This is a genomic window from Kitasatospora sp. NPDC056184, assembly GCF_042268405.1.
In the GTDB taxonomy this organism is placed as follows: Bacteria; Actinomycetota; Actinomycetes; order Streptomycetales; family Streptomycetaceae; genus Kitasatospora.
This window is the reverse complement of record NZ_JBHJUI010000010.1, coordinates 57,672-111,696: the sequence shown is the minus strand read 5'-3', so window position 1 is coordinate 111,696 and position 54,025 is coordinate 57,672. Positions and strand designations below refer to the sequence as shown.

At 75.3% G+C, this 54,025-nt stretch carries 56 protein-coding genes and 1 riboswitch (2 of these 57 only partly in view); of the genes, 24 read left to right on the top strand and 32 right to left on the bottom strand.

Features of this window, described 5'->3' with window-relative positions:
* Positions 1-268 carry the 5' portion of a hypothetical protein gene (locus tag ACFC0B_RS21130; protein WP_376087644.1) on the bottom strand. 17 nt of this gene lie to the left of the window's left edge, so 268 of the gene's 285 nt are visible here — the first part of the coding sequence; it begins with the start codon at positions 266-268; its stop codon lies off the left edge, out of view.
* A gap of 35 nt (positions 269-303) precedes the next feature.
* Positions 304-1,263: a Ku protein gene (locus ACFC0B_RS21125; protein WP_376087642.1), complete on the bottom strand. Its 960-nt coding sequence runs from the start codon at positions 1,261-1,263 to the stop codon at positions 304-306.
* Between the two features lie 190 nt (positions 1,264-1,453).
* On the opposite strand from ACFC0B_RS21125, the gene ACFC0B_RS21120 reads away from it, so the two are divergent.
* On the top strand, positions 1,454-1,669 hold the full coding sequence (locus tag ACFC0B_RS21120; RefSeq protein ID WP_376087640.1) for a hypothetical protein: 216 nt from the start codon (positions 1,454-1,456) through the stop codon (positions 1,667-1,669).
* Between the two features lie 12 nt (positions 1,670-1,681).
* On the opposite strand, the gene ACFC0B_RS21115 is transcribed toward ACFC0B_RS21120, so the two are convergent.
* Positions 1,682-2,953 (bottom strand): metallophosphoesterase, encoded by a 1,272-nt coding sequence (locus tag ACFC0B_RS21115; protein WP_376088145.1) that lies wholly within the window; start codon positions 2,951-2,953, stop codon positions 1,682-1,684.
* A 267-nt stretch (positions 2,954-3,220) separates the two neighbouring features.
* Between ACFC0B_RS21115 and ACFC0B_RS21110 the strand changes: the two genes are divergently transcribed.
* The 4 genes from ACFC0B_RS21110 (at position 3,221) to ACFC0B_RS21095 (ending at position 7,708) form a co-directional block, all read left to right on the top strand.
* Positions 3,221-4,663: an amino acid permease gene (locus ACFC0B_RS21110; RefSeq protein WP_376087638.1), complete on the top strand. Its 1,443-nt coding sequence runs from the start codon at positions 3,221-3,223 to the stop codon at positions 4,661-4,663.
* Between the two features lie 137 nt (positions 4,664-4,800).
* Complete coding sequence (locus ACFC0B_RS21105) at positions 4,801-5,718, top strand: EI24 domain-containing protein (protein WP_376087636.1); 918 nt, start codon at positions 4,801-4,803, stop codon at positions 5,716-5,718.
* A gap of 597 nt (positions 5,719-6,315) precedes the next feature.
* Entirely contained in the window at positions 6,316-7,008 is a 693-nt protein-coding gene (locus tag ACFC0B_RS21100) for a transglycosylase SLT domain-containing protein (protein WP_376087634.1), read from the top strand.
* A 130-nt stretch (positions 7,009-7,138) separates the two neighbouring features.
* Positions 7,139-7,708, top strand: a complete 570-nt coding sequence (locus ACFC0B_RS21095; RefSeq protein ID WP_376087632.1) for a GNAT family N-acetyltransferase — start codon at positions 7,139-7,141, stop codon at positions 7,706-7,708.
* Between the two features lie 12 nt (positions 7,709-7,720).
* Here ACFC0B_RS21095 and ACFC0B_RS21090 read toward each other — a convergent pair whose 3' ends face one another.
* Positions 7,721-8,971, bottom strand: a complete 1,251-nt coding sequence (locus ACFC0B_RS21090) for a threonine/serine exporter family protein (RefSeq protein ID WP_376087630.1) — start codon at positions 8,969-8,971, stop codon at positions 7,721-7,723.
* Positions 8,972-9,197: 226 nt separating this feature from the next.
* Here ACFC0B_RS21090 and ACFC0B_RS21085 point away from each other — a divergent pair, with 226 nt between their 5' ends.
* The gene (locus ACFC0B_RS21085; protein ID WP_376087628.1) at positions 9,198-10,211 is read left to right on the top strand and encodes a glycosyltransferase family 2 protein; all 1,014 of its coding nucleotides are present in this window, start codon (positions 9,198-9,200) and stop codon (positions 10,209-10,211) included.
* Here the strand turns inward: ACFC0B_RS21085 and ACFC0B_RS21080 are convergent.
* Both ACFC0B_RS21080 and ACFC0B_RS21075 read right to left on the bottom strand, forming a co-directional pair.
* Complete coding sequence (locus tag ACFC0B_RS21080; protein ID WP_376087626.1) at positions 10,186-10,641, bottom strand: hypothetical protein; 456 nt, start codon at positions 10,639-10,641, stop codon at positions 10,186-10,188. The genes ACFC0B_RS21085 and ACFC0B_RS21080 overlap by 26 nt on opposite strands.
* 47 nt (positions 10,642-10,688) lie before the next feature.
* Positions 10,689-11,315, bottom strand: a complete 627-nt coding sequence (locus tag ACFC0B_RS21075) for a hypothetical protein (RefSeq protein WP_376087624.1) — start codon at positions 11,313-11,315, stop codon at positions 10,689-10,691.
* A gap of 132 nt (positions 11,316-11,447) precedes the next feature.
* On the opposite strand from ACFC0B_RS21075, the gene ACFC0B_RS21070 reads away from it, so the two are divergent.
* The gene (locus ACFC0B_RS21070; RefSeq protein WP_376087622.1) at positions 11,448-14,366 is read left to right on the top strand and encodes an FAD-binding and (Fe-S)-binding domain-containing protein; all 2,919 of its coding nucleotides are present in this window, start codon (positions 11,448-11,450) and stop codon (positions 14,364-14,366) included.
* A 4-nt stretch (positions 14,367-14,370) separates the two neighbouring features.
* Positions 14,371-14,511 (top strand): hypothetical protein, encoded by a 141-nt coding sequence (locus ACFC0B_RS21065; protein WP_376087620.1) that lies wholly within the window; start codon positions 14,371-14,373, stop codon positions 14,509-14,511.
* 13 nt (positions 14,512-14,524) lie between these two features.
* On the opposite strand, the gene ACFC0B_RS21060 is transcribed toward ACFC0B_RS21065, so the two are convergent.
* Both ACFC0B_RS21060 and ACFC0B_RS21055 read right to left on the bottom strand, forming a co-directional pair.
* On the bottom strand, positions 14,525-14,992 hold the full coding sequence (locus ACFC0B_RS21060) for a CBS domain-containing protein (RefSeq protein ID WP_376087618.1): 468 nt from the start codon (positions 14,990-14,992) through the stop codon (positions 14,525-14,527).
* Positions 14,993-15,068: 76 nt separating this feature from the next.
* Positions 15,069-16,046, bottom strand: coding sequence for a slipin family protein (locus tag ACFC0B_RS21055; RefSeq protein WP_376087616.1), 978 nt, complete (start codon positions 16,044-16,046; stop codon positions 15,069-15,071).
* Positions 16,047-16,184: 138 nt separating this feature from the next.
* Here ACFC0B_RS21055 and ACFC0B_RS21050 point away from each other — a divergent pair, with 138 nt between their 5' ends.
* Positions 16,185-16,988: a uracil-DNA glycosylase gene (locus ACFC0B_RS21050; RefSeq protein WP_376087614.1), complete on the top strand. Its 804-nt coding sequence runs from the start codon at positions 16,185-16,187 to the stop codon at positions 16,986-16,988.
* Positions 16,989-16,993: 5 nt separating this feature from the next.
* Here ACFC0B_RS21050 and ACFC0B_RS21045 read toward each other — a convergent pair whose 3' ends face one another.
* The 3 genes from ACFC0B_RS21045 to ACFC0B_RS21035 form a co-directional block, all read right to left on the bottom strand.
* Entirely contained in the window at positions 16,994-17,869 is an 876-nt protein-coding gene (locus ACFC0B_RS21045) for a CHAD domain-containing protein (protein ID WP_376087612.1), read from the bottom strand.
* Between the two features lie 304 nt (positions 17,870-18,173).
* Complete coding sequence (locus ACFC0B_RS21040) at positions 18,174-18,560, bottom strand: hypothetical protein (protein ID WP_376087610.1); 387 nt, start codon at positions 18,558-18,560, stop codon at positions 18,174-18,176.
* The gene (locus ACFC0B_RS21035) at positions 18,557-18,805 is read right to left on the bottom strand and encodes a hypothetical protein (RefSeq protein WP_376087608.1); all 249 of its coding nucleotides are present in this window, start codon (positions 18,803-18,805) and stop codon (positions 18,557-18,559) included. Before ACFC0B_RS21035 ends, ACFC0B_RS21040 begins: the two co-directional genes overlap by 4 nt.
* Positions 18,806-18,815: 10 nt before the next feature.
* Here ACFC0B_RS21035 and ACFC0B_RS21030 point away from each other — a divergent pair, with 10 nt between their 5' ends.
* The 6 genes from ACFC0B_RS21030 to ACFC0B_RS21005 all read left to right on the top strand — a co-directional run bounded on the left by ACFC0B_RS21030 (position 18,816) and on the right by ACFC0B_RS21005 (position 25,757).
* Positions 18,816-19,145 (top strand): hypothetical protein, encoded by a 330-nt coding sequence (locus tag ACFC0B_RS21030; RefSeq protein WP_376087606.1) that lies wholly within the window; start codon positions 18,816-18,818, stop codon positions 19,143-19,145.
* A 213-nt stretch (positions 19,146-19,358) separates the two neighbouring features.
* A complete protein-coding gene (locus ACFC0B_RS21025; RefSeq protein ID WP_376087605.1) occupies positions 19,359-20,036 on the top strand; it encodes a hypothetical protein in 678 nt (225 codons plus the stop codon).
* Between the two features lie 201 nt (positions 20,037-20,237).
* Entirely contained in the window at positions 20,238-21,059 is an 822-nt protein-coding gene (locus ACFC0B_RS21020) for a DsbA family protein (protein WP_376087603.1), read from the top strand.
* Between the two features lie 64 nt (positions 21,060-21,123).
* Positions 21,124-21,795, top strand: coding sequence for a vitamin K epoxide reductase family protein (locus ACFC0B_RS21015; protein WP_376087601.1), 672 nt, complete (start codon positions 21,124-21,126; stop codon positions 21,793-21,795).
* 459 nt (positions 21,796-22,254) lie between these two features.
* Entirely contained in the window at positions 22,255-23,532 is a 1,278-nt protein-coding gene (locus ACFC0B_RS21010; protein ID WP_376087599.1) for a hypothetical protein, read from the top strand.
* A 32-nt stretch (positions 23,533-23,564) separates the two neighbouring features.
* Complete coding sequence (locus ACFC0B_RS21005; protein WP_376087597.1) at positions 23,565-25,757, top strand: tetratricopeptide repeat protein; 2,193 nt, start codon at positions 23,565-23,567, stop codon at positions 25,755-25,757.
* A 19-nt stretch (positions 25,758-25,776) separates the two neighbouring features.
* On the opposite strand, the gene ACFC0B_RS21000 is transcribed toward ACFC0B_RS21005, so the two are convergent.
* From ACFC0B_RS21000 to ACFC0B_RS20985, 4 genes are all read right to left on the bottom strand, one after another.
* Complete coding sequence (locus ACFC0B_RS21000; RefSeq protein WP_376087595.1) at positions 25,777-26,199, bottom strand: helix-turn-helix domain-containing protein; 423 nt, start codon at positions 26,197-26,199, stop codon at positions 25,777-25,779.
* Positions 26,200-26,668: 469 nt separating this feature from the next.
* The gene (locus tag ACFC0B_RS20995; protein WP_376087593.1) at positions 26,669-27,745 is read right to left on the bottom strand and encodes a serine hydrolase domain-containing protein; all 1,077 of its coding nucleotides are present in this window, start codon (positions 27,743-27,745) and stop codon (positions 26,669-26,671) included.
* A gap of 88 nt (positions 27,746-27,833) precedes the next feature.
* Positions 27,834-28,376, bottom strand: coding sequence for a GNAT family N-acetyltransferase (locus ACFC0B_RS20990; protein ID WP_376087591.1), 543 nt, complete (start codon positions 28,374-28,376; stop codon positions 27,834-27,836).
* 24 nt (positions 28,377-28,400) lie between these two features.
* Positions 28,401-28,805, bottom strand: a complete 405-nt coding sequence (locus tag ACFC0B_RS20985; protein WP_376087589.1) for an ankyrin repeat domain-containing protein — start codon at positions 28,803-28,805, stop codon at positions 28,401-28,403.
* Positions 28,806-29,054: 249 nt separating this feature from the next.
* On the opposite strand from ACFC0B_RS20985, the gene ACFC0B_RS20980 reads away from it, so the two are divergent.
* From ACFC0B_RS20980 to ACFC0B_RS20970, 3 genes are all read left to right on the top strand, one after another.
* Entirely contained in the window at positions 29,055-29,249 is a 195-nt protein-coding gene (locus ACFC0B_RS20980; RefSeq protein ID WP_350541028.1) for a hypothetical protein, read from the top strand.
* 110 nt (positions 29,250-29,359) lie between these two features.
* Positions 29,360-31,024 (top strand): hypothetical protein, encoded by a 1,665-nt coding sequence (locus ACFC0B_RS20975; RefSeq protein ID WP_376087587.1) that lies wholly within the window; start codon positions 29,360-29,362, stop codon positions 31,022-31,024.
* Positions 31,025-31,312: 288 nt separating this feature from the next.
* Positions 31,313-31,687 carry an RNA polymerase-binding protein RbpA gene (locus ACFC0B_RS20970; RefSeq protein ID WP_355365562.1) on the top strand — a complete coding sequence of 125 codons (375 nt, stop codon included), beginning with the start codon at positions 31,313-31,315 and terminating at the stop codon, positions 31,685-31,687.
* Between the two features lie 103 nt (positions 31,688-31,790).
* Here the strand turns inward: ACFC0B_RS20970 and fxsA are convergent, their stop codons facing one another.
* The 4 genes from fxsA to ACFC0B_RS20950 all read right to left on the bottom strand — a co-directional run bounded on the left by fxsA (position 31,791) and on the right by ACFC0B_RS20950 (position 36,387).
* Positions 31,791-32,372 carry an FxsA family membrane protein gene (fxsA, locus tag ACFC0B_RS20965; RefSeq protein WP_376087585.1) on the bottom strand — a complete coding sequence of 194 codons (582 nt, stop codon included), beginning with the start codon at positions 32,370-32,372 and terminating at the stop codon, positions 31,791-31,793.
* Between the two features lie 79 nt (positions 32,373-32,451).
* Complete coding sequence (gene lnt / locus ACFC0B_RS20960; RefSeq protein WP_376087583.1) at positions 32,452-34,089, bottom strand: apolipoprotein N-acyltransferase; 1,638 nt, start codon at positions 34,087-34,089, stop codon at positions 32,452-32,454.
* A 167-nt stretch (positions 34,090-34,256) separates the two neighbouring features.
* The gene (locus tag ACFC0B_RS20955; protein WP_376087581.1) at positions 34,257-35,915 is read right to left on the bottom strand and encodes an amidohydrolase; all 1,659 of its coding nucleotides are present in this window, start codon (positions 35,913-35,915) and stop codon (positions 34,257-34,259) included.
* A 31-nt stretch (positions 35,916-35,946) separates the two neighbouring features.
* Positions 35,947-36,387 carry an Lrp/AsnC family transcriptional regulator gene (locus ACFC0B_RS20950; RefSeq protein ID WP_350541033.1) on the bottom strand — a complete coding sequence of 147 codons (441 nt, stop codon included), beginning with the start codon at positions 36,385-36,387 and terminating at the stop codon, positions 35,947-35,949.
* 277 nt (positions 36,388-36,664) lie between these two features.
* On the opposite strand from ACFC0B_RS20950, the gene ACFC0B_RS20945 reads away from it, so the two are divergent.
* On the top strand, positions 36,665-37,117 hold the full coding sequence (locus ACFC0B_RS20945; RefSeq protein WP_376087579.1) for a hypothetical protein: 453 nt from the start codon (positions 36,665-36,667) through the stop codon (positions 37,115-37,117).
* Positions 37,118-37,275: 158 nt separating this feature from the next.
* On the opposite strand, the gene ACFC0B_RS20940 is transcribed toward ACFC0B_RS20945, so the two are convergent.
* Positions 37,276-38,439, bottom strand: coding sequence for an acyl-CoA dehydrogenase family protein (locus ACFC0B_RS20940; protein ID WP_376087577.1), 1,164 nt, complete (start codon positions 38,437-38,439; stop codon positions 37,276-37,278).
* Positions 38,440-38,684: 245 nt separating this feature from the next.
* Between ACFC0B_RS20940 and ACFC0B_RS20935 the strand changes: the two genes are divergently transcribed.
* Both ACFC0B_RS20935 and ACFC0B_RS20930 read left to right on the top strand, forming a co-directional pair.
* Positions 38,685-39,347 carry a uridine kinase gene (locus ACFC0B_RS20935; RefSeq protein ID WP_376088142.1) on the top strand — a complete coding sequence of 221 codons (663 nt, stop codon included), beginning with the start codon at positions 38,685-38,687 and terminating at the stop codon, positions 39,345-39,347.
* Positions 39,348-39,637: 290 nt separating this feature from the next.
* Positions 39,638-41,773, top strand: coding sequence for an AAA family ATPase (locus ACFC0B_RS20930; RefSeq protein WP_376087575.1), 2,136 nt, complete (start codon positions 39,638-39,640; stop codon positions 41,771-41,773).
* Between the two features lie 45 nt (positions 41,774-41,818).
* On the opposite strand, the gene ACFC0B_RS20925 is transcribed toward ACFC0B_RS20930, so the two are convergent.
* The 10 genes from ACFC0B_RS20925 to ACFC0B_RS20880 all read right to left on the bottom strand — a co-directional run bounded on the left by ACFC0B_RS20925 (position 41,819) and on the right by ACFC0B_RS20880 (position 50,445).
* On the bottom strand, positions 41,819-42,802 hold the full coding sequence (locus ACFC0B_RS20925) for an NAD-dependent epimerase/dehydratase family protein (RefSeq protein ID WP_376087573.1): 984 nt from the start codon (positions 42,800-42,802) through the stop codon (positions 41,819-41,821).
* Between the two features lie 86 nt (positions 42,803-42,888).
* Entirely contained in the window at positions 42,889-43,938 is a 1,050-nt protein-coding gene (locus tag ACFC0B_RS20920) for a hemolysin family protein (protein WP_376087571.1), read from the bottom strand.
* Complete coding sequence (locus tag ACFC0B_RS20915) at positions 43,935-45,281, bottom strand: hemolysin family protein (RefSeq protein ID WP_376087569.1); 1,347 nt, start codon at positions 45,279-45,281, stop codon at positions 43,935-43,937. The genes ACFC0B_RS20920 and ACFC0B_RS20915 overlap by 4 nt, the downstream gene beginning before the upstream one ends.
* A 207-nt stretch (positions 45,282-45,488) precedes the next feature.
* Positions 45,489-45,923: a PH domain-containing protein gene (locus ACFC0B_RS20910; RefSeq protein ID WP_376087567.1), complete on the bottom strand. Its 435-nt coding sequence runs from the start codon at positions 45,921-45,923 to the stop codon at positions 45,489-45,491.
* Between the two features lie 103 nt (positions 45,924-46,026).
* Positions 46,027-46,875, bottom strand: coding sequence for an ATP phosphoribosyltransferase (gene hisG, locus ACFC0B_RS20905; RefSeq protein ID WP_376087565.1), 849 nt, complete (start codon positions 46,873-46,875; stop codon positions 46,027-46,029).
* Between the two features lie 56 nt (positions 46,876-46,931).
* Positions 46,932-47,204: a phosphoribosyl-ATP diphosphatase gene (locus tag ACFC0B_RS20900; RefSeq protein ID WP_030306151.1), complete on the bottom strand. Its 273-nt coding sequence runs from the start codon at positions 47,202-47,204 to the stop codon at positions 46,932-46,934.
* A gap of 106 nt (positions 47,205-47,310) precedes the next feature.
* On the bottom strand, positions 47,311-47,781 hold the full coding sequence (gene ribH, locus ACFC0B_RS20895; protein ID WP_376087563.1) for a 6,7-dimethyl-8-ribityllumazine synthase: 471 nt from the start codon (positions 47,779-47,781) through the stop codon (positions 47,311-47,313).
* Positions 47,782-47,858: 77 nt separating this feature from the next.
* Positions 47,859-49,112, bottom strand: coding sequence for a bifunctional 3,4-dihydroxy-2-butanone-4-phosphate synthase/GTP cyclohydrolase II (locus ACFC0B_RS20890; RefSeq protein WP_376087561.1), 1,254 nt, complete (start codon positions 49,110-49,112; stop codon positions 47,859-47,861).
* Entirely contained in the window at positions 49,109-49,699 is a 591-nt protein-coding gene (locus tag ACFC0B_RS20885; protein ID WP_376088139.1) for a nicotinamide riboside transporter PnuC, read from the bottom strand. Before ACFC0B_RS20885 ends, ACFC0B_RS20890 begins: the two co-directional genes overlap by 4 nt.
* 56 nt (positions 49,700-49,755) lie before the next feature.
* Positions 49,756-50,445 (bottom strand): riboflavin synthase, encoded by a 690-nt coding sequence (locus ACFC0B_RS20880; protein ID WP_376087559.1) that lies wholly within the window; start codon positions 50,443-50,445, stop codon positions 49,756-49,758.
* A gap of 212 nt (positions 50,446-50,657) precedes the next feature.
* A riboswitch (FMN riboswitch) is annotated at positions 50,658-50,785 on the bottom strand.
* A gap of 182 nt (positions 50,786-50,967) precedes the next feature.
* On the opposite strand from ACFC0B_RS20880, the gene ACFC0B_RS20875 reads away from it, so the two are divergent.
* Positions 50,968-51,216 carry an SCO4226 family nickel-binding protein gene (locus ACFC0B_RS20875; RefSeq protein ID WP_376087557.1) on the top strand — a complete coding sequence of 83 codons (249 nt, stop codon included), beginning with the start codon at positions 50,968-50,970 and terminating at the stop codon, positions 51,214-51,216.
* A 52-nt stretch (positions 51,217-51,268) separates the two neighbouring features.
* Complete coding sequence (locus ACFC0B_RS20870) at positions 51,269-51,964, top strand: MSMEG_1061 family FMN-dependent PPOX-type flavoprotein (protein ID WP_376087555.1); 696 nt, start codon at positions 51,269-51,271, stop codon at positions 51,962-51,964.
* Positions 51,965-52,056: 92 nt separating this feature from the next.
* Here the strand turns inward: ACFC0B_RS20870 and ACFC0B_RS20865 are convergent, their stop codons facing one another.
* Positions 52,057-52,251, bottom strand: a complete 195-nt coding sequence (locus tag ACFC0B_RS20865; RefSeq protein ID WP_376087553.1) for a YegP family protein — start codon at positions 52,249-52,251, stop codon at positions 52,057-52,059.
* Positions 52,252-52,411: 160 nt separating this feature from the next.
* On the opposite strand from ACFC0B_RS20865, the gene ACFC0B_RS20860 reads away from it, so the two are divergent.
* Positions 52,412-52,834, top strand: coding sequence for an HIT family protein (locus tag ACFC0B_RS20860; RefSeq protein WP_376087551.1), 423 nt, complete (start codon positions 52,412-52,414; stop codon positions 52,832-52,834).
* Positions 52,835-52,844: 10 nt separating this feature from the next.
* On the opposite strand, the gene ACFC0B_RS20855 is transcribed toward ACFC0B_RS20860, so the two are convergent.
* Positions 52,845-54,025 carry the 3' portion of an alkaline phosphatase family protein gene (locus ACFC0B_RS20855; protein ID WP_376087549.1) on the bottom strand. It continues 349 nt past the right edge of the window, so the window shows 1,181 of its 1,530 coding nt (coding positions 350-1,530); its start codon lies beyond the right edge, outside the window; its stop codon occupies positions 52,845-52,847.

The window sequence follows — 54,025 nt, the reverse complement described above, 5'->3', positions numbered from 1 at the left end:
GGTGACGGGCCGGGAGGGACGTCCGCCAGCGGACGAACACGCCGGCCAGGGCGAGCAGGGTGGCGCCCCAGACGACGCTGAAGACGATCAGCATCGGCAGCCAGGCCACCTGGGAGGCGACCGCGCCGAGGCCGAGCGAGAGGCCGACCATGAAGACCACGGCCGTCGGGGTGAGACTGCACAGCCAGTGCAGGGCCCGGTGCGCCCGGCTCGGGTGCTCCGGTGCGTCGGGGCCGGTGTCCACGGCCTTGTAGGTGATGAGGTCCATCGGCTATCGCCTCCGGGGGTGTCGGTCGGGGGAGGTCACGAGGCCTTCCTGGGCGTGGCGGACTTCCGGGTCGCGGTCCGCTTCGCGGCGGGCTTCGCCGTCTTTCCGGCCGCCGCGCTCTTCTTCGCGGCGGCGCGCTTGCGCGGGGCGGGCTTCTCCTCGGCCTCCGCGGCCCCCTCCTCCGCTTCCCCGGCCTGCTCGGCGCGGGTGCAGCCCGGGTGCGCGTCCTTGGCCTGCCGCAGGCTGCTGCGCAGCGCCTCCATGAGGTCGATGACGTTGTCCGGCGCCGCCGCCTCCTCCTCGTGCGGCACCTCGACGCCCTGCAACCGGGCCTCGATCACCTGCTGGAGCGCCTGCTGGTAGTCGTCGTGGAGCTGGTCGAGGTCGAAGTCCTCGGAGAGGGTCTCCATCAGCGAGCGGGCCATCCTCAGCTCCTGCGGCCGCACGGCGACGCCCTCCTCGGGCGCGATGCCGGCCGCCGGGCGGACCTCGTCGGGCCAGATGCAGGTCTGGAGGACCAGCGTGCCGTCGTGCACCCGCAGGACCGCCGGGGACTCCCGGGTGCGCAGCGCGATCTTGGTGACGGCGATCTGCCCGGACTCGACGAGCGCGTCGCGCAGCAGCGCGTAGGGCTTGGCGGCGGCCTTGTCGGCGACCCCGACGTAGTAGGCCTTGGAGAACATCAGCGGGTCGATCTCGCCCTCGTCGACGAACGCCAGCACGTCGATGATCTTCTTGCTGGGCAGCGGGAGGTCGGCGAGGTCCTCGTCGGTGAGGGTCACGGTGCGGCCGTCCGGCGACTCGTAGCCCTTGGCGATCTCCGCGTACGGGACCTCCTTCTCCTCCCGTTCGCAGTACCGCTTCATCCGCACCCGGCCGCCGTCGCTCGCGTGCACCTGGTGCAGCGGGACGTCGTGCTCCTGGGTGGCGGAGTACAGGTGGACGGGGATCGAGACCAGGCCGAAGCTGATCGTCCCCTTCCAGGTGGTCTGCATGGGGTCGCTCCTTCCCGGAGCCGTCCCGGCGGTGCGCGCTGACCGGGGCGGCCGGCCCCGGGGGTTTCCACTCTGCCCGGGTTTGCCGCGTTCGGCCACAGGATGCCGCCGGGGTGCCGTCCGGGCGCCGCCGGACCGGCCGCGCGGGCCGGTCCGGCGGACAATGGACGGCGGGACGGAGGGCGGAGGCGTGACGCGGAGTACCGGACCGGCCCCGCCGCCGGCCGCGACGACGTACCGGGTGCGGTACGCGCTGGCCGGCGCGGCGGGCGTGCGGCAGGCCGAGGTCACCGTGGTGCCGGGGTACTCGCGGGAGGGCGACATCCCGGCGATCCTGGCCGCCCGGCTCACCGGGCGGCCGGCCGACGCGCGGCGGATCGTCCTGCTGGAGGTGGCCGAGGTCTGAGGCCCCGCCCCCTCAGACCTGGAGCGAGGCCAGGGTGACGATCGTGATGTCGGACGGCGCGCCGACCCGGACCGGCGGCCCCCAGGCCCCGGCGCCGCGGGTCACGTACAGCTGGGTGTCGCCGTAGCGCTCCAGTCCGGCGACGGTGGGGTTGGCCAGCTCCGCGATCAGGTTGCCCGGCCAGAGCTGCCCGCCGTGGGTGTGGCCGGAGAGCTGGAGGTCGACGCCGTGCCGGACCGCGTCGTGGACGGTGACCGGCTGGTGCGAGAGCAGGACGGCGGTGCGGGCCGGGTCGCGGTCGCCGAGCGCCTTGCCGAAGTCGGGGCCGTCGCCCTCCCGCTCCCCGGCGAGGTCGTTGACCCCGGCGAGGTCGAAGCCGCCCAGCTCCACCCGGGCGTTCTGCAGCGGGTGGACGCCCAGCTCCCGGACGAAGTCCACCCAGGGCGCCGCGCCGGAGAAGTACTCGTGGTTGCCGGTGACGAAGTAGGCCCCGTCGCGGGCCCGCAGCTGCGCCAGCGGTTCGGCGTTGCGGCCGAGTTCGGCCACCGTGCCGTCGACCAGGTCGCCGACGACGGTGATCAGGTCGGGCTTCGCGGCGTTGATGGTGTCCACGATCCGCTGGGTGTGGGCGCGGCCGAGGATCGGGCCGAGATGGATGTCGCTGACCACGGCGATCCGGTACCCGTGCGCGCGGGCCGGCAGCTTGGCGAGCGGGACGGTGACCTGCTTGAGCCGAGGTCCGCGCAGGACGCCGTAGGCGCCGTTGCCCACCACGGCCGCCGCCGCGCCGGTGGCGCCGAGCGCGACCGCCCGGGCGACGAACAGCCGCCGCTCCGGCGAGGGAGCGGTCCGCGCCGACGGGGCGTCAACCTCCACGGCGGGCACCGTCTCGACGGCCGCCGGGGCCTCCTCCGCGACGGCGGTCGCCGCCACGGCCCCCGGAACGGCCGCGGCCGGTCCGGCGCCGCGGCGGGCGGGCAGGCGCAGCAGCAGCGGCCGCAGCAGCTCGCCGACACCGAGCGCGAGCAGCAGGTACAGCAGCACCGGCAGCCAGAGGAACCCCGGCCAGGCGAACCAGCGCTCGACCGCCATCGGGAACGCCCGCCCGCCGACCAGCGCACCGATCGAGAGCACCGGCAGGACGACGGCGAGCACCGTGCCGGCCCGGCGCCAGCGGCCGCCCGGCGCCGAGACGTCGCGCACCAGCCGCCGCCAGAGGTACCAGTGGACGAGGGCCAGCAGGGCCAGGACGAGGAGGGCGCCGAGCACCACGAGGACGATCATCACGCGAAAAGTATGGACGGCCGCCTGACAAACCCCGCCGGAGGGCCCCAACTTGCTGCCGCTGCGTCAGATTTGAGCTTTCCGCGAGCTCTTCTCACCTGCGCTGACCTGGTCTTTTTCGTCCGCTCACCGAACACTTCGCGGCGCCTTGTTCCGATAGCCGGAGGTAGCGACTAGGTTGCACCGCAATGCGCGGATCCGTCCCCCACCCTCCGGCGATCGAGCCGAGGGTCAGGCCGCGCTGGAAAGGCACAGGGCACCCTCACGATGCGTGCGGACATCACCACCCGGGCCGGATCCTCTCCGGCCGGCCCCTCCGGGCACTCCCCCGACCACGGCGGCGACGGCCACCTCAAGGCCGGGCTCAAGAACCGCCACCTGTCGATGATCGCCATCGGCGGTGTGATCGGCGCGGGCCTGTTCGTCGGGTCCGGCGCGGGCATCGCCGCCACCGGCCCCGGCATCCTGCTCTCCTACACGCTGGCCGGTGTGCTGGTCGTGCTGGTCATGCGGATGCTCGGCGAGATGGCGGCGGCCGACCCGCAGAGCGGCTCCTTCTCGGCGTACGCGGACCGGGCGCTGGGCCGCTGGGCCGGGTTCACGATCGGCTGGCTGTACTGGTTCTTCTGGGTGGTGGTGCTGGCCGTCGAGGCCACCGCCGGCGCGAAGATCCTCAACAACTGGATGCCGGGCGTGCCGCAGTGGGCGTTCGCGCTGATCGTGATGGCCGTGCTGACCGCGACCAACCTGGGCTCGGTCGCCTCCTACGGCGAGTTCGAGTTCTGGTTCGCCGGGATCAAGGTGGTGGCGATCGCCGCCTTCCTGGTGGTCGGCACGCTGGCCGTGTTCGGCCTGCTGCCGGGCACCCACGCGGTCGGCACCAGCAATCTGACCGGCCACGGCGGCTTCCTGCCGCACGGCGTGGGCGCGGTGTTCACCGGCATGCTCACCGTCGTCTTCGCCTTCATGGGCAGCGAGATCGTCACCCTGGCCGCCGGCGAGTCCGAGGACCCGGAGAAGGCGGTCAGCAAGGCGACCAACAGCGTCATCTGGCGGATCGGGATCTTCTACCTCGGCTCCATCCTGCTCGTGGTGACCCTGCTGCCGTGGGACTCCGCGGCCGTCAAGGGCAGCCCGTACGTCGCCGTGCTGGAGCACGTGGGCATCCCGGGCGCCGGCCGGGTGATGGACGTGATCGTGCTGACGGCCGTGCTGTCCTGCCTCAACTCGGGCATGTACACCGCCTCCCGGATGGCCTTCTCGCTCGGGCGGCGCGGCGACGCGCCGAAGGCCTTCGCCACCGTGACCAAGCGCGGCGTGCCGCGGGTGGCGATCCTCTCCTCGGTGGTGTTCGGCTTCGTGGCGGTGTTCTTCAACTACACCTCGCCCGACACCGTCTTCGCCTTCCTGCTGAACTCGTCCGGCGCGGTGGCGCTCTTCGTCTGGCTCGTGATCTGCTTCTCCCAGCTGCGGATGCGCCGGATCCTCGAGCGTGAGTGCCCGGAGCGCCTGACCGTCCGGATGTGGCTGTACCCGTACCTCACCTGGGCCGCGATCGGCATGATCGGGTTCGTGGTGGCGTACATGTTCACCGACGCCGACGGTCGGAAGCAGATGTACCTGTCGCTGGTCGCCGCGGCCATCGTGCTGGCGGCGTCGGCCGTGGTGGGCCGCCGGCGGCGGGCCGCGGCGGTGGCACCGGCATCCTGAGCCGGCGCGCAGGACCGTCCGCGGGCACCGGGCCCGGGAGCCGTTGCGGAGGCTCCCGGGCCCGGCCGCGTTCCGGTGCCGTTCCGTGACGGACCGGACATGACCCGGCGACCCTCCGACCCCTACCCTTTCCCCTCATGCGAGATCTTGCAGCGGGGATGGGGTACCTGGCCAAGGGCCAGAAGTGGGTGGCGCGGCACGGCCGCTGGTGGGCGTTCGGGATGATCCCGGCGCTGATCACGCTGGCCGGTTACGCGGTGGCGCTGTTCTTCCTGGCCGGCTGGGCCGGGGACCTCGCCGAGTGGGCCACGCCGTTCGCCGACTCCTGGTCCTCGTTCTGGCAGGACCTGCTGCGCACCACGCTCGCCGCGGTGGTCTTCGTCGGCGGGCTGCTGCTGTCGGTGCTCACCTTCACGGCGGTCACCCTGCTGGTCGGCCAGCCGTTCTACGAGGAACTGTGCGAGAAGGTCGACGAGACCGAGGGCGGCGCGCCGACCCCGCCGGAGGTGCCGCTCTGGCGCGAGCTGGCGGTGGCGGCCCGGGACAGCCTCTTCGTCCTGGTGCGGGCCGGCGGCTTCGGCGTGCTGCTGTTCGCGGCCGGGTTCATTCCGGTGGTCGGGCAGACCGTGGTGCCGGTGCTGGGCTTCCTGGTCTCGGGCTTCTTCCTCACCCTGGAGCTGACCTCGGTCGGCCTGCAGCGGCGCGGGGTGCCGCAGCGCGAGCGGCTGCGGCTGCTGCGCGGGCGGCTCGGCCTCGCCCTCGGCTTCGGGGTGCCGCTGGTGCTGGGCTTCCTGGTCCCGCTGGTGACGGTGGTCGCCATGCCGGGCGCCGTGGCCGGCGCCACGCTGCTGGCCCGCGACCTGGTGCCCGTCGAGGAGGAGCCGGCGGCGGAGGACGGCGACGAGGAGCCGGACGCGGCGGCCGTCCCGGAGCTGCCGGAGTACGACGCCCGGCGGCCCGTGGCGGGCAACCCGTACACCGACGGCCCCGCCCCGGGCAACCCGTACGCCGCCGCACCGCACCCGGCGGAGCCGAACCCGTACCGCGGCGCGTGAGTGCGCCGTCACCCTGCGTCCGCTCCGGCCCCGCCCGGGTGTGAGGCCCCCCACAGGGGCCGGGCGGTCTACTGCCGCCGATAGTGGAGGGCCGTGCGGCGGTGCGCCGCCGGGGCTCCGCGGCGCGCCGCACGGCGGGACCCGGCACGGCCGGCCGGGCGGCGCCCGACCGGAACGACCCAGGCGGAGGCCCGGTTCGAGCCATTGGTTCATCGACGACCCCGCCGCCCTGCCCATCGATTCACTAAAACGGACAAAACACCATGAAGCGCCCGCCACCGGTCGGGCGCTTCGCCGTTCCGGCCCGCTCGCTCCACTACCGCCCGTCGTAGCAGGCGGCTTTGCCGCCCCCGCCGGGCTCTGCCAAGAATGGCCCGTCGCCAGGCAGCGCGGCCGGTCCGCCGCCACGCATCCCGTCCCGCCCCGCCGTCCGCACCGGGGCACCACCACGGCCGTCCCGTACGCCGCCGCGGGCCGCTCCCCGAGCCGGTCCCGCGCGATGCCCGGCGCCCGCGCCACCGCCCCGCCCGGGGCCGGCACGCCCCGACGGCCACCGAGGCCCCGACGGCACCCCGACGGAAAAGGATCGTCCGCTCCATGCAGCTCAGCCATGCCCGCCGCAACTCGCTGATCACCGGGATCACCACCCTGGTGGTGGCGAGCGCGGCCACCGCCGCCCTCGCCATCCCGGACAGCGGGACCGCCGTGGCCGAGGCCCCCGCCGCCGCGGTGGTCGGCACCGTCGGCGACCCCTCGGCGGACGCGCAGGCCGCCGCGGCCCAGGCGCAGGCGCAGGCGGACGCCCAGGCACAGGCCGCCGCGCAGGCCGCCGCCGCCGCGCAGGCACAGGCCGAGGCGGACGCCGCCGCGCAGGCGCAGGCCGCCGCCGCGCAGGCCGAGGCCGCGGCGAAGGCCCAGGCGGACGCCAAGGCCAAGGCCGACGCCGAGGCCGCCGCCTCCCGCTCGCAGGAGCGCTCCGCCCTGAACAGCAAGCCCTCCTACTCCGGCAGCCCGCGCGAGATCGCCGCCCAGATCGTCCCGGCCGGCCAGCTCCAGTGCTTCAACAACATCGTGTCCCGCGAGAGCAGCTGGAACGTCACCGCCACCAACAAGAGCTCCGGCGCGTACGGCCTGGTCCAGGCGCTGCCCGGCTCCAAGATGGCCTCGGCCGGCGCCGACTGGCGCACCAACCCGGCCACCCAGATCAAGTGGGGCCTGAACTACATGAACAGCCGCTACGGCAGCCCGTGCGGCGCCTGGGCGTTCTGGCAGTCCCACCACTGGTACTGAGCCGGCCCGTCCGTCTCCCCCGAGCCCGCAGGCCCCCGCCCGCGGGCTCGCGGCGCGCCTCGGCGGCGCCCCGCGAGCTGGCCGAAATCCTGGTGGCCGGGCGCGCGTCCGGGGCGCGAGAGTGGGACCCATGGATCATGTGAGGCTCTCCGACGGGGTCGTCACGCTGACGCCGTTCCGGGCGGCGGACATCGACGCGCACCTGGCGGGCGAGGACGAGCTGCTGGTGCGGTGGCTGAGCGGCGGGCCGAGCACCCGGGCGGGCACCGAGGAGTACGTGCGGCGGTGCACCGCGCAGTGGGTGCACCGGGGGCCGGCCCGGGTGTTCGGGATACGGACCGGGCCGGAACCGGTGCTGGCCGGCACGATCGATCTGCGGTTCGCGATGCCCTGTCTCGGCCCGGGGCAGGTCAACATCGCGTACGGCCTCTACCCGGCCTGGCGCGGGCGGGGCCTGGTGACCCGGGCGGTCCGCCTGGTGGGCCGGTACGCGGCGCAGGAGGGCGCGACCGAGGGCGTCATCCGGGTCGACCCGGAGAACCTGGCCTCGGCGGCCGTGGCCCGGCGGGCCGGATTCCGGTACGCCGGACGGGTCATGGAGCCGACCGGGAACCGGCTCGACCGGTACGTCCGCCGGCTGGCCGAGACGCCGGCCGAGGCACCCGCCGGGGCCCGGACGGCGGCCGCCGGAGCCCTCTGAGCGGCCCCTCGTTCAGGCCGGGCTCCCGGGGCCGCGCCGCACGGCCGCCAGCACCTCGCCGGTCAGCAGCCCGACCGCGATCGCCGTCACCAGGGTGACCAGCTCCACCAGGTCGCGGAACCCCCCGATGGGGTGCCCGCCGACCAGGTCGGTGAGGCCCCGCATGCCGAGCGAGCCGACGGTCAGGGTGAAGAAGCCGGGCAGCAGCAGGATCAGCCGCGGCGGCGTCCCCGGCCGGAGGGCGACCCGGGCCGCCGCGGCGCTGAGGGCGACGGCGGCGGCGAAGGTCCCGGCCACCTCGCCCGCCAGCCAGGTGGCCAGGCTCTGCGCCGCCACCGTCAGGTAGACCAGGACCAGCAGCGCCGGCCCGAACCGGGCGGGAATGGCGAAGGCCAGCACGGTGCCCGCGGTGAAGACGATCCAGGCGGTGAACAGCGCCCAGCGCGGCAGGTCCTGGGCCGCCGTCAGATCGAACAGCGCGTGCCGGTCCCGGCCGGTGACGGCGAGTCCGATCAGGATCCCGACGTACAGCTGGAGCAGCAGGAACACCGCGTGGACCAGCCGCACGGCCCCCGGGGTGAGGTACCCCGCGGCGAGTTCGGCGGCGGCGGCGCTCAGGTAGTCGCCGGGCACGAAGAAGAACAGCGCGGGCAGCATGATCAGCACCGGTCCGCCGTGCGCCGGGGTGCGGGCGAACACCAGCAGCGCGATCACCGAGACCACCACGGCCGCCGCCAGCGGCAGTACCGGGCTCAGCCGGGGCCGACGGCCCGCCGCCAGCGCGAGGGCCGCGCTCGCCGAGGCGAGCACGGCGGTGGAGCCGACCTCCCACCAGGTGGGCTGCATCAGCGGGGCGAATCCGAGGGAGAACAGCACGATCCCGAGCGCCTTCGCCCACCAGGGGTACGGCGGCGGGGCGGTGTCGACGGCGGCGAGCCGCCCGGCCGCGGCGGGCAGGGTGAGCCGGCCCGCCGCGAGGTCGGCGAGCAGCGCGCGGACGGCGGCCACCTGGTCGAGGCGGAACACCTCGGGGAACGCCCGGACCGTCACCGTGCCGGTCCCGCCGCCGGAGGTCACGTCGAGCACCGCGCCCTCCGGGACGACCAGCAGCCGCGCCGAGCCGCCGAGCGCCCGGGCCGCCCCGGCCACGGCCGGCTCCAGCTCCTGGACGCCCTCGCCGCTGTTGCGCAGCAGCACCGTGGTCAGCCGGGCCAGGAAGGCGGTGAGTTCACCGACCCGGGGCGGCCGCGTCAGCTGTTCCACCGGCCCGCCTCCGTCCCTGTCCCGCCGTACCGACGCCTCCAGCCTGCCCGCCGCCCCGGGACGGCGCGCGTCGGGGCCGCGGCCGGGGGATCCCGGCCCTGACGTGGACGCGCCCGGGGCAGCCGGTGAAGATATGGCGTACGTCCGTACGCTTTGACGGGATTGCCCCACCTACGGACCGTCAGGGCTTTGCCACCGTTCGCAGGCGCTCCTACGCTCCCGCGTCATGCCCTCACCCCTGATCAGCGTCGTGATCCCCGCCTACGACCAGCGGAAACAGCTCGCGGACTGCCTGGACTCGCTGCTCGCCCAGTCCTTCCGCGACTTCGAGGTGCTGGTGGTCGTCGACCGCTCCCCCGAGATCCCGGCGCAGCTCGCCGAGCGCTACGCGGCCCGCCACCCCCAGGTCTCCGTGCTGCGCCTCGACGCGGCCGTCGGCGTCGGCGTCAGCCGCAACGCGGGCGCCGCCCACGCCCGGGGCGAGTACCTGCTCTTCCTGGACGCCGACCACCTGCTCGCCCGCGACGCCCTGGGCGCCTTCGCCGAGCGGCTGGACCGGACCGGGCCGGTCGACCTGCTGCTCTTCGGCCACACCCGCCGGCACGGCGACCGGGACTGGCCCGGCGGCGCCGAGGCGCTGCTCGCCGAGGTCGGGCCCGAGGCCTTCGCCCCGCTGGACCACCCGGAGCTGCTGGGCGCACCCGCGCTGATCTGGGACCGCCTGGTCGCCCGCGCGCACTGGCTGCAGCAGGGCCTGACCTTCCCCGACGGCCGGTACGAGGAGATCCCGCCCGTCCACCGGGCGATGCTGACGGCCCGCCGGATCGCCGTCCTGCCGCGCGCCTTCGTGCAGCTGCGCCGCCGCGAGACCGTCCACCCGACCGGCTCGCCGGGCAGCAGCAGCTTCGACATCTTCGAGCAGTACGAGCGGACCTTCGCGCTGCTGGACGTCCTGGACGCCCCGGACGCCGTCCGGGAGGCGCTGTTCACCCGGATGATCCGGCACTACCTGTTCGTCTTCGACCTGGCGGGCTGCGTCGCCCGCGCCGAGCGCCCGCAGTTCTTCCACCGGGCGGCCGAGCACCACCGCCGCTTCCAGCCGCCGGGCCACCGGCGCCCGGCCGGCCGCGAGGGCGTCAAGTTCTCGCTGCTGGCGGGCGGCGCCTACCCGGCGTTCGAGGTCGCCAAGCTCTCCCACATCGCCGCCGGCACCCTCACCGGAGCGGCCCGCCGGCGGTAGGCCCCGCGGCCTGCGGACACGCGGTGGCGGCGAGGGCCGGGCGCAGCCGGTGGAGGTCGGCGCCCGGGTCGAGCGCCCCGGCCATCGGGGCGGTCGGCGGCCGCAGTGCGCAGAGGCGGCGCAGCGCGTCGACGTCCACCGGCCGTTCGCAGGACGCCTCGGCCCGGTCCCTGAACGCCTCCGGGGTCCCGTCGACCAGCAGGTCGAACAGGTGGTTCGCGCCGACCGCCGAGAAGACGATCACGGACGAGTCCCCGGTGCCGTCGTCCGTCCCGGCCACCTCGCAGCCCGACGCCCCCCGGGCACCGAATCCGTGCCGGCGGAACGGGTCGCCGGGCGCGAGGACGGCTTCCACCGCCGCCCTCGCGAGGCGGAGGTCCCGCAGGGCGGAGACGGTCGGGAGTCGCCGGGCGACGTCGGGCACGCTCATGTCCGCAGGCCGGCGGACACCTCCGACAACGCCCGGCGCCCCGGCGGTCAGACGTGCGCGGTGCCGCCGTCGGCGGCGAGGGCGGCGGCGATCCGGCGCAGGGTGTCGGCGCGGACGTCGTCCGGCAGCGGCGGCAGGAGGTCCATCCACAGCGGCAGGGTGGAGCCGAGCAGCTGCCGCTGGCCCTCGGGGCGGGCGATCAGCCACAGGTGCAGGTGGGCCGCGCCGTCGCCCCAGCGGCTGACGTGGACCCGGCCGATGCCGCCGAGCCCGAGGACCGCCCGCTCCACGCGCTGGAGCACCGGGCCGAGCTCGGCGGCCCGGGCCGGCGGGAGGTCGAGCAGGTCGTGGTGGCCGCGCGGGTTGAGCAGCAGCACGGCGGGCAGCCCGTGCGGTTGGCCGTAGGCGCGCAGGCGCCAGTGCTCGTCGGTCCAGACGAAGTCCGCGTCCGGGCGGCCGCACTCGCCGCACTCCGCCGGGCCCGCCTCGCCGTGCCGGGGCGGTTCGGGCAGCTCGGGGGCGTCCAGCGGCCGCACCCGCAGCCCGCCGCCCTCGGACGGCTCGTACGGGAAGACCTCCCAGGACGGTGCGGCGTCCTCCGGGATCGGGAGGCGCTCGCCGGCCGGCAGGTGGGCGAGGAACGGGCGGGGGGCGTCATGAGGGTCGGTGATCACGGACACCGACCCTGCCAGACTCCGCGGGTGCCCGGCCAGCCCTTTCCCGGTACCGCCCGCCGGCCGCGGCTGCGATGATCGGCTCAGCCGTACCCGCCGCCGGCAGGCACCACCGCCCCGGGAGGACCGCCCGTGAGCCGACCCGACACCGCGCCCGGCACCGACCTGGCCCGCGAGCTGTCCGCCGTGCTGCGCGGCGAGGTCCGCTTCGGCGCCGCCGAGCGCACCGTCTACAGCCACGACGCCTCCAACTACCGCCAGCTGCCGCTGGGCGTCGTCAAGCCCGCCGACCTCGACGACGTGCGCACCGCGCTCGCGCTCTGCCGCCGCTACGAGGTGCCGGTGGTGGCGCGCGGCGCCGGGACGAGCATCGGCGGGCAGGCGATCGGCCCCGGTGCGGTGGTGTTCGACTTCCGCCGCCACCTCGGCGCGGTGCTCGGCGTGGACCCCGGGCGCCGCACCGCGCGGGTCGAGCCCGGCGCCGTCCTGGACGACCTGCAGCGGGCCGCGCGCCCGTACGGCCTGCGGTTCGGCCCCGACCCGTCCACGCACAGCCGCTGCACCCTCGGCGGCATGATCGGCAACGACTCCTGCGGCGCGCACTCGGTGGCCTGGGGCCGGACCGCCGACAACGTCGAGTCGCTGGACCTGCTGCTCGCCGACGGCACCGAGCTGACCGTCGGCGGCCCGCTCGGCCCGGACGGGCGCGCCGCGCTCGCCGCGCTGCCCGGTCGGGCCGGCCAGCTCCACCACCGGCTCCAGGAGTTCACCGACCGGAACCTGGCCGTCATCCGCCGGGGCATGCCCGCCCTGCCGCGCCGGGTCTCCGGCTACCCGCTGGACGCGCTGCTGCCCGAGCGCGGCCACGACCTGGCCCGCGCGCTCACCGGGACCGAGGGCACCTGCGCGCTGCTGCTCGGCGCCACCGTCAAGCTGGTCGAGGACCCGCCCGCCCGCGCCCTGGTGCTGGCCGGATACCCGGACGAGACGGCCGCCGCCGACGCCGTCCCCGCGCTGCTGCCGCTCGGCCCGCTCACCGTCGAGGGCATGGCCGCCGACCTGATCGCCGCGCTGCTCGCCGCCGGGCCGCGCCCGCCGGCCCTGGACCGGCTGCCCGACGGCACCTGCTGGCTGTTCCTGGAGACCGGCGGCGCGACGGCGGCGGAGGCGCTGGACGCGGCCCGCCGGATCGCCGACGCCGTACGGCGCGAGCGCACCGCCGCCGTCACCGTGGTCACCGACCCGGCCGAGCAGCACCAGCTGTGGACCGTGCGCGAGGCGGGGGCCGGGATCGTCACCCGGCTCCCCGGGGGCGGGGAGGCGTGGCCCGGCTGGGAGGACTCCGCCGTCCCGCCGGAGCGGCTCGGCGACTACCTGCGCGAGCTGCGCGCGCTGCTGCGCCGCCACAGCCTGCGCGGCGTGCCGTTCGGGCACTTCGGCGAGGGCTGCGTCCACCTGCGGATGGACTTCCCGCTGGCCGCGCCCCACGGGGTGCTGGTCTTCCGGGAGTTCCTGGAGCAGGCCGCCGATCTGGTGGTCTCGTACGGGGGTTCGCTCTCCGGCGAGCACGGCGACGGCCAGGCCCGCGGCGAGCTGCTGCCGCGCATGTACCCGCCCGAAGTCATCGAGCTGTTCCGGGAGTTCAAGCGGATCTGGGATCCGGAGCGGCTGCTCAACCCCGGGACCCTGGTCGACCCGCGCCCGCTCGACGCCGACCTGCGGTTCACCGGCCCGGTGCTGCCGCTGCCGCTCGCCCTGCCGTACGAGCAGGACGACGGCAGCCTCGCCAAGGCGGTGCGCCGCTGCGTGGGCGTCGCCAAGTGCGTCGACCCGACGACCGGGGTGATGTGCCCCAGCTACATGGCCACCGGCGAGGAGCGGCACTCCACCCGCGGCCGGGCCCGGCTGCTCGCCGAGATGCTGCGCGGCGGCGGCCGGTTCGGCGGCACGATCCCGGACGGCTGGCGCTCGGCCGAGGTCCGCGAGGCGCTGGACCTCTGCCTCGGCTGCAAGGGCTGCGCGAGCGACTGCCCGGTCCACGTCGACATGGCCACCTACCGGACCGAGTTCCTGTACCAGCACTACCGGCACCGGCCGCGGCCCGCCGCCCACTACGCGCTGGGCCGGCTGCCGCTCTGGCTGCGCGGCGCCGCCCTGGCGCCCGGCCCGGCCAACACCGTCGCCCGCTCGCCGGCGGCGGGCGCGCTCAAGCGGCTCGCCGGGATCGACCCGCGCCGGGTGCTGCCGGTCCTGCCGCCGGAGACCTTCACCCGCTGGTACCGGCGCCACCGCGCCGCCACCGGCCCGGCCCCGGCCGGCGCGCCGCCCGTCCTGCTCTGGCCGGACACCTTCGCCAACCACCTGCAGCCGGAGGTGCTGCGCGCGGCCGTGGAGGTGCTGGAGCACCTGGGCTTCGACGTCCGACTGCCGGCCGGCCCGGTCTGCTGCGGCCTGACCTGGTACTCCACCGGCCAACTCCCCGGCGCCCGGCGGGCGATGCGGCGCAGCCTGGCCGCGCTCGCCGCCACCGGCCTGCCCGCCGGCACCCCGGTCGTCGGACTCGACCCGAGCTGCACCGCGACCCTGCGCGAGGAGGTGCCGCGCCTGCTCGGCCCCGAGGGCCGCCCGCTGGCCGAACGGACCCGCACCTTCGCCGAGTTCATCGACGAGTACGCGCCCGACGCGCCGCTGCCGCAGCTGCCGGTGGACGCCGTCACCCAGACCCACTGCCACCAGCACGCCGTGCTCGGCAGCGACGCCGACCGCCGGGTGGAGCGGCGGATGGGCGTCGCCAACCGGGTGCTGGACTCCGGGTGTTGCGGGCTGGCGGGCAACTTCGGCTTCGAGCGCGGCCACTACGAGGTGTCGGTGGCGATCGCCGAGCGCGTCCTGCTCCCGGAGGTCCGCGCCGCCGGGCCGGACACCGTGGTCCTCGCGGACGGATTCAGCTGCCGTACCCAGATCGCCCAGCTGGCCGACGGCCGCCGGGCCCTGCACCTGGCGGAGCTGATGCAGCGGGCGCTGCGCGCAGCACGGGAACCGAAGCCCTGACACCGTGCGGCGCGCCCGCCACAATGGCGGCACGACCCTCACCACCGCCGAGGCGGACACGACCGCCTTCCTCGACATCACCCTGACCGCGGAGGGCGAGGAGGACGCGCCGGCCCACGCCACCGCGGTCTACGCGCTGGCCTGAGCCGCCCCGTCCGTCACACGCCCTGCGGCGTCTCCAGCACCTCCTTCGAGCGCGGCGAGTCCTCGGCGCAGACCGCCGTCACGAACTCCGCCACCCGCGCCTGCGGCATGCCGCGCGCGATGTCCGCCTCGCTGATCATGCCGACCAGCTCGTGCTCCGGATGGTTGATCACCGGCAGCCGGCGCACCCGGTACTGCTCCATCACCCGCAGCACCTGATCGACGTCCTCGTCCGCCTCCACCGTCATCGGCCGCCCCTGGGCCACGTCCCCGGCCGTCACCTGCTCCGCGTCCAGCCCCTCGGCCACGCACTTGAGCACGATGTCCCGGTCGGTGAGGATGCCCAGGAGCTTCTGCCGCTCCCCGCAGATCGGCAGTGCCCCGACTCCGCGTTCCTTCATGATCCGGGCCGCGGTGGCGAGCGTCTCGTGCTCGCGCACGCACTCGGCGCCCCGGTGCATGATGTCGCCCGCACTGGTCATGATCGGCCTCCTGACGTGCCTGTCCCTCCCACGTCTCCATCGTGGTCCGGCGCCGGGAGCCCCGCCACCGGGCCCGCTAGGTCCCGTCCTCCTCCCGCTCCCGGCCGCCCCCGCTCCGCTCCGGCGGGTCCAGCGGCGCGCGGTCCAGCACCTCCTCCAGCGGCGGCAGTTCCAGCTGCTCCATGCCCGGCAGTGTCGGTTCCTCCGCCTCCGCCGCCACCTCCCCCGTGTCCTCTCCGGTGCCACCCCGCTGCGCGGTGCCACCCTGCTGCGCGGCCCCGCGCCGGTGCGTCTCGGCCGCGCTGTCCAGGAACCGCAGCAGCTCCACCGGGAACGGCAGCACCAGCGTCGAGTTCTTCTCCGCGGCGACCTCCACCACCGTCTGCAACAGCCGCAGTTGGAGCGCCGCCGGGGTCTCGCTCATCACCGCGGCCGCCTCCGACAGCCGCGCGGACGCCTGGTACTCGCCGTCCGCCGTGATGATCCGCGCCCGCCGCTCCCGCTCGGCCTCCGCCTGCCGGGACATCGAGCGCTTCATCGCCTCCGGCAGGGCGACGTCCTTGATCTCCACCCGGTCGATCTCGATCCCCCAGCCCAGCGCCGGACTGTCGATCATCAGCTCCAGGCCCTGGTTGATCGGTTCGCGGTTGGCCAGCAGGTCGTCCAGCTCGCTCTTGCCGATGATCGACCGCAGCGAGGTCTGCGCCACCTGGGAGATCGCGAAGTTGTAGTCCTGCACGTTGACGATCGCCTTCACCGGGTCCACCACCCGGAAGTACACCACCGCGTCCACCCGGACGGTCACGTTGTCCCGGGTGATGCCCTCCTGCGCCGGGATCGGCAGCGTCACGATCTGCACGTTCACCCGGCGCAGCCGGTCCGCGACCGGCATCAGCGCGACCAGCCCCGGAGCGCGCACCTCGTCGCGCACCCGACCGAAGCGGAACACCACACCCCGCTGGAACTGCTGCACCACCCGCAGGCTCAGCCCGCCCACCACGGCCGTCAGCAACAGCACCGCGACAATGACCCCGACCACCACATCGACGACCATGACGGCCTCCTCGCGCAGCAGCGAGCCCCGCCCGCCGCCGACCCGACCCGGCCGTCGACCGCCGGAACCACTGGTTCCACGCTACGCCTGCCCGGCCGACTCCCGAACGAACCGGGTTCCCGCCCTAGGATCGTCGCCATGCCGCAGCCGCAGCCCCCCGTCGGCCTCCCGGACCCCGCCGACGACCCGGACCACCCGCGCCACCCCGCCGCGGCCGCCGCCCGCGCCGCGGACCTCACCGCCCTCGACCGCGTCGTCACCGGCTGCCGGGCCTGCCCGCGACTGGTCGAGTGGCGCGAGGAGACCGCCCGCACCAAGCGCCGCGCCTACCTGGACTGGGACTACTGGGCCCGCCCGATCCCCGGCTTCGGCCCGCCCGACGCCCCGCTCGTGCTGGTCGGCCTCGCCCCCGCCGCACACGGCGCCAACCGCACCGGCCGGATCTTCACCGGCGACCCCTCCGGCGACCTCCTCTACGCCGCCCTCCACCGCCTCGGCCTCGCCAACCGCGCCGAGTCCGTCCGCCACGGCGACGGCCTGGCCCTGCACGGCGTGCGGATCACCGACCCGGTCCGCTGCGCCCCGCCCGACAACAAGCCCACCACCGCCGAACGCGACACCTGCCGCCCCTGGATCGCCCGCGAGCTCGACCTCCTGCGCCCCACCGTGCGCAGCGTCGTCGCCCTCGGGGGCTTCGCCTGGCAGGCGCTGCTCCCCGCACTCGACGCGGCCGGCTGGACGATCCCACGCCCGCGGCCCCTGTTCGGCCACGGCGCCCACGTCACCCTGCCGTCCCGCCACGGCGGCCCACCGCTGGAGCTGTACGGCTGCTACCACGTGAGCCCGCGCAACACCAACACCGGCCGCCTCACCACCGCCATGCTCCGCGACCTCCTCCGCACCGCCGCCCGCACCGCCGGCCTCGCCCCGGCCGAGGAGTGACCCGCTCAGACGAAACGCGCCAACTTCGGCCGGGCGGCCCGCGCCCACACCTCCGGCAGCGCGAGCCTGGCCCGCTCCGCCTCGGCCAGCTGCTGCCCGTACAGCACCCCGTAGGCGAACGGCTCCTCGGACGCGCCCGCCCGGTCCCGCAGCGCGGCCGACGCCACCACCGCGTCCTGGTGCTCGCCCAGGACCTCCTGGACGGCCTTCATCCGCTCCACGTACCGCTCCGCCGCCCGGCCCGCCACCGGCACCGCGGTCTCGCCCGCGTACCGGGCGCGCTTGGCCGCCTTCCGGGCCTCGTGCAGGGCCACGTCCGGTTCCGCGCTGTCCGCGAGCGCCGTCCGCACCCGCTCCGCCGTCCGCCGCTGCTCGCGCGCGGCCACCCGGGCCAGCTCCGGACCGGCCGCCCGGCCCGCCCGACCGCGCAGCGGCGGGTCGGCCAGCAGTGCCGCCAGGCCGTCCGCCAGGGCGCGGCGGCGCGAGCTGTCCAGCGCGGCCACCACCTCCGGCCGGACCCGCCGGTACTCGGCACTCCCCCAGCGCTCCAACTCCGCCGCGACCCGCTGGGGCCCGCACTCCGCGGGAAGCTCCCGCGCCCGAGCCGCCAGCCGCTCACCCAGCACCTCCCGGTCCCGGGCCCGCCCCAGCGCGGCGGCCAACCACCGCAGCTCGGCCACCAACTCGTCCGTGGCCCCGGGCGCGAGCAACCGCCGGTAGGTGCGGAACGCGCTGCGCAACCGCCGACACGCGACCCGCATCCGGTGCACGGCGTCCGGCCGGTCCGCCCGCACCGCCTCGTCCAGCCCGGCCAGCACCTCGGCCTGCGCCCGGATCCGCCCGAGCACCACCTCACCCACCGTGACCACGTCGCCCGCCATCCGCCCGCACCCTTCCCCGGCGCCTTCGGAACGCCTCCAGGCTAGCCCGCCCACCCCACCCCGGGCAGACCCCCTTCCGCCCGCCCGAGCCACGACAGCACCCGCCAAGCCACCCCACCACTCACAATTGACAGGAACATGCGGATTGAATAGTCGGCCTGCCCGACTTCCTACGCCGCCACCGCGCACGCGAGCCTCCAACCCGGTGCGGTGGCGCCCGGGGCGGGAAGTCGGCCTGGCCGACTTTCCATGCCGCCGGCGCGCGGGGAGATCCGGCTGGAATCCCGTGTCGGAGTGGGTGGGGTCAGGGGCGGAGTTGGATGGCCAGGGACACGGTGTAGCCGACCAGGGCGGCGAAGAAGACTACGGCGGTGGTGTAGCGGGGGGTGAAGGGGAGGCCGGCGAGGGCGGGGTAGAGGAGGACGGCGGTGCCGGCGGCGATGTCGGCGAGGTAGAGGCCCCGGGGTGGGAGGGTGCCGGTGGTGCGGGCGGCCCAGCCGGTGGCGACGAGGAAGCCGGTGAGCAGGATGAAGCCGGACAGCAGGCCGGAGCCGATGCTGGAGAGGACGGGGTGGGGCTCGGGCGGGAGTTCGCCCTCCGGGACGGCCGGGCGTACGCGGTGGGCGACGGCGAGGGCGCCGACGGCCAGGGCCACGCACGCGGCGGCGCTCAGCAGGGGGGCGGGGTTCATCGGCGGCTCCGGGAGGTCGTGTGGTGGTGGCCGAGGGCGGCCGCGAGGGCGGCCGGGACGAGCACGGTGAGGACGAGGACGGCCGCCCAGGTGCCCGGGTCGAGCCCGGCGTCGGGCGGAGCGGCGGGCGGTGGGGGCGCGGCGGCGACGACCGCGAGGGTGGCGGTCGGGCCGGGGGCGGTCGGCGGGGCCGGGGGCGGGGGCTGCGCCGTCCAGCTCGGCGAGGCCGGCCGAACGGGCGCCACCGCTTCCACGGTGATCGGGGCCCGGGGCGGCACCGGGACCGGGGTCGGGGCCGGTCTCACCGCGTGCGGTGAGGCGGCCGGGGAGGCCGGAGAGGTCACGGAGGCCACGGAGGTCGGTACCACCGACGGCACGGGCGCGGAGCTCGGCGAAGGGACCGACGGCGACGGCGCCGCGGAGACCGTCGGCGTCGGCACCACCGGCGTCGGCGAGGGCAGTGAGGGCGACGCGGCCGACGGCGAAGGGACCGACGGCGACGGCGACGGGCAGTGCCACGGCGACGCCCAGGGCGACGGCCAGGGCAGGGGCCACGGCGCCGTCGCCCCCGGGCCAGGGGCGTAGTCCATCGCCCGATTGTCGGACCGCCCCACCGCCCCCGTCAGTGGCTGACGGCCCCTCACCCGACCGGCACCCCGCCAAACCCATCGCTCCGGTGAACTCCCCGCCCCCACCTCCCGAACGGACGACCGATGCGGGACAACCTGTGCCCCGATCCGGCCGCGACCCCGGACGCACCCTCGTGCCCGATGTAAACGTCGTGACATACTCCCGAACATGACGACCTCCACCCACGCGACGAGGGCCCTGCGGGCCGCGGTGTTCACCGCGCTCGCCGTGCCGCTGTCCGCGCTGGGCCAGGTCCTCATCACCGGCCGTCCGCTGCCGCTCACGCTGGTGGCGATGGCCGCCGCCGTCGTCTTCCTGGTCACGTCCGTGCTCGCCGGCGGGGAGCGGCGGCTGCCGCAGATCGCCGCCGTGATGGTCCCGGTCGAACTGCTGCTCAACACGACCTTCAACCTGGGCCAGACCGCCTGTGGCCCGGTCCTCGGCGGCGACCTCCCGGCCCGCGGCATGAACCTGCTGGTCTGTGGCGGCGGCTCGGTGGACGGATCCTCGCTGTTCTACGGCCAGTTGGGGCACTCCGGACGGCTGGCGCCCGCCGCCACCCAGGTGCTGCTCCTGCTGGTGCACCTGGTGATCGCGCTGGCCGCCGCCGCCTGGCTGCGGCTCGGCGACGCCGCCCTGTCGGGCCTCGGGCGGGCGCTGCGCGCCCTGCGCCAGGCCGTCTCGGCGCCGCTGCGCGCGCTGGTCCTGCTGCTGGTCCCGGCGCCGGCCCGGCCGGTGCTGCGGGTGCCGCTGCCGGTCTCGGACCGCCGCCGCCCGCGCCGCGAGGACGTGGTGCTGAGCCCCGCGCCGCGCCGCGGCCCGCCGCTGCTCGCGCCTGCCTGCTGACGAGCCCTGCGAAGCCCGACCCCTCGCCGACGCGGTGAGGCCGGTCCTCCGAAGGTCCCGCGGCGGGCGGCGCACAACTCCGCCTCTCGTCCAGTCACCCCTCCCGCCCCGCGCCCCCGTGCCCAGCACGCCGCGCCGCGCGCCGGAGCGGGACACCCCCGCGCGCCCCGCGGCGCGCCCCCACCACGGAGTTGACCGAGCATGGCTCACCCCAACCAGAAGCCCTCCCGCAAGCAGGCCCAGAAGACCAGCGCCCGTGAGCGCATCCAGGAGGCCCAGCGCCAGGAGAAGCAGGCCGCCAAGCGCCGTCGGCGGATCGTCGTCGGCGTCTCGGCCGCCGTCGCGCTCGCCCTGGTCGGCGGCACCGCACTCGCGATCAGCACGGCCGGCGACGACAAGTCCTCCTCGGCGGCGGCCGAGCCGACCACGCTGGTCGTCCCGGCGAACACCTCCGGCGCCGACGGCACCGTGATCACCTGGGGCAAGCCGGAGGCCGCGCACACCCTCCAGGTGTTCGAGGACTTCCGCTGCCCGGTCTGCAAGACCTTCGAGGCCGCCAACGGCCCGGCCGTCAAGCAGCTGGTGGACGACGGCACCGTCAAGGTCGAGTACCACCTGGCCGCGTTCCTGGACAAGAACCTCAACGGGAAGGGCTCGCGCACCGCGCTGGCCGCGATCGGCGCCGCCGTGAACGAGGGCGTGGACAAGTTCAAGGCGTACCACGACGTGCTGTACGCCAACCAGCCCGACGAGCGCGAGGACGGCTTCGGCAACGTCGCCTTCCTGCTGGAGCTGGCGGACCAGGTGCCGGGCCTGAAGACGGACGCGTTCGTCAAGGCGGTCAACGACCGGACGTACGCGCCGTGGGCGAAGAAGGTGGCGGACGCGTTCAACGACAGCGGGGTGACCGGGACCCCGACGGTGAAGGTGGACGGCAAGCAGCTGACGCTGTTCAGCGGCAACCGCGCGGTGACGCCGGAGCAGTTCACCGCCCAGGTGAAGCAGGCCGCGGGCTTGCAGTGAGCACCACCGGCCCGGCCGATTCCCGGCCGGGCCGGCCCCTTCCTCACCCACGGAGTGCTCTGCCATGACCGCATCGACCGCTCTGCCCCCCTCCTCGCCGTCCTCCCGCCCCGCCTCCCCCGCACCGGCCGCCCCCGGTGCGGCGCCGATCGGCGCGGGCCGCGCGTTCTCCCTGTTCCTGCTGGTCGCCGCCCTGATCGGGCTGGCCGCCTCGGCCGTGCTGACCTTCGACAAGCTCCGCATCCTGGAGGACCCCTCCTACATCCCGAGCTGCAACCTCAACCCGGTGATCAGCTGCGGCTCGGTGATGCGCACCGACCAGGCCGAGGTGCTCGGCTTCCCCAACCCGCTGCTGGGGCTGGCCGCGTTCGGCGCACTGGCGGCGGTCGGCGCCGGGCTGCTGGCGGGGGCCGCGTACCGCCGGTGGTTCTGGCTCGGCCTCCAGGCGGGGACGGTGTTCGGGGTGGGCTTCGTGCACTGGCTGATCGACCAGGCGCTGTACGACATCGGCGCGCTCTGCCCGTACTGCATGGTGGTCTGGGCGACGGTGGTGACGCTGTTCTGGTACACGACACTGCACAACCTGCGCTCCGGGGTGATCCCGGTCGGACCCCGGCTGCGGCCGGTGGTCCGGGAGGCGGCCCGCTACCACTGGGCACTGCCGGTGCTGTGGGCGGCGGTGATCGCCCTGCTGGTCCTCAATCGGTTCTGGTCGTACTGGTCCACGCTGATCTGACGCGCCCGGATCGGCCTGACGCACCGTCGGTTCGCGGGCTCACGCCGTGTTCGCGGCGCCGTACGCGACCAGTTCTGGCCCTGGACCCGAAGTGTTCGCGAGGCATCGAGTACAGACCTCCTCCCCTGCTAGAGATGACGTGTCCCCGACGGACCCGGTCGGCCGCCCCGGCGGCGGCCCGGGTCCGGCCCGGGGGCACCGTCGTCCCTACACCCGCGAGAGGAGGTGACCGACATGAAGAAGATCGCCATTCGCAAGGCGGGCTCCGTCCGCCTGACCAGCGGCGCCTCGCTCTACGGCGGCGGCCCCTGTGGCCCGACCTGGCCGCCCGTCGTGCTCCCGGCCTAGTCCCGAGCGCCGTGCCCCGGCGGCGGGCGGTCTCCACGACCCCGCCCGCCGCCGGTGGCCCGCGCCGACGAGCCGCGACGACCCCCGCCCGGCGATCCGCTCGGAGGAGCGATGCCAGACCGGCCTGCCACCGCACCGCCCGGACCGGCGAGCGACGGCCTCCCGATCCCCGAACAACCGCGCGGCGAAGCCCCGTTGGCCTTCCACCCGCTGGTCTTCCAGCCGGAGGGCGAGGAGGTGACCGTCGGCCGGCTCGACGAGGGCACCTTCGTCGTCCTGCCCGCCGACGGCGCCGCCCTGCTGCGGCGGCTGGTCGAGGGCACCGAGCCCGCCGAGGCGGCCCGCTGGTACGCGGAGAGCTACGGCGAGGCGGTCGACATCGAGGAGTTCGTCGCCGACCTCGGCGAGTTGGGCTTCCTGCGCGACCCGGGCGAGGCACCCGCCCCGCCGCCCGCGCCGGTGCGCTGGCAGCGGCTGGGCCGCGCGGTGTTCTCCCCGGTCGGCGCCGCGCTCTACCTGGCGCTGCTGGCCGGTTCGGCGGTCGCCCTGGTGCGCTCGCCCGAGCTGGTCCCCGGCTACCGCCACCTGTTCTTCACCCCGTACCTGTCGGTGCTGGTCATCGTGATGTTCCTGGCGCAGGCGCCGCTGATCCTGGTGCACGAGGCCGCGCACGCGCTGGCCGGCCGGCGGCTGGGCCTGCCGTCCCGGCTGTCGGTGGGCCGGCGGCTGTACTTCGTGGTGGTGCAGACCGAACTCGACGGCCTGGTCAGCGTGGACCGCCGGCGCCGGATCCTGCCGATGCTCGCCGGGGTGCTCGCCGACCTGGGTGTGCTGGCCGTGCTGACGCTGGTCGCGGCCGGCACCCGGCACGCCGACGGCGCGCTGTCCGCGGTCGGCGGGGTCGCGCTCGGCCTGGCCTACTCGACCGTGCTGCGGGTGATCTGGCAGGCCTTCTTCTTCCTGCGCACCGACGTGTACTACCTCGTCGTCACGGTGCTGGGCTGCGTGGACCTGCACACCACCGCCAAGCAACTGCTGGCCGACCGCTGGGCACGGCTGCGCGGCCGCCCGGCCCCGTACGACCCGGAGCGCTGGCACCCGCGGGACCGCGCGGTGGCCCGCTGGTACGCGGTGCTGATGGCGGTCGGCTACACGCTGGCCCTGGCGACGCTCGCGGTGAACCTGCCGCCGATCGTGGCCCGGGCGTACCGGTCGGTGCTCGACCAGCTGTCCGGGGACGGCGGCCACCGCTGGGCCGGACTGGCCGACAGCATCGTCTTCCTCGCCCTGACCGTCGGCGAGGTCGCCCTCTCCACCGCGCTGTACCTGCGGGAGCGGCGGGCCCGGCGCGCGGCGGCCACTCCCGGCGCACTCCCGGCCGCCCCCTGATCCCGCCCCGCCCCGCCGCCCCTGGAGGTCCGATGTCCACACCGTCCACCGGATCCGGCCACCACGTCCTGGTGACCGGGACCCTGCGCCGCGACCGCGCCGCCGCCCGGGCCGCGCTCGCGCTGCCGGAGCCGCTGCTGCCCGAGGTCTCCGCGCACCGCCGGCTGCGCGGCCCCTACACGGCGGCCGGCACGCTGCTGCGCGCCGTCGTGCCCGCGGCGGCCGAGCGGTGGCCGGAGCTGGTCGCCGCGCACCAGGTGGAGTTGCTGACCGTCGCGCCGGAGCTGCGCGAGCGGGTGCCGGCCGCCCGGGAGACGCTGACCTCGCTGGCCGTCCCGCAGGAGCGGACCAGGTTCTACTCCCGCTGGCGGACCCTGCGCATCGCGCACGGCCTCCAGGAGTTCCTGGCCGAGCTGCTGACCCGGCGGGCCGACGGGCCGCACGCCCTGCTGGTCGAGGACCTCGACCACGCCGACCCGACCGACCTGGAGTTCCTCTCCGTCCTGCTCCGGCGCACCGATCCGGCGCTGCTGACCGTGGTCGCGGGCGGCACCGGGGCGCTGCTCGACCCGCTGCCCGTCGACCGGGCGGTGGAGGCCGGCACGCCGCTCGGCGAGAACCTGCCCGAGGTGCTGGCCCGGTACTGCACGCTCGTCACCGCTCCCCGGAGCGAAGCGCAGGGCGAAGCGCAGAGCGAACCCCGGGGCGAACCGCAGGGCGAAGCGCCGACCGAGGCCGAGCTGGCCGCCCGGTACGTGGCCGGCGACGGCACCGGCGACGACCCGGCCGCCCTGGCCGCCTACCGCGCGCTGCCCGTGCGCGAGCGCCGGGAACTGCACGACCGGCGGGCCGCCGAACTCGCCGCGCTCGGCGAGCCCTCGCTCGACCTGGGCGCCCTCCCCTACCACCTCGAACACGGCACCGACGTCGGCGGCGCCGGCCTCCCCGCGCTCGCCAAGGCGATGGACGCCTGCATGCTGCTCGGCTTCTACCACGCCAGCCTGGAGTTCTGCCGCCGCGGCCGCTCCCACCTCGACCCGGTGGCGTTCCCGCAGGCCTGGTGGCACTTCACCGGCAAGATGCCGACCTCGCTGTCGGCCCTCGGGCGCGCCGAGGAGGCCGAGGCGGTCTGCCACGAGGTGCGGGTCCACTCCGTCGACCCGACCGCCCACCTCCAGTGCGCCTACGCGACGGCGATGCTCTACACCCGCCACCGCTCCCCGGACCGCCGCGACCACGAGCGGGCGGTGGCCTGGATCAACCAGGCGATCGCGATCGCCTCGCTGCTGCCCGACCCGCGCCAGCGCGCCTTCAACACCGTCTTCCACAACAACGGCCTGGCCCTCGTCGAGGCCCACCGCGGCCGCCCGCAGGCCGCGCTCGACCTGGTCACCGCCGGACTGGCGGAGCTCGACCGGGACCTCGGCGCGGACGAGCACAGCCTGCACCGCTCGGTGCTGCGGCACAACCGCTCCACCGTGCTGGCCGGCCTCGGCCGGCTGGACGAGGCGCTCGCGGACCTGCGCTCCGTCATCGAGAGCGACCCGAACTACCCGGAGTACCACTTCGACCTCGGCAACCTGCTGCGCCGGCGCGGCGACGAGGAGGGCGCCCTGGCCGCGTACGGGACCGCGCTGCGGCTCGGCCCGCCGTTCCCGGAGGTGTACTACAACCGCGGCGACGTCCGCTGCTCGCTGGGCGACGTCGAGGGCGCGCTCGCGGACTTCGGCTACGTGCTGGTGCTGGACCCGAGCTTCGTCGACGCCTACGTCAACCGGGCCGGGCTGCTGCTCGACGAGGGCGATGTGGCGGGCGCCGAGCGCGACGCCCTGGCCGGCCTGGCGCTGGCCCCGGACAACGCCCATCTGCTGGCGGTGCTGGGCCGGGTGCACGCCGAGCAGGACGACCAGCGCGCCGCCATCGAGGCCTTCGACCGGGCGCTGCGCACCGATCCGGACCTGCTGCCCGCGCTCTGCGGGCGCGCCGGCGCCGCCTACCGGGCGGGCGAGCCGGAGGCCGCGCTGGCCGACCTCCAGCATGCCGTCCGCCTCGCGCCCGAGGATCCGCTGGTCCGCTTCAACCGCGCCTTCGTGCTGCTGCGCACCGACCGCTGGGAGGCGGCGCTGGCCGACCTGGACATCGCCGCCGAGCTGCTGCCGGACGACGAGGACGTCCGCGCCGCCCGTGCCGAATGCCTGGCGCGGCGGGCCGCCACCGCGGGCTGAGGGAGCGCCGTCGGGGTCCTCACCCGCGCCAGCGGTCGACCACGGTCCGGGTGCGGGAGAGGACGGCGACGGCCAGCCGGGCGGCGGCGTCCAGCACCGAGTCGGGCGCGGTCGACCGGTGCGGGCCGCCCCCGGCCGCGGCCCAGGCCGGCTCGGGCGGGATCGACGGCGCCGGTGGCGGCGCGGCGGCCGGGCGGCCGGTCAGCCGGCGGGCCCGGTCGGCCAGGGCGCGCCGCCGCAGCGGGAGCAGCGAGCCCGGCGGCAGGCCGAAGCACTCCTCGTAGGAGCCGGTCAGCGACTCGGAGGGGATGCGGCGGCCGGCCTCGATGTCGGAGAAGACGCTGTGCGCGCTGTAGCCGAGCCGTTGGGCGAGGGCCCGCATGGACAGGCCGCGCTCCAGTCTGAGCCGCCGCAGCGCCGTCCCGAAGTCCTCGCCCGCCAATTCCCCCGGAGCCGCCCCGGAAACCGGCCGGGCGGACTTGCCGGACTCTCCCGCGAATATCTCCCGACCGCCACCCGGGAAGTTCCCGCGCCGGTCTCCGGCAGAGTTCTGGACCACCATGGAATCACCGCATTCCTGAAATCGTGCGCTGCCCTGGAAACTCACGGTCGCCGCCGCCCGGGTCGCATCCCTCCGGGCGGCACGGCGCTGACCTCGGCCGATCCCGGCCGAAGCGGAGTGGCCGACACCCCCCGACGGCCGGAGCGGATTCGCCCCCCACAAATCTGGGGGGCCTTCCGGCCCTGTTTCCAACGCCCTTCCCCCGGGGCGTCGGAAATATCGGTGACAGCCTTGCGCAATAGTCCCGCAACAGGGATCAGCATGCCCCTCGGCAGCGCCCCCGTCAATGGCGGGAAGCAACGTCCGAATGGCTCACGGAATTCCCGGGCGACGCCTTTCGCCGCACGCCCTATCCGAAGACCGTCCGGCGGAAGGCGTTGCGCAGGTCGGTGAGCGGCCGGAAGTCCCGGTCGTAGTGGACCTTGTTGGTGAGCAGCAGCGCCCAGCGGCCGCGGCGGCGGGAGATCCAGATGCCGGTCCCGGTGAAGCCGTAGTGGACGAAGGTGCCCTCGGCCGGGTCGGTGCCGGCGGCGCAGAGCCAGGACAGGCCGCGGGCGGGCGCGAGGCCGCCGGTGTGCACCCGCAGCGACTCGGCGGCCCACGGCCCGTCCCACGGGGGCGCCGCCCCGGCGGGCGGAGCCAGCAGCGCGGTGAGGAAGCGTTCCAGGTCACGGGCGGTGGAGAAGGCGCCGGCGTTGCCGGAGACACCGCCGAGCAGCCGCGCGGAGGGATCGTGCACGACGCCGCACAGCGCGCCGCCCGCCGTCGGCTCGTCCTCGGTGGGGGCGGTGCGGCCCTCCCACTCCGGGCCGAGCGGGCCGTAGCGGGTGTCGGCCATGCCGAGCGGCCGCCAGGTCTGCCGGGCGGCGAGTTCGTCGAGCGGCGCGCCGGCCAGCGACTCCACCAGGTGGCCGAGCAGGACCGCGGCCCGGTCGGTGTACTCGACGGCGGCGCCGGGCGGGCGGTGCAGCGGGGCCGCGAGCACCCCGGCGCGGATCGCCGCCGGGTCGCTCCCGTACAGCGCGGCGAACCTGGTGCGCAGCGGCAACCCGGCCGTGTGGGTGAGCAGCTGACGGGCTGTCACGGAACCGACGGGACGGCCGGCGGCCGGCGGCCAGTAGTCGCCGAGGGGCCGGTCCAGCGGAAGACGGCCGGCCTGCCACAGGGCTCCGGCGCACGGCCAGAGCGCGACGATCTTGGTGACGCTGGCCAGGTCGAAGACCGTGTCGTGGTCCATCGGCCGCTCGCTGTACGGGCCTTGGCCGAGCACCCCGGTGCGGCCGCGGCCGCGGACCCCGCCCGCGTCGCCGACCGACCAGACGCCGCCGGTCCCGGCGGCGCGCAGTCCGGCGGCCACCAGCCGATCCAACGGTCCGCCCGGCGCGGCGAGTTCGGCGAGCGGGGCGGGTGGCACCGATCCGGTCATCCGTACCGCTCCCCCGTCTCCCGCGAACCCGCGAGCCTCCCGAGGGGCCCGTCGGACCCCTCGGGAGGCTACCCGGCCGGGGCGCGGGTCAGACGGCGAACGCGCCGTCGAACTCCTTGCCGAGGCAGATGCTCTGCTCGTGCTCGCGGTAGAGGCCGAACTTCTCGATCGCCGCGTAGCCCTCGGAGGTGTACAGGGCGACGGCCTCGGGCTGCTCGGTGCCGGTCTCCAGGATGAACCGGGTGCGCCCGGCCTCGGCGGCGGTCCGCTCCAGGTGGCGCAGCACCACCCGGGCCAGGCCCCGGCCGCGCGCCTGGGGGCGGACGAACATCCGCTTCAGCTCGGCGTCGGTGTCGCGGATGCCGAACGGCGCGGCCCGCTTGGCCCGCCAACCGCCGCAGGCGACCGGCACGCCGTCCAGGTAGGCGACCAGGAAGAGGCCGGCCGGCGGGTCGAAGTGCTCGGGGTGCAGCTCGGTGAGGTCGGCCTCGCCGTAGCGGCGGACGTACTCCTGCTGGACCTCGGCCGCGAGGAGCTGGGCGTCGGGGTGGCCGAAGCCGGTGATCCGGATCTCGATGCCGTCGCCCTTCGTGTCGTGCACGAAGGGGCCGCCGGTGGTGGTGCTCTCCATGGTGGTCAAGCCTACGGCCCGCGCTCAGCCCGCCTCGGGGCGGCCCTCGAAGCGGGCGACCAGGGCCTCCTTGCCGAACATCCGGGCGGTGTCGACGGCGGACGGGGTGCCGGCGGCCGGGTCGGCGCCGCCGGCGAGCAGCGCGTCGAGGACGTCGTCGCTGCCCTTGAACACGGCGCCGGCGAGCGGGGTCTGGCCGCGGTCGTTGGCCCGGTTCGGGTCGGCGCCGCGCTCCAGCAGGGCGGTGACGGCGGCGGCGTGGCCGTGGTAGGCGGCGAGCATCAGCAGGGTGTCGCCGCGGTCGTTGGTGAGGTCGGCCGGGGCGCCGGCGTCGACGTACGCGGCGAGGGTGGCGGTGTCGCCGGCCCGGGCGGCGTCGAAGAGCTTGCCGGCCAGGGCGATCACATCGGCGTCGGGGGTGTCGGTCATGTCTCGGCCTTTCTCCGGGGACGCGCCCCGGCGGGGGCCGTCCGGCGTTGTCGGCGGTCGCGCCGGAGGCACGGTAGCGCACGAGGCGCGAGCGCGAAGGTTGCGCGGCCGTTCGGGCGAACTTTCCGGCACCGGGCGGCCACTCCGGGAATCCACCCATTTGCCCCGTTCCATCCGCTATTACCTTTTGTCACGATTGTGGCACTTTCCGTGGCACTGTCCCCGCCCCCTCCCCCCGAGGAGCAGATCGTGATCCTCTCGATTTCCGGCATCGTCCTGTTCGGCACCATCGCCTTCCTCTTCTTCCGCAGGGACGGACTCAAGGTCTCCCATGCCCTCGTCTGCGCCCTCTTCGGCTTCTACGTCGCCGGCTCCTCCATCGCACCGAGCATCACGGCGGGCGGCGCCAGCCTCGCCAGCCTGCTCGGCGGCATCAAGTTCTAGCCCCACTCCCCGTACCGGCCCGGGCGCGGATCCCACCGCCCCGGGCCCGGTCGTTGCCGCCGGCCGCACGCCCTTCCCACCGACCGTCCCACTCGCCCGGGGAGCCAGGAATGCCGCTCAACCGCCACCACCTCGCCAGGGGCCGCGACCTCGCCCGCACCGCCGGCGACCACGCCTCCGACATGTTCGCGCCGCTCACCGTCATCGGCCGCGGACTGCGCCACCACACCGCCTGGGCCAAGGAGCGCTGGCGGAGCACCCCGAAGGACCGGCGCGGCCCGACGCTCTTCCTCACCGCCGCCCTGCTGATCGGGATCTACCTGCTGCCGCACGGCCTGCTGTTCGCACTGATCGCGCTGATGGCCAGCGCCGCCTGGGCGGGCCGCGCGCCCAAGGCCGCGCCCGCCCCGCCCGAGCCGGACCTCGCCGAGGTCAAGCTCGGCGCGCTGTACGCGGCGCTCACCCCGTACCTGGCCGGGCCCGACGGCCTCAGCCCGCTCTACCACCACGAGGGCAGCCACCGGGACGCCTTCTCCGGCTGGGAGTTCGACGCCGAGGGCCGGCTCGCCCGGCTGGAGATCGCCTACCCGGCGTACTTCACCGACACCGAGCCGGCCGCCCGGGCCCGGATCGAGCAGGTCGTCCAGGGCAAGGCCGGGCGGGCCCGGGAGTACCGCTTCGACTGGGACGAGGAGTCCAACACGCTGCGGATCGCCGCCCTGGCGCCGCTGCCCACCGACATCGCCGCGCAGCGGTTCGTGGCGGCCCCCGGCGAGATCGTGCTCGGCTTCACCGACGGGGACGGCAGCGCCCGCACCATCCCGGTGCACCAGGGCGGGGCGCTCGCCCAGCAGCCGCCGGTGGTCTGGCGCACCGGCCCGCGCTCGGCCGAGCCGCACCTGCTGGCGCTCGGCGTCGCCGGCTACGGCACCTCCAGCCTGGTCCGCTCGGTGGCGCTGCAGGCGCTGCCCTTCGCCGACCTGGTGGTGATCGACGGCGCCGGGACCGGCGAGCACGCCTGCCTGGTCAACCGGCCCGGCGTGCACACCGTGGAGACCAGCCTGCACGGCGCGCTGGCCGCGCTGCAGTGGGCGGCCCAGGAGACCGAGCGCCGGCTCACCGTGCTGAACGCCGCCCGGCACGCCGGCAGCGCCGTCCCGGAGGACGTCACCCGGCCGCTGTGGCTGCTGCTCGACCACCCGACCGAGCTGAGCGAGCTGGCCCACGCCGAGGGCCGCCCCGACCCGCAGGACCTCCTGGAGCTGCCGCTGCGGCACGGCCGGGCCGCCCGGGTCACCGTGGTGGTCGCCGACGACGTCGAGGCCCGGGACCGGATCTCGCCGAGCGTGCGGGCCACCACCCGGGCCCGGGTGGTGCTCGGCCCGGCCGGCCCCGAGGCGGGCCACGCGGCGCTCGGGGTGCCGCTGGACATCGTGCCCGCCGCGCAGGCCCCGGCCGGACGCGGCTACGCCCGGATCGGCACCGGCGCCCCGGTCCGCCTCCAGGTGCCGGCCACCGTCGACCCGCTGGACGAGGAGGCCCCGGCGGCGCTGCGGGACGCGGTGATCGCCCTGCTGCCGCACCGCGACACCCGGACCGAGGCGCCCGCCCCGGCCGCGCCCGTCCAGCCGGTGCGGCCCGTGCAGCCCGTGCAGCCCGTGCAGCCGGTTCCGGACGGCCCGCCGACCGTCCCGGTGGAGCTCGGCCCCGAGCCGCACGCCGGGGTGGACCTCGCCAAGGGCCCGGCTGCGCTACGCTTCCGCCCGCTCGCCTGACCGGCGGACCGGCACCCGGACGGGAGGGGCGGCGCAGGCCGCCGGTTCCCCTCCCGGTACGCTCGTCGGGGAACGGCCGACCGATCACCAGATGTGAAATAGGTGACACCTGGGGTGATATCACCGCCCAGATGTGACAAATCGGGCGCCGGTGGGTACAAACAGGGGCGGCACGACAGACGACGCATGTCCCGGGACGGGAATCTTCGTCGGAAGCCGAGCGTTGACCGAACGACGAAGAACAGCGACCACTAGTCCTGTGGGCCATAAGCCCGGGAGGCACGATTCATGAGCGAGCGAGCTCTCCGCGGCACGCGACTCGGGGCCACTAGCTACGAGACCGACCGCGGTATTGATCTGGCTCCCCGCCAGACCGTCGAGTACGCATGTCAGAACGGACACCGATTCGAGGTTCCCTTCTCGGTCGAGGCGGAGATCCCCGCGACCTGGGAATGCCGTTTCTGTGGCCAGGAGGCGGCACTTCTGGACGGCGACGAGCCGGAGGAGAAGAAGGTGAAGCCGACGCGCACCCATTGGGACATGCTGATGGAGCGCCGGACGCGCGAGGAGCTGGAGGAGGTGCTGGCCGAGCGGCTGGCCGTGCTCCGCTCCGGTGGGATGAACCTCGCGGTGCACCCGCGGGACACCCGCAAGAGCGCCTGACCCCGCTCCCGCCGACGGGCGGGGGCACGCGAAAAGGGACCCTGGTCACCAGGGTCCCTTTCGCGTGGGCCGGCGCCGGCCGCCCGGCGCCGGCCCACCGTGCTCAGCCGTTGATCGGCGGGCGGTAGGTGGTGTCCGGTCCCTGCGGGCCGGCCGCCGGACCGCTGCCCGGCTCGACCACCTCACCCTGGATCACCTTGCCGTCCGGGCGGTGGATGCGCAGCTGCTCCTGCAGCCGCATCGCGTCCGCGAACGGGTCGGCGCCGGCGCCCGCGGTGGAGCGCAGCGCCTTGTCGGCCACCCGGCGCCCGGCCGCCCGCCACAGCGCGCGGGTCGGCGGGAACAGCAGGGTGAGCGCCAGGGCGTCCGAGAGGAAGCCCGGCAGGATCAGCAGCAGGCCGGCCAGCACGGTCAGGCTGGTGCCGGTCTGCGGCTGCTTCGACTTCGGGTCGCGGGTCTGCTCCAGGGCCGCCGAGAGCGCCCGCGCGCCGGCCCGCTTGATCAGCGAGCCGCCGATCACCGCACCGGCGATCAGCAGCAGCACCACGGTCAGGCCGCCCAGCCACGAGCCGACCTGGACCAGCAGCCAGATCTCCAGCACCAGCCAGGCGGTCAGCAGCAGCGGCAGCACGCGCCGCAGCTTCGAGCGCGGCGCCGGACGGGCGGGGGTAGCTTGCTGGGTCACGGTACGAATCCACTCCAGGCGGTGCTCTGCGCGCCGCACGGGAGGTCCGGGCCGGCTACGGCACCACCTGGTCCAACGATCAGCCGGCGGCCGGTGTTCCACCCGGGGCGGCGTCCGCGCCGCCGCGGCGCCGGCGGGCGAGCAGGACGCCGCCGGCGCAGGCCAGCAGGCCCGCCACGGCGAGGGTCCACTCCGGGACCGCCCCGACCCGGTCGGCGACCGTGGTGCCGTCGCGCAGCGGGACGGTCGCGGACAGCTCGGCGGCGGTCAGCTCCTCGGTGCGCTCGACGACGGTGCCGTCCGGGGCGATCACCGCGCTGATGCCGCTGGTCGCGGCGATCAGCACCGCGCGGCCGTGCTCGACGGCGCGCAGCCGGCTCATCGCGAGCTGCTGCTCCGGCTGGCCGGTCTTGGCGTAGGTGGCGTTGTTGGTCTGCACGACGAGGACCCGGGCGCCCTGGTCGACGGTGTCGCGGACGATCTCGTCGTAGGCGACCTCGAAGCAGATGACGTCGCCGATCCGGGCCGGGCCGAGCTGCATGACGCCGTTGTGGTCGCCGGGGTAGAAGTCCCGGGCGACCCGCTGGAGCCGGGTGATCACCTTGGACAGCTGGTCGCGGAAGGGCACGTACTCGCCGAACGGCACCGGGTGCTGCTTGGTGTAGGAGGCGCCGGGGCCGGTCTGCGGGTCCCAGACGATGCCCTCGTTCTGCACGTGCTGCTCGTCGGGGCCGTCGACCAGGGTGCCGACCAGGGTGGGCACGCCGACCGCCCGCACCGCCTCGTCGATCCGCGCGTAGGCCAGCGGGTCGCTGAACGGGTCGAGGTCGGAGGAGTTCTCCGGCCAGATCACGATGTCCGGCTTCTCGGCCCGGCCGGCCTTGATGTCCTCGGCGAGCTTCTCGGTGGCGGCGGCGTGGTTGTTGAGCACCATCATCGGGCGGCCCAGGAAGTCCATGCCGGGGTTGGGCACGTTGCCCTGGATGACGGCGACCTTGACGGTGTCGGCGGCCGCGGTGGGCACCGGCACCAGGTAGCCGGCGAGCATGGCGGCGACGGCGCCGAGCCCGGCGGCCGCGGCCTGCGCCGGGCGGCGCGCGGTGCCGCGGCCGACCGCCCGCACGGCCGCCCAGGCCAGCAGGGTGCCGGAGAGGGCGACGGCGAAGGTCACCAGCGGGGCGCCGCCGAGCGCGGCCAGCGGGGTGTACGGGGTGGCGGTGTTCGCGAAGGCGAGCCGGCCCCAGGGGAAGCCGCCGAGCGGCAGCCGGTCGCGGGCCCACTCCTGGGTGATCCACAGGCAGGCGCCCCAGAGCGGCCATGCGGGCAGCCGGGAGGTGACCGCGAGGCCGGAGCCGAGGGCGGCGAGGAACAGCGCCTCGACGACCGACAGGCCGACGGTGGCGTCCCAGCCGATCACCCGCAGCCAGCTGAGCAGCATCAGGAAGAACGGCAGGCCGAAGGCGAAGCCGGTCCAGGCGGCCTGCCGGGCGGTGCGGCCCCGGGTGAGCAGCGAGAGCGCGGCGACGCCGAGGACCGACAGCGGCCAGAGGTCGAAGGGCGGGAAGGCCAGCGCGAGCAGCAGGCCGGCGAGCGCGGCCAGCCCGGTGCGCGGAAGGCCGGCCCGGATCCGGGCGAGCACGCGGGCGGCGCGGCCCCGGCCTGATGCCTCGTCGGGGGTCTCGGGCGCGGTCCCGGACCGCTCCTGGGTGACGGGCATGGCCACCGTCGCACCATCTCTCTCGCCGCCGCCCCGCGGGGGAACGGGGACGGCTGTTCGGACGCTGTCCGAAGAAGGTACCCCGGAACGACACCCGGCCGTGAGCTGAGGGTCGTACCCGCGGCGGGCGGGCGTCCCGGGACGCCCGCCCGCCGCGGCGCCCCGCGCTACCCGGCGGCCGCCAGGTGGACGGTGCGGCCGCGGACCACGGTGCGCAGGCAGGCGGGCAGCGGCTCGCCGGGGGTGAGGTCGGGCAGGCCCGGGGTGCCGGAGCGCGGGTCGGTGGACCAGCCGGCCACCCGGTCGTCGGGGGCCTGGACGACGAGGTCGCCCGCGGCCCAGACGGCGAAGCTGGCGACCGCGCCGGGGACGAGCACGCCGTCCTGGTCGCGGCCGATCGCCCGCCAGCCGCCGCGGGTGTGGGCGGTGAACGCGGCCCGCACCGAGATCCGGTGCTCGGGCGTGCGGTGGAAGGCGGCGGCCCGGACGGTGCCCCAGGGGTCGAGCGGGGTGACCGGGGCGTCCGAGCCGAAGGCCAGCGGGACGCCGGAGCGCAGCAGGGCGGCGAAGGGGTTGAGCGCGGCGGCCCGCTCGGCGCCGAGGCGCTGGACGTACATGCCGTCCGGGCCGCCCCAGGCGGCGTCGAAGGCGGGCTGCACGGAGGCGGTCAGGCCCAGTTCGGCGAAGGCGGCGACGGTCTTGTCGTCCAGCGCCTCGGCGTGCTCGACCCGGTGGCGCAGCGCCCGGACCCGGTCGGCGCCGACCCGGTCGCCGGCGGCGCGGACGCCCTCGACGACGGCGGCGACCGCGGCGTCGCCGATCGCGTGGAACCCGGCCTGCAGGCCGGCCTCGGTGCAGGCGGCGACGTGGTCGGCGACCTGGGCGGCGGTCAGGTAGGCGGTGCCGGTGTGCGGGGCGTCGGTGTAGTCGCGGTGCAGGCAGGCGGTGTGCGAGCCGAGCGCGCCGTCGACGAAGAGGTCCCCGCCGGCGCCGACCGCGCCGAGCCGGCGGGCGGTCTCGACGCCGCCGCGCCCGCTCAGCTCGCCCCAGTAGCCGAACACCTCGGGGCCCTCGCCCTCGGCGGCCAGCTCCAGCAGGGCGGCGAGGTCCTCCTCGGAGGAGATCTCGGGCCCGGCGCACTCGTGCAGGGCGCCGATGCCGAGCTCGGCGGCGCGGACCAGGGCGGCGCGCTGGGCGGCGCGGCGCTGCCCGGGGGTGAGGCGGGCGAGCGCGGTGCGCCGCACGGCGTGGTGGGCGTCGCGGGTGAGCGGGCCGTCGGCGTGGAAGCCGGGCTGCTCGGCGAGGCCCTCGGTCAGCGTGCGCAGGGCGCTGGTGGCGAGGGCGGAGTGCACGTCGGTGCGGGAGAGGTAGACGGCGGCGCCCCCGGCGGCGGCGTCCAGCTCGGCGAGCGTGGGCGGGCGGCCCTCCGGCCAGCCGGTCTCGTCCCAGCCGTGGCCGATCAGCACGCCGCCGGGCTGCTCCTGGGCGGCGGCGAAGGCGGTGAGCGCGGCCAGCGCGGCGGCCAGCGAGGGGGTGCCGGTGAGGTCGAGGCCGGTCAGCGCGAGACCGGTGGAGGTCGCGTGCACATGGGCGTCGACGAAGGCGGGGGTGACCAGGGCACCGTCCAGTTCGACGATCTCGTCGGCGGTCTGCGCGTACGCCTCGGCGGCGCCGTCGCTGCCGACCCAGGCGACGTGCTCGCCCTCGACGAGCATCGCGGTGGCGAAGGGGTCGGCGGGGCTGTAGACGGCGCCGCCGCGCAGCAGGACGGTTCGTGGGCCCCTCCGGCCCGAGGGCGGGCCGGGAGGGAGGGTGCGTTCGGTCATGCGGCCTAGTCTGCACCCCCGCGCGGGCCGGTCAGAGCTTCGGGGGTCGCGCCTCGTAGGGGGTGGACAGCACGACGGTGGTGCGGGTCGAGACGCCGGCGGCGCTGCGGATCCGCGCGAGCAGGTCCTCCAGGTCGCCGGGGGCGCCGACGCGGACCTTGAGGATGTAGTTCTCGTCGCCCGCGACGCTGTGGCAGGCCTCGATCTCGGGCAGGTCGGCCAGCCGCTCGGGTGTGTCGTCCGGGGCGCTGGGGTCGAAGGGTTTCACCGAGATGAAGGCGGTGAGCGCCAGGTCGACGGCGTCCGGGTCGACGATCGCGGTGTAGCCGCGGATCACCCCGCGCTGCTCCAGCCGGCGCACCCGCTGGTGCACCGCCGAGGTGGACAGGCCGGTGGCCTTGCCCAGGTCCGTGTAGCTCATCCGGCCGTCTTGGAGGAGCAGCTGGACGATGCGTTGGTCGAGATCCTCCACAAGGCGCAAACCTACCCCCTCCGGGGGCGTGCGGATCGCCGCGCGGGGGGCGCGCGGCCTCCGGCCCCCGGGGCGCACGCGGGGCCGGGGCGGGGGGCGCGGACTGTCACCCGGCGCGCCCCGGGGTGCCGCGCGGGCACATGCCGGACGAATGTGGCGAAGGACACACCCGGTGCATCACAGTGCGCCTAACCGCAGGGTTATGAGTCCGTTTCGGCGGGAAGTGCTGGTTGTGGCCCCGGGCGACCACGCCGGGCCCGATCCGAGGGGGATCACCATGCGCGTTACCGACGAGCGCCCGACGGGCGCGGACGACGCCCACGATACGACCGACCGCGAGGACCTCGCGGTCCCCTACGAGACCGAGCCGGGGCTGGATCCGGGCGAGGCCGACGCCTGGGAGATCGTCCGGGTGCACTGCCCGTCGTGCCGGCGCCCGATCGCCCTCGTGGGCGACGAGGAGCGGCTGCCGCAGCACGCCGTCCTGCCGCGGCCCTGGCACCCCTTCTCGCCCGCGCTCTGCCCGGGTTCGGGCGCGCCGACGGACGACCTGGCCGAGGTGGAGGACGCGGAGGAGGCCGGATCCGCCGCCCTGGACGCGCTGACGGCGCTGCCGGGCGAGCACGACTGGCGCACCCAGCCGTTCTCGCACGCGCTGGTGCACCGCCCGGTCCGCTCGACCCCCGCGCCGGCCATCCCGGAGCAGCGCGGCCGCTTCTCGCGGCGCTGAACCCCCGCGCGCCGCACGGCTGCTGACGCTACGACAGAACGGCCCCCGGGCGTCGCTCCGCACCCTGGAGTGACGCCCGGGGGCCGTTCCGGACCGCCCCGCGCGGCTCCTCGCGGAGCCGGGGGCGGCCGGTCGGGGTCGGGACCGGGCCCGGGGGCTCAGCCCTTGGTGAGGTGGCGGCCGATCACCAGGCGCTGGATCTGGTTGGTGCCCTCGACGATCTGCAGCACCTTGGCCTCGCGCATGAAGCGCTCGGCCGGGAAGTCCTGGGTGTAGCCGTAGCCGCCGAGCACCTGGACGGCGTCGGTGGCCACCCGCATCGCGGCGTCGGTGCAGAACAGCTTGGCCATCGCCGCCTCCTTGGAGAACGCCAGCCCGGCGTCGCGGCGGCGGGCGGCGGACAGGTAGAGCGAGCGGCCGGCCTCGATCTGGGTGGCCATGTCGGCGAGCATGAACGACAGGCCCTGGAAGTCGGCGATCGGGCGGCCGAACTGGCGGCGGGTGCGCGCGTAGTCGACGGCGAGGTCGAGCGCGGCCTGGGCGACCCCTGTCGCGCAGGCGGCGATGCCGAGCCGGCCGGAGTCCAGCGCGGCGAGCGCGATCTGGAAGCCCTGGCCCTCGGCGCCGACCAGCCGGTCGCGGGAGACCCGGGCGCCGTCGAAGTGCAGCTGGGCGGTCGGCGAGGACTTCATGCCCATCTTCTGCTCCGGCGGGGCGGCCGAGAGGCCGGGCTGGTCGCCGGGCACCAGCAGGCAGCTGATGCCGCGCGCGCCCTCCTCACCGGTGCGCACCAGCGTGCTGTAGAAGTCGGCCCGGCCGCCGTGGGTGATCCAGGCCTTGGTGCCGCTCACCACGTACTCCTCGCCGTCCAGCTCGGCGCGGGTGCGCAGGGCGGCGGCGTCGGAGCCGGACTGCGGCTCGGAGAGGCAGTAGGCGCCGAGCTGCTCGCCGGAGAGCATGCCCGGCAGCCAGCGGTCGCGCTGCTCGTCGGTGCCGAAGGTGGCGAGGGCGTGGCAGGAGAGGGTGTGCACGCTGACGCCGAGGCCGACGGCGAGCCAGCCGGCCGCCAGCTCCTCCAGCACCTGCAGGTAGACCTCGTAGGGCTGGTCGCCGCCGCCGTACCGCTCCTCGTAGGGGAGCGAGAGCAGGCCCGCCTCGCCGAGGGTGCGGAAGACCTCGCGCGGGAACCGGCCGGCGGCCTCGTCCTCCGCGGCGCGCGGCTGCAGCTCGCGCTGGACGAGGTCCCGGGTGAGGCTCAGGAGCTCGCGGGCCTCCTCGCTGGGCAGCTGGCGGTCGACGGCCTTCGCGGGGGAGGTGGTCATGGTGGCTGGTCGCCTCCTCGGTCGTGCGCCGGGCCCCCGGGTGTGGTCGGGCCCGCGCGGGGTGTGGCAGCTCGGCCCGGCCGGCACCGGATCGCGGTGAACGGCCGTTCACATGCTCGGCGATGCGAGTATGCCCGATCGCGGCGCCGGCGTCACGACCTGCACCGGATCACTGTCCGTATCGGCGCACGGACCCCCGTAGGGTTGACGTTGTGGCTGCTTCCGAGACTTCCGCCGCCCCGGTAATGGGGCCCCGGGCCGTCGACGCCCGCGACACCCGCGACGCCCGCGACGCACGGGACCCGCTCGGCCTGCTCGCCGCCGAGCTGCGGGCGCTGCCGCCGTCCTGCGGCCCGGTGCGGCTGGTGGCGGTGGACGGGCACGCGGGCTCGGGCAAGACGACCTTCGCCGGCCGGCTGTCGGCCGCGCTGGGCGGCGCCCCGGTGGTGCACCTGGACGATCTGGCGACGCACGACGAGCCGTTCGGCTGGACCGGACGGCTGCGCGCGCAGGTGCTGGAGCCGCTGGCGGCGGGGCGGGACGCGGAGTACCGGGTGTACGACTGGACGCTGCGCCGGTTCGCGGGGACGGCCGCGGTGCCGCTCGCACCGGTGGTGCTGGTCGAGGGGGTGGGCGCCGGACGGCGCGCGGTGCGGCCGTGGCTGAGCCGGCTGGTGTGGATGGAGCTGGACGCGGCCGCGGCCCGGCGGCGCGGCGAGGAGCGCGACGGGCCCGGGCTGGCGGAGTTCTGGGCCGGCTGGGCGCTCGCCGAATCGGCGCATTTCGCCGCCGACCCGAGCTGTCCGCACGCCGGAACGGTGGTCGACGGGGTGACCGGGCGGATCGCACCGAGCACCGTCGGTGAATCTTCAACAACCATCTTGACCTGCGGCGTCACCGGGAATTAGGTTCTCACTCGTCGCCGGAACCACTGGTTCCGCACCCTCGGACCCGGTATTCCCGGCTTGTTCCCCCGTGAGCCGGGGATACCGTCCGACGATCCCTCCCCCGGTCCGGCCACCTGTCAACGGCCGTCCGCCCGATCGCTTTTGACATCGTGCGGCACCCTTCCGGATCAGCGCGGCGCCGGTACGATTCCTCGCAGGCGCATATGCGCCCCGGGGGCAGACGACCACCGGCCGGATCCGCGACACCGCCGCACCGGCCGGGCCCCGAGCCACACCGCGGGGGGCGTTGAGTGACGACGGAGAGTTCCCAGAGCAGCAACGCGGGCGGCCCGGCACCGAACCGGCTCGCCGACCGCGCCTGGCTGCGTGCCATGGACGCCTACACGGCCGGGGCGTACAGCCGCGCCGAGGAGGAGTTCCGGGCCGCCGTGCGGCTCGACCCCGGCATGGCCGACGCCTGGCTCGGCCTGCACGCGCTGCGCAGCGACACCTCCGGCGCGCTGCTCGCGATGTACCGCCACCGCAATCGGTTCGGTGAGCAGCGGCAGCGGCACGCCCGGCCGCTCAGCTCCTGGTACTGGCTCGGCTGGTGGGTGCAACCGGTGCTGGAGACCCCCCGCGACCTCGCCCTCGCACACGCCTCGCACTGGCTGGACGGCCGTCACCTCACCGAGCTGGACCAGGCGTTGGAGCAGTGCCCGACCCCCGCCGAGGACCCGTCGGCGCGCTTCCTGCACGCCTGCCGCTCCTACCTGCTCAAGGACTGGGAGCAGCTGATCCGGGACACCGACCGGCTGCTCGACGACGCGCTGCTCGGCATCGAGGCCGGGCTCTTCGCCGGCATGGCGCGGGTCCGGCTGGACATGTGCGCCCAGGCCCAGGCCCCGCTCGCCGCCTCGCTCGCCCGCTGCCGCTCCGAGCAGCCGCAGCGCAAGGAGCTGCGGTACTGGCTGGGGCGCGCCTACGAGGGCGCCGGGCGCAGCGCGGCCGCGTTACCCCTCTACCGGGCCGTGCACCGGGCCGATCCGGCGTTCATGGACACCGCGGCCCGGCTCGCGGCGATCTCGGCCGAGGACGCCGTCGCCGACGCCCTGCTGGACGCCGCCGGGGCCGGCGGCCGGGAGGCGGGGCGCGGCGGCGGCCCCGAGGAGGACGCGCTGGACGCCGCCCTGCTGGATCCGCCGGACTTCGGGGCGCCCGGCGCCGATCCGGCCGGGGCGGACGCGGCCGGCTCCCCCGGCCTCGCGGACCTCTTCGGCGGTCCCGACCCCTTCGGCGGACCGGTCCTCGACGAGCCGCTCGCGGACGGGGCGGGCGAGCCGCTGCCGGACGGCGCCGCGCCGGACGAGGACGGCTTCCCGGTCGTGCCCACCGGCGCCGGACCGGGCGCGGGCACCGACAACAGATCCGGCGGGAGCGGAACGCCGCCCCCGCTGGCCGCCGGCGGACGCTCCGGCTCCACCGCGCCGCAGCCCGCCGCCGTCTCCCCGACCGCGCCCGCGCCGGCGCGCGGCGAGGCCGTCCTCCCCCGCGCGGCCAACACCTACCCGGCGCTCGAACGCGAGGGCGACCAGGCCGAGTTGGACGCCGCGCTGGCCGAACTCTCGCTCATGGTCGGCCTGGAGCCGGTGAAGCGCCAGGTCCGGGCGCTCTCCGCGCAGCTGCGGATGGCCCGGCTGCGCGCCGAACAGGGCCTGCCGGTCCAGCCGCCCAAGCGCCACTTCGTCTTCTCCGGCCCCTCCGGTACCGGCAAGACCACCGTCGCGCGGATCCTCGGCCGGGTGTTCCACGCCCTCGGTCTGCTCTCCGGCGACCACCTGGTGGAGGCCCAACGAGCGGACCTGGTGGGCGAGTTCCTGGGCCAGACGGCCGTCAAGGCGAACGAGCTGATCGACTCCGCGCTGGACGGCGTGCTCTTCATCGACGAGGCCTACAGCCTCTCCAACTCCGGTTACAGCAAGGGCGACGCGTACGGCGACGAGGCGCTCCAGGTCCTGCTCAAGCGCGCCGAGGACAACCGGGACCGGCTGGTGGTGATCCTGGCCGGCTACCCCGAGGGCATGAACCGGCTGCTGGCCGCCAACCCCGGCCTCAACTCCCGCTTCACCACCCGGGTCGACTTCCCCAGCTACCGCCCCGGCGAGCTGACCGCGATCGGTGCCGCGCTCGCCGGGCAGGACGGCGACGCCTGGGACGAGGACGCCGCCGAGGAGCTGGCCTCGATCTGCACCCACGTGGTCCGCGAGGGCTGGATCGACGAGCTCGGCAACGGCCGGTTCATCCGCACCCTGTACGAGAAGTCCTGCGCCTACCGGGACCTGCGGCTCACCCTGCTGCGCGAGCCGCCCGGCCGGGAGGACCTCGCGACGCTGCGGCTGCCGGACCTGGTGCAGGCCTACGGCGAGCTGATCGACGGCCGGGGCTGAGGCCGGGGCCGGGACGCCTCGCCCCCGGCCCCTCGGACGCGGGCCTCAGCCGGCCAGCGCCTTGGCCTCCGCCTCCGGATCCAGCCCGACCGCCGGCCGGTCCGGGCGCCGCGGCGCGACACCGCCGATCGACCGCAGCCAGGCCCAGGTGTCGGCGACCGTCTCGGCCGTCGGCCGGCAGCGCAGTCCGGCGGCCACCGCCTTGCCGACGGACGCGCCGTGCATGGTGGCGTGGAACTCGCCCGGAGGGACCCAGAACGGCAGCTGGCTCCACGGCTCGATCCCGGCGGCGGCGATCGCCTCCGGGGCCGTCCAGCGCAGCTCGGCGTCCGAGCCGGTGACCGCCGCGCAGGCCTCCAGCAGCTCGCCCGTGCTGCTGTGGCCGGGCGGGGCGACCAGGTCGTACGGGCCGCCGAGGCCGGCCCCGAGGGCGTCCAGGGTCCAGTCCGCGAGGTCGCGGACGTCGATGAACTGGAGGGCGAGCTCGCGCGGGCCGGGGGCCAGCACCGGGCCGCCGCGGGCGATCCGGTCGAGCCACCAGGGCAGCCGGCCGATGTTCTCGTACCGCCCGACGATCAGCCCGGCGCGGACCAGCAGCGCCCGGTCGCCGAACGCGTCCAGCACCGCCAGCTCGCCGCCGCGCTTGGCCTCGGCGTAGGGCACCTCGCCGTCGTCCGGCGAGCCGTCCACCACCGGGGCGCTCTCGTCGGCCCCGGCCGGGGTCGGGTAGGTGTACACCGACCGGCTGGACACGTACGCGTAGCGGCCGACCCGGCCGGCCAGCAGGCGGGCGCTGTCGCGCACCGCCGACGGGGCGGCGGACCAGGTGTCCACCACCGCGTCCCACTCCCCCTCGGCGAGGGCCGCCAGCCCGCCCTCGGCCTTGCGGTCCCCGTGCAGGACCCGCGCCCCGGACGGCGCGGCGTGCGTCCCCCGGTGGAAGACCGTGACCTCCCATCCCCGTTCCAGCGCCGCCTCGGCGACGGCCCGCCCCACGAACTCCGTACCACCCAGCAGGAGAAGTCTCATGCCGACCACCCTGCCCATCGGGCGGCCGGCATGGGAACGGCGGCTCGCTCACAGCGGAATCGCCGAGAGCGAACCGCCGCCGGGGGTTACAGCGCCGCCGAGCGGTGGTCCGGGTCGTGCACCTCGCCGACCAGCTCCTCCAGCACGTCCTCCAGCATCACCACGCCGAGCGTCCGCCCGTCCTGGTCGAGGACGGCCGCGAGGTGGCAGGCGGCCCGGCGCATCGCGCCCAGCGCGTCGTCCAGCGGCAGGGTGCCGCGCAGCACGGTGATCGGCCGCCAGAGGCGGGCCGGGACGGGCGCCGAGGGGTCCTCGACGTCCAGGATGTCCTTGAGGTGCAGGTACCCGAGGTAGCCGTGGCCGGCCGGGTCGCCGTCGGTCACCGGGAAGCGCGAGAAGCCGGTGCGCAGCGCCAGCTCCTCGATCTGGGCGGCGGTCACCTTGGTGTCCACGGTGACCAGCTGCTCGGGGGTGAGCAGGACGTCGGTGAGCGGTCGGCGGCCCAGTTCCAGGGCGTCCTCCAGACGCTCCCGGCGGTCCTCCTCCAGCAGGCCGGCGTCCCCGGAGTCGGCGAGCAGGTAGATCAGCTGCTCGGTGGTGAACACCGACTCCACCTCGTCCTTGGCCTCCACCTTGAACAGCTTGAGGATGCCGTTGGCGAAGGCGTTGAGGAAGGCGATCACCGGGGCCAGCCAGCGGGCGAGGCGGTCCAGCGGCGGGCCGAGCCAGAGCGCGGCCTTCTCGGGGCCGGCCAGCGCCATGTTCTTCGGCACCATCTCGCCCATCACCATGTGCAGGTAGACCACGACGGCCAGCGAGATGCCGTACGCCAGCGGGTGCTGCAGGCCGGAGGGGATGCCGATCGCGTGGAACGGGCCCTCCAGCAGGTGGGCGATGGTCGGCTCGGCGAGCGCGCCGAGGCCCAGCGAGCAGACGGTGATGCCGAGCTGGGCGGCGGCGAGCATCGCGGAGACGTTGGACAGCGCGTGCAGCACGGTGCGGGCGCGCTTGTTGCCCGCCTCGGCGAGCGGTTCGATCTGGCTGCGCCGGACCGAGACCACGGCGAACTCGGCGCCGACGAAGAAGGCGTTGCCGAGCAGCAGCAGGAGGGCGACGGCCAGTTGGAGCGCGGTCATCGGGTCCCGTCCTCGTCGTCGCCCAGGAAGTGGTGGTGTCCGGCGGTGCGTTCCACCCGGACCCGGCTGGTCCGGTGGCGGTCCACCGCCTCGACGGTGAGCCGCCAGCCGGGCAGCTCGGCCTGCTCACCGGGGTCCGGGAGCTTGCCGAGCAGGTCGGCGACCAGGCCGGCCAGCGTCTCGTACGGGCCCTCGGGGGCGTACAGGCCGATGGCCTCCAGCTGGTCGAGCCGGGCGCGGCCGTCGGCCGCCCAGACGGGCTGCCCGTCGACCGGCGGCAGCGAGAGCAGCTCGGGGGTGTCGGCGGGGTCGTGCTCGTCCTGCACCTCGCCGACGATCTCCTCGACGATGTCCTCGACGGTGACCACGCCGGCGGTGCCGCCGTACTCGTCGACCACGATGGCCATCGGCTGGAGGCGGCGCAGCCGGTCGAGCAGCCGCTCGGCGGGGAGCGTCTCGGGCACCAGCAGCGGCGGGACGGCGAGGTCGCCGACCCGGACGGTGGCGCGCCGCGCGGCCGGGACGGCCAGCGCGTCCTTGAGCGTGACGGTGCCGGTGACCTCGTCCAGGCTGTCGGCGTAGACCGGGAAGCGGGACAGGCCGGTGGCCCGGGTGAGGTTGAGGACGTCGGCGGCGCTGGCGTCGCGCTGCAGGGCGGCGACGTCGACGCGCGGGGTCATCACGGACTCGGCGGTGAGGTCGCCGAGGCCGAGGGTCCGCACGAACAGGGTGGCCGACTCCTCGTCTATGGCGCCCGCCTTGGCGGAGTGCCGGGCGAGCGAGACCAGCTCGGCGGGGGTGCGGGCGTGGCCCAGCTCCTCCTGCGGCTCGATGCCGAAGGCGCGCACGGTGCGGTCCGCGGAGCCGTTCAGGACCCGGATCAGCGGGCGGCAGACCCGGGAGAACGCCATGTGCGGGGCGGCGACCCCGCGGGCCACCTGGAGCGGGTGGGAGATCGCCCAGTTCTTCGGGACCAGCTCGCCGATCACCATCTGGACGACGGTGGCGCACAGCATGCCGATGACCACGGCGGCGCCGCGGGCGGCTCCGGCGGGCAGGCCGATGCCGGTGAACACCGGCTGCAGCAGGGTCGACAGGGCCGGCTCGGCGAGCATGCCGACCACCAGCGAGGTGACGGTGATGCCGAGCTGGGCGCCGGAGAGCTCGAAGGAGAGGTGGCGCAGGGCCCGGGAGACCCGGCCGGCCTTGGCGTCCCCCGCCTCGGCGGCGCGCTCGACGGCGCCCCGCTCCACGGTCACGAAGGCGAACTCGGCGGCCACGAAGAGGCCGTTGGCGAGGATGAGCAGAAGGGCCGCGAAGAGCAGCAGCCAGGCGGTGATCACAGTGCCGCCTGCCTTCCGGTGGTCGGAAGGAGGGCGGCGCAGGTACTACCGGACGGATCGTCCATGGACGGGGAGTGTCACTCCTCAGGTCGATTTCGGGCAGGGCAATGCCTTTGCCCCGCTTTTACCAGCGTAGACCATACCCGTGCGGGTGTCGGATCCCCGTTCGGACCCGCCCGGCGGCGGGCCGTTCCGTGCCGGCGGGGCTCAGCCGCTGTGGTGGGCGACGAGGTCGCGCAGGGCGCGGGCGTCGGCGATGGCCTGAGCCTTGCCCACGCCGGACTGGATGCCGACGGCGGCCAGCGAGGTGCCGTCGGCGAGGTCGAGGGTCGCCCACGGGTCGCCCTGGCGGAAGTTCACGCCGACGATCTCCGCCCAGGCCAGCCGGCGGCTGCGGACGAAGTTGACCACGGTCACGCCCTGGGCGTCGGCGCTGACCCGCGGCCGGGCCAGCATCAGGCCGACGCCGGCGAACAGCACGCCGCTGGCCGCCATCATGATCCGGTCGTTGAACTGCCAGTTCGCCGGGAGGGCGACCGCCATCGCGGCGAACAGCACCACCAGCAGCGCGCAGACCGGCAGCAGCACGGCGCGGGTGCGGCGCGGGGCCCAGGTGACGGGGAACTCGGCGGGGGTGGACACGAGGGGCTCCGTGGGGGTGTTCGATCGGGTGGTACGGAAAAGGGGCGGGGTCGCCCGACGGCGGCCCCGCCCCATTCAACCGGTGCTTATGCCCGGCGGTCGCTCAGAGGCGGCAGGCGTGGATGTTGGTCACCAGGATGGCCCGGGCGCCGATGCCCCACAGGTCGTCCATGATCTGCTGGGCCTCCTTGCGGAGCACCATCGAGCGGACCGCCACCCAGCCCTCGGTGTGCAGCGGGGAGACGGTCGGCGACTCCAGGCCGGGGGTCAGCGCGACGGCGGCGCCGACGTTCTCGGCGCGGATGTCGTAGTCCATCAGCACGTAGCGGCGGGCCACCAGCACGCCCTGCAGGCGGCGCAGGAACTGCTCGACGGCCGGGTCCTCGCCGGCGCCCTTGGGGCGGATCACCACGGCGTCGGAGATCAGGATCGGATCGCCGAACACCTCCAGGCCCGCGTTGCGCAGGCTGGTGCCGGTCTCCACCACGTCGGCGATCACGTCGGCGACGCCCAGCTGCACCGCGGTCTCCACCGCGCCGTCCAGCTTGGTGACGGTGGCCTTCACGCCGTGGTCGGCGAGGTGCTGCTCGACCAGGCCGGTGTAGGAGGTGGCGATCCGCAGCCCCTCCAGGCCCTTGACGTCCTCGACGTCCACGCCGACCGGGCGGGCGAAGCGGAAGGTCGAGCCGGCGAAGCCGAGCGCGAGCACCTCCTCGGCGTTGGAGTGCGAGTCCAGCAGCAGGTCGCGGCCGGTGATGCCGACGTCCAGACGGCCGGAGCCGACGTACACGGCGATGTCGCGCGGGCGCAGGAAGAAGAACTCGACCTGGTTGCCCGGGTCGACCAGGACCAGCTCCTTGGCGTCCTTGCGCTGCCGGTAGCCGGCCTCATGGAGCATCTCCGCCGCAGGACCCGAGAGCGAACCCTTGTTGGGGACGGCGATGCGCAGCATGGAGGTCAGTTCCTTACCTGTTCGGTGTGGGTGTAGGGGGGTTTCCGGGCCTGGGCCTAGAGGTACTTGTAGACGTCGTCGAGCGTCAGCCCGCGGGCGACCATCATCACCTGAAGGTGGTAGAGGAGCTGGGAGATCTCCTCGGCGGTCTGCTCGTCGGACTGGAACTCGGCGGCCATCCAGACCTCGGCGGCCTCCTCGACGACCTTCTTGCCGATCGCATGGACGCCCTGCTGGACGAGCTGCGCGGTGCGGGAGGACGAGGGGTCGCCGGTGGCGGCCTTCTGCTGGAGCTCGGTGAAGAGCTCCTCGAATGTCTTCGAAGCCATGATGGGACTCACCTTACGGCGTGCGGACGGACGGGCGGTAAACGGTTCCGGACCGTGGACAGTCCGGTGGACGTCCACGGTCCGGGGGCCGGCCCGGCCGGCCGGGTCAGAGCGCGCGCAGCGCCGCGGCGGTGGCGACGGCCGCGGTGACCGCCTCGTGGCCCTTGTCCTCGGCGGAGCCGGGCAGGCCCGCGCGGTCGAGCGCCTGCTGCTCGTTGTCGCACGTGAGTACACCGAAGCCGACCGGGACGCCGGTATCCACGGCGACCTGGGTGAGGCCGGCGGTGGCGGCCTGGCAGACGTAGTCGAAGTGCGGGGTGCCGCCGCGGATCACCACGCCGAGGGCGATCACGGCGTCGTGGCCGCGCTCGGCGAGGCGCTTGGCGGCGACCGGCAGCTCGAAGGTGCCGGGGACGCGCAGGACGGTCGGCTCGGTGACGCCCAGCTCCGCGAGGGCGCGGTGGGCGCCGTCGAGGAGGCCGTTCATCACCGGCTCGTGCCACTGGGCGGCGATCACGGCGACCTTGAGGCCGGCGGCGTTGTCGATGGTCAGCTCGGGGGCTCCGTGGCCGCTCATGTGCGGGTGCCTTTCGGTGGTTCGGGTTGCGTGGGTCTCGGTCGGGTGGAGGAGGTGGTGCGGAGGAGGTGGTGCGCTCAGCCGTCGAGGCCGGGCAGGTCGTGGCCCATCCGGTCGCGCTTGGTCCGCAGGTAGCGCGCGTTGTGCGCGCCGGCCGGGATCTCGACCGGCTCGCGGCCGGTGACCTTGAGCCCGTGCTCGGTGAGCGCGGTGAGCTTCTCCGGGTTGTTGGTCAGCAGCGTCAGCGACCGCACGCCGAGGTCGCCGAGCATCTGGGCGCCGATGCTGTAGTCGCGGGCGTCGGCGGGCAGCCCGAGGTCGAGGTTGGCGTCGACGGTGTCGCGGCCCCGCTCCTGGAGCTCGTAGGCGCGCAGCTTGTGCGCCAGGCCGATGCCCCGGCCCTCGTGGCCGCGCAGGTAGAGCACCACGCCCCGGCCGGCCTCGGCGACCCGGCGCAGCGAGGCCTGGAGCTGCGGGCCGCAGTCGCAGCGCAGCGAGCCGAGCACATCGCCGGTCAGGCACTCGGAGTGCACCCGGACCAGCACGTCCTCGCCGTCCGGCAGCCGGCCCTCGGCGTCCAGGCCGCCGGCGACCAGGGCGATGTGCTCGACGCCGTCGAGGGTGCCCCGGTAGCCGACGGCGGTGAACTCGCCGTAGGCGGTGGGCAGCGCGGTGACGGCGGCCCGGTCGACGTGCAGCTCGGTGCGGCGGCGGTAGGCGATGAGGTCCTCGATGGAGATGATCGCCAGGTTGTGCTCGCGGGCGAAGGCGACCAGCTCGGGCAGCCGGGCCATGCTGCCGTCGTCGTTGACCACCTCGGCGATCGCGCCGGCCGGTGCGAGGCCGGCCAGCCGGGCGAGGTCGACGGCGGCCTCGGTGTGGCCGGGGCGGACGAGCACGCCGCCCTCGACGGCGCGCAGCGGGAAGACGTGCCCGGGGCGGGTGAGGTCGCCGGGCCCGGTGCCGGGCGAGGCGAGCAGGCGCACGGTGCGGGCCCGGTCGGCGGCCGAGATGCCGGTGTCGACGCCCTCGCGGGCGTCCACCGAGACGGTGTAGGCGGTGCCCTTGCGGTCCTCGTTGACCTGGGTCATCGGGGGGAGCTTGAGCCGGTCCAGCTCGTCGCCGGTCATCGGGGCGCAGATCACGCCGGAGCTGTAGCGGATGGTGAAGGCCATCAGTTCGGGGGTGGCGGCACTGGCCGCGAAGACGATGTCGCCCTCGTTCTCGCGGTCCTCGTCGTCGACGACGATCACCGCGCGGCCGAGCGCGATGTCGGCGACGGCCCGCTCGACCGGGTCGAGGACGAGTTCGTCGGACTGGTTCTCGGTCATGCCGTTGCTCCCTGCGGGACGGTGGTGGGGACGGGGCGCGGTGCGCGGGTGCTCAGCCACCACGAGCGCAGCCCGAGCAGGACCAGGACGAAGTAGACGGAGTAGGTGAGGCCGGAGAAGGTGTAGCCGGTGTTGAAGGCGAGCGGCACGCCGACCGCGTCGACGGCGATCCAGGCGAACCAGAACTCCACCCAGCCGCGGGCCTGGGCGACCATGGCCGCCAGGGTGCCGACGAAGATGTAGGCGTCCGCCCACGGGCTCCACGAGCCGAGCGCGGGGATCGCCGTGAAGGCCCAGGCCAGCAGGGCGGTCCCGGCCGCCGTGGCGGCGGCGAGGACGGCCCGCTCGGACCAGGAGGCGAAGCGGACGGCGACCCCGCCGGCGTCCTGCCGGCCGCGCCGCCACCGCTCCCAGCCCCAGGCGGCGGTGGCGACGACGATCAGCTGCTTGCCGACCATGCCCGGCACGTTGCCGGCCAGGTAGGCGGTGATCAGGACCAGGCCGGAGAGGAGTTGGACCGGCCAGCTCCAGACCGACCGGCGCCAGCCGAGCGCGAGGCCGGCCAGGCCGAACAGGTTGCCGATCATGTCCGACCACTTCACGTGCTGGCCGAACACGGTGAAGGCGTCCGCGTTGAGCCAGTTCACCGGTCCTCCCCGCCGGTCGTCGGGTCGGTCGGGGCATCGGCAGCCGTCGGGGGCAGCGTGCGGGACTCCAGCAGCCGCTCCACGTACTTGGCGAGGACGTCGACCTCCAGGTTGACGCTCTCGCCGACGGCCCTGGTACCGAGCGTGGTCAGCGCGAGGGTCGCCGGGATGAGGCTGACGGTGAAGCTGTCGCGGGCCGCCTCGACCACGGTGAGGCTGACGCCGTCGACGGTGATCGAGCCCTTCTCCACCAGGTAGCGCGTGATGGACTCCGGCAGCGAGAAGCGCAGCACCTCCCAGCGGAGGTTGCCGGCGGCGTCCCGCTCCCCCGGATCGCGGCTCAACAGCCGCCCGGTGGCGTCGACATGACCCTGCACCAGATGGCCGCCGAGCCGGGCGCCGAGCGCCATGGCGCGCTCCAGGTTGACCGACGAGCCGGGCTTCAACGCGCCCAGGCTGGAGCGGTGGAGGGTCTCGGCCATCACGTCGGCACTGAACTCACCGGTGCCGGCGGCCAGTTCGTCCGGGGTGTCGACGACGGTCAGGCAGACGCCGTTGACCGCGATGGAATCGCCGTGGCGCGCGCCCTCACAGACCACCGGGCCGCGCAGGCGGATTCGCGAGGAGTCGCCGATCTCCTCGATCGACACGACCTCGCCGAGCTCTTCGATGATGCCGGTGAACACCCGGGTTCTCCTCGCGCTTGGGGCGCGGACTCCGGGGTGCGGCACGGGAGATGACGCGGACGGTCGCGTGGCTGCACGGGTCGCCGGACGGCCGCGGAACCCGTCGTCGGGCCGCTGCCGCACCGCACGCCGGAGGAGGGAAGCCCTCGACCGCCGCCGTACTCGCCTCCCGCGGTCCACCGGGGGACCACGGGTGTCGCTCACTCGTCCGCCGCGCACGCCTCCCATCCGGACTTTAACCGTCGGTCCAGGAATTTCACCTGGTCAACCGGCCGCTGGCTGCGGACGGGTCGCGGACTGTAACCGCCGGTTCGGATTTTCACCGACCCCGGAGTGCGCTGAACGTCACTGCTACTTCTGACGTCATTGTGCCACGCTCCGCACGGCGCCAGGGAGAGGGCTTCGCTGTGGCCTGTTTCACGGCGGCGGCGGGAATGCGGCCGCCCGCGCGGGGGCGCAAGCTGGTGGGAGGGGCGGGTTTCGGGCCGGGCGCGGGCTCCGGCCCCAGGAGGTGCGAGCGCGATGGCCAAGTTCATGGACGTCCACCACGGGATGGCCGGCATCACCGAGGAACAACTGCGCATGGCGCACCAGGCCGACCTGGACATCCAGGCCGACGAGGGCGTGCGGTTCGAGCAGGCGTGGGCCGACCCGGAGGCGGGAGTCGTCTACTGCCTCTCCGAGGCGCCCTCGAAGGAGGCCGTGCAGCGGATCCACGAGCGCAGCGGGCACCCGGCGGACGAGGTGCACCCGGTTCCGCTCGCCGTCTGAGCCGGGCGGCCGGCCCTGTTCGGCCCCGGAAGCCTCCACTACGTTGGCCGGTATGACCAGCACACCGGAGATCGCCGTTCCGTCACGTCCCGGGACCTCGGGTCCGTCCCCGCTCTACGCCGCCCTCAGCGCGGCCGCCGTCCAGGACGCCGCGCGGCTGCGGGACGTCTACGAGCAGCCGGGCGACCACGCGCGCCGCAAGCAGGTGGACCGCGTCCACGACGTCGCCCGGCAGTTGATCGCCTGCTCCCCGCTGGTCCTGGTGGCCAGTGCGGACGCCGCCGGGCGCTGCGACGTGTCGCCGCGCGGCGGGCCGCCCGGACTGGTCTCGGTGCTCGACGAGTTCACCCTGGCGATCCCGGACGCGACCGGCAACAAGCGGCTGGACACCCTGCACAACATCGTCGAGACCGGCCGGGTCGGGCTGATCTTCATCGTCCCGGGCCGGGACACCACGCTGCGGGTCAACGGGCGGGCCTGCGTCTCCACCGACCCGCGGCTGCTGGAGCAGCTGACGGCGGTCGGCAAGCCCCCGCGCAGCGCGATCGTGGTGGCCGTCGAGGAGGTCTTCGCGCACTGCCCCAAGGCCTTCCTGCGCGCCTCGGCGTGGAAGCCGGAGAACTGGCTCCCCGCGGACGCCCAGCCGAGTTCGGCCGAGGTCACCCTCGCGCACCTGGCCGACCCGGAGCTGACCGTCGAGGCGATCGAGCGGACCGAGCGGGAGGCCCTGCTGTACCGCTACGAGTAGGCGGGACGGGCAGCGGGAACGGGACGGCGGCGGGGCCGGCCCCGGACGACGCTCGTGTCCGGGGACGGCCCCGCCCGCACCGTCCGCGCCGGTCAGGCCACGGCCTTGGGCTTCACGTCCACCACGCTCGCGCCGTCCGCCGCCCGCTGGACGGCCTCGACGCCCTTGTGGGCGGCGTCCTTGCTCGCGTACCCCTGGCCGGTCGCGACGATCTCGCCGTTGCCCGCCTTGAGCCGGAACCGGTACTTGCCGCCGGCGTCCTCGTACACCTCGAACTTGCCCGCCATCCGGGCCACCTCCTCGTCGACGGGACGCGCCGCGCGCCCCACCTGCACGGTGCGCCCCGACGGCACCGGGCCGCACCCGCTCGGGGTCCGCCCGGGTGACCTGCCGACGGCCTCCCGCCGAGCGGATGCCGGGTGCGCGGCGGGCCGGTTGAATGAACGGATGGACTGCGTCTTCTGTGCGGTGGTCGCGGGCACGGAGCCCGCGCACCGGGTGCTGGACGACGAGGCGGCGGTGGCCTTCCTGGACCGCCGGCCGCTGTTCCCGGGCCACGTCCTGGTGGTGCCGCGCGCCCACCACCGCACCCTGGCGGACCTGCCGGCGGCGCAGGTCGGCCCGTTCTTCCTGCGGGTGCAGCGGGTGGCGGCGGCCGTGGAGCGGGGGCTGGGCGCGGCGGGCAGCTTCGTCGCGGCGAACAACCGGATCAGCCAGTCGGTGCCGCACCTGCACGTCCACGTGGTGCCGCGCAACCCCAAGGACGGGCTGCGCGGCTTCTTCTGGCCCCGCCGGGCGTACCCCGACGAGGCGGGCGCGGCGCTGGTCGCCGAGCGGCTGCGGGCCGCGCTCGCCCCGCCGGAGGGGTGAGGTCCGCGGGTCAGCCGACCCGGACGCCGTCCAGCACCCAGTACCAGTTGTTGCTGCCGGTGTACCGGAAGCGCAGCCGCAGCCGGCTCGCGCCCGCCGGGACGGCCAGGTCGAGGCGCTGGCGGCCGTTGGTGTCGCCGGTGAAGCTCTTCACCTCCACCGGCGTGCCGCCGTCCCAGACGGCGAGCACCCGGGCGGTCTGCGCGCCCTCCGGCCGGTAGAAGGTGGTGAAGGCGACCGGGACGGTGGTGCGCCCGGCCACCGGGTACTCGGGGCTGACCAGGGTGGTGTCGTAACCGCCCTTGAAGGTCCGGTCGGCCCACTCGTCGGAGTCCGCGACGGCGAAGACGTTGCGGGAGCGGACGTTCAGCTCGCGGTTCTGGTCGCGCTCGGCCCTGGTCCAGAACTCGTCGGTGGTGAAGGACCAGCCGCGCCACTCGGAGACGCCGCCGGTGCCCATCGCGGAGTTGTCGATCGACCAGCCGGCCGGCGGGGTGTGGGTGAAGCCGAGCACGCCGGCCGGGATGCCGGTCTCGTCGACCCGGCCGGTGAGCTGCGGGCGCAGCGCGTCGAACTCGTCGGGGAGGAGGGCCGGGATCGGGGTGCCGTCGAGGTTCCAGGCCGGGTCGACGACGATGCCGAGGTGGGCCAGGGCGGTGGGCGCGATGTCCACCATGCGCACGTCGTGGCGGACCGAACCGGCCGGGAACGCCGAGCCGTTGGCGATCACGAAGGTCTGCCGCTCCTCCCAGGTGGAGCCGCCGTGGCCGCCGGTGGGGGTGTGGCCGTGGTCGGCGGTGACCATGATCAGCCAGTCCTCCTGGGCGTAGGTCGCCCGGCCGCGCACGGCGGCGACGATCTGGCCGACCTGGGCGTCCACGCCGCGGATCGCGGTCAGGTAGGCCTGGCCGGCGGAGCCGCTGCTGTGGCCGGCGTTGTCGACGTTGTCGAGGTGGACGAAGACCACGTCGGGGTTCTCGTCGCGCAGCCTGGCGACCGCCCGGGAGGTGGTGCCGGCGTCGTACTCGGCGGACGGGGTGGCGATGCGGGTGTCGACCGTGCCGGAGCAGACGGTGGTGGCGATCGGTGCCCAGGAGGCGACCACGTAGGTGGCGAGCGCGGGCCTGGCGGTCTCCGCCCGGGTCAGGAAGTCCGGGTAGGCGGCGAGGTTGGGCGCGGTGAAGTTGTTGT

Excerpts from the sequence above, each read along its gene's own strand:
- ACFC0B_RS21125 (WP_376087642.1), bottom strand. The coding sequence starts at position 1,263 with ATGCAGACCACCTGGAAGGGGACGATCAGCTTCGGCCTGGTCTCGATC.
- ACFC0B_RS21115 (WP_376088145.1), bottom strand. The coding sequence starts at position 2,953 with ATGATCGTCCTCGTGGTGCTCGGCGCCCTCCTCGTCCTGGCCCTGCTG.
- ACFC0B_RS21110 (WP_376087638.1), top strand. The coding sequence starts at position 3,221 with ATGCGTGCGGACATCACCACCCGGGCCGGATCCTCTCCGGCCGGCCCC.
- ACFC0B_RS21105 (WP_376087636.1), top strand. The coding sequence starts at position 4,801 with ATGCGAGATCTTGCAGCGGGGATGGGGTACCTGGCCAAGGGCCAGAAG.
- ACFC0B_RS21100 (WP_376087634.1), top strand. The coding sequence starts at position 6,316 with ATGCAGCTCAGCCATGCCCGCCGCAACTCGCTGATCACCGGGATCACC.
- ACFC0B_RS21095 (WP_376087632.1), top strand. The coding sequence starts at position 7,139 with ATGGATCATGTGAGGCTCTCCGACGGGGTCGTCACGCTGACGCCGTTC.
- ACFC0B_RS21085 (WP_376087628.1), top strand. The coding sequence starts at position 9,198 with ATGCCCTCACCCCTGATCAGCGTCGTGATCCCCGCCTACGACCAGCGG.
- ACFC0B_RS21080 (WP_376087626.1), bottom strand. The coding sequence starts at position 10,641 with ATGAGCGTGCCCGACGTCGCCCGGCGACTCCCGACCGTCTCCGCCCTG.
- ACFC0B_RS21060 (WP_376087618.1), bottom strand. The coding sequence starts at position 14,992 with ATGACCAGTGCGGGCGACATCATGCACCGGGGCGCCGAGTGCGTGCGC.
- ACFC0B_RS21055 (WP_376087616.1), bottom strand. The coding sequence starts at position 16,046 with ATGGTCGTCGATGTGGTGGTCGGGGTCATTGTCGCGGTGCTGTTGCTG.
- ACFC0B_RS21050 (WP_376087614.1), top strand. The coding sequence starts at position 16,185 with ATGCCGCAGCCGCAGCCCCCCGTCGGCCTCCCGGACCCCGCCGACGAC.
- ACFC0B_RS21045 (WP_376087612.1), bottom strand. The coding sequence starts at position 17,869 with ATGGCGGGCGACGTGGTCACGGTGGGTGAGGTGGTGCTCGGGCGGATC.
- ACFC0B_RS21040 (WP_376087610.1), bottom strand. The coding sequence starts at position 18,560 with ATGAACCCCGCCCCCCTGCTGAGCGCCGCCGCGTGCGTGGCCCTGGCC.
- ACFC0B_RS21025 (WP_376087605.1), top strand. The coding sequence starts at position 19,359 with ATGACGACCTCCACCCACGCGACGAGGGCCCTGCGGGCCGCGGTGTTC.
- ACFC0B_RS21020 (WP_376087603.1), top strand. The coding sequence starts at position 20,238 with ATGGCTCACCCCAACCAGAAGCCCTCCCGCAAGCAGGCCCAGAAGACC.
- ACFC0B_RS21015 (WP_376087601.1), top strand. The coding sequence starts at position 21,124 with ATGACCGCATCGACCGCTCTGCCCCCCTCCTCGCCGTCCTCCCGCCCC.
- ACFC0B_RS21010 (WP_376087599.1), top strand. The coding sequence starts at position 22,255 with ATGCCAGACCGGCCTGCCACCGCACCGCCCGGACCGGCGAGCGACGGC.
- ACFC0B_RS21005 (WP_376087597.1), top strand. The coding sequence starts at position 23,565 with ATGTCCACACCGTCCACCGGATCCGGCCACCACGTCCTGGTGACCGGG.
- ACFC0B_RS20995 (WP_376087593.1), bottom strand. The coding sequence starts at position 27,745 with ATGACCGGATCGGTGCCACCCGCCCCGCTCGCCGAACTCGCCGCGCCG.
- ACFC0B_RS20990 (WP_376087591.1), bottom strand. The coding sequence starts at position 28,376 with ATGGAGAGCACCACCACCGGCGGCCCCTTCGTGCACGACACGAAGGGC.
- ACFC0B_RS20985 (WP_376087589.1), bottom strand. The coding sequence starts at position 28,805 with ATGACCGACACCCCCGACGCCGATGTGATCGCCCTGGCCGGCAAGCTC.
- ACFC0B_RS20975 (WP_376087587.1), top strand. The coding sequence starts at position 29,360 with ATGCCGCTCAACCGCCACCACCTCGCCAGGGGCCGCGACCTCGCCCGC.
- ACFC0B_RS20970 (WP_355365562.1), top strand. The coding sequence starts at position 31,313 with ATGAGCGAGCGAGCTCTCCGCGGCACGCGACTCGGGGCCACTAGCTAC.
- lnt (WP_376087583.1), bottom strand. The coding sequence starts at position 34,089 with ATGCCCGTCACCCAGGAGCGGTCCGGGACCGCGCCCGAGACCCCCGAC.
- ACFC0B_RS20955 (WP_376087581.1), bottom strand. The coding sequence starts at position 35,915 with ATGACCGAACGCACCCTCCCTCCCGGCCCGCCCTCGGGCCGGAGGGGC.
- ACFC0B_RS20945 (WP_376087579.1), top strand. The coding sequence starts at position 36,665 with ATGCGCGTTACCGACGAGCGCCCGACGGGCGCGGACGACGCCCACGAT.
- ACFC0B_RS20940 (WP_376087577.1), bottom strand. The coding sequence starts at position 38,439 with ATGACCACCTCCCCCGCGAAGGCCGTCGACCGCCAGCTGCCCAGCGAG.
- ACFC0B_RS20935 (WP_376088142.1), top strand. The coding sequence starts at position 38,685 with ATGGGGCCCCGGGCCGTCGACGCCCGCGACACCCGCGACGCCCGCGAC.
- ACFC0B_RS20925 (WP_376087573.1), bottom strand. The coding sequence starts at position 42,802 with ATGAGACTTCTCCTGCTGGGTGGTACGGAGTTCGTGGGGCGGGCCGTC.
- ACFC0B_RS20920 (WP_376087571.1), bottom strand. The coding sequence starts at position 43,938 with ATGACCGCGCTCCAACTGGCCGTCGCCCTCCTGCTGCTGCTCGGCAAC.
- hisG (WP_376087565.1), bottom strand. The coding sequence starts at position 46,875 with ATGCTGCGCATCGCCGTCCCCAACAAGGGTTCGCTCTCGGGTCCTGCG.
- ACFC0B_RS20900 (WP_030306151.1), bottom strand. The coding sequence starts at position 47,204 with ATGGCTTCGAAGACATTCGAGGAGCTCTTCACCGAGCTCCAGCAGAAG.
- ribH (WP_376087563.1), bottom strand. The coding sequence starts at position 47,781 with ATGAGCGGCCACGGAGCCCCCGAGCTGACCATCGACAACGCCGCCGGC.
- ACFC0B_RS20890 (WP_376087561.1), bottom strand. The coding sequence starts at position 49,112 with ATGACCGAGAACCAGTCCGACGAACTCGTCCTCGACCCGGTCGAGCGG.
- ACFC0B_RS20885 (WP_376088139.1), bottom strand. The coding sequence starts at position 49,699 with ATGATCGGCAACCTGTTCGGCCTGGCCGGCCTCGCGCTCGGCTGGCGC.
- ACFC0B_RS20875 (WP_376087557.1), top strand. The coding sequence starts at position 50,968 with ATGGCCAAGTTCATGGACGTCCACCACGGGATGGCCGGCATCACCGAG.
- ACFC0B_RS20870 (WP_376087555.1), top strand. The coding sequence starts at position 51,269 with ATGACCAGCACACCGGAGATCGCCGTTCCGTCACGTCCCGGGACCTCG.
- ACFC0B_RS20865 (WP_376087553.1), bottom strand. The coding sequence starts at position 52,251 with ATGGCGGGCAAGTTCGAGGTGTACGAGGACGCCGGCGGCAAGTACCGG.
- ACFC0B_RS20860 (WP_376087551.1), top strand. The coding sequence starts at position 52,412 with ATGGACTGCGTCTTCTGTGCGGTGGTCGCGGGCACGGAGCCCGCGCAC.